Origin of the sequence: Nocardia sp. NPDC051321, from assembly GCF_044455225.1 — a bacterium.
GTDB lineage: Bacteria > Actinomycetota > Actinomycetes > Mycobacteriales > Mycobacteriaceae > Nocardia.
Genome location: NZ_JBITEM010000011.1, coordinates 352,368 through 399,543, shown reverse-complemented (window position 1 = coordinate 399,543; position 47,176 = coordinate 352,368). Strand labels below are relative to the sequence as shown.

Genomic DNA, 47,176 nt, shown 5'->3' with positions numbered 1-47,176 from the left:
TGTACCCCGAAGGGCCTTACCGCTCGACTTGCATGTGTTAAGCACGCCGCCAGCGTTCGTCCTGAGCCAGAATCAAACTCTCCGTTGAAGACTCTTGACTACCCCGAAGGGTTAATCAGAAATACTTAACTAGAGTCCGAAAACCTAGCAAAACAAAACGCCAGCAAAAAGATTTGCTGACTAAATGTCCGACCTCATCAACCGGGGGGTATGAGAGGCCGGAACCAATTAAATAATTGGCACTGACATTCATCGACACACTATTGAGTTCTCAAAGAACACACGCACACACCATCGCCCGGACTTTGTCCGCTTGATCGGTGAGGCAACTTATTCAGCTTAGCTCAGCCGCTCCCCCAGAACCAAATCGGGGTCTCAGTCGAGCCAGTGTGAGCGTCAGGCGCTCCTCGTACTACCTCGTTTCCCTGGCCTGCGCTCAGCGTTTCCGCTCAGCTCCTCGGCCCCGGGTCGGTGTCCGTGTCGCTCTGACTTGAATAAAGTTACGTGTCTGCGTGCACCATGTCAAATCTGCTGGTCACGAAGCGTTTTCGGCGTTCACACATCATTCGGCCGCACCGACCCGCTTCACTTCGCCGCCCAGAGCCTGCAGTTGCTCGACGAAATTCGGGTAGCCGCGGTCGATGTGGAAGACGTCGTGCACTTCGGTGGTTCCGTCGGCAACCAGACCGGCGAGTACCAAGCCGGCACCGGCCCGAATATCGGACGACCACACCGGCGCACTCGACAACCGCGGAATACCGCGCACCACCGCGTGATGACCATCGGTCCGCGCGTCGGCGCCGAGCCGGATCATCTCTTCCACGAAGCGGAACCGCGCCTCGAAGACGTTCTCGGTGATCATCGAGGTGCCGTCGGCGATCGCGGCGAGCCCGATCGCCATCGGCTGCAGGTCGGTCGGGAAGCCGGGGAACGGCAGCGTGGAGAAGTTGACCGCGCGCGGCCGCTCCGCCTGCACGACGCGGAAACCGTCCTGCTCGAAGGAGATACGCGCGCCCGCCGAGCGCAGCTTGTCCAGTACCAACGACAGATGCTTGGGATTGACCCCGGTCACCCGAACATCACCCATCGTCATCGCCGCGGCGATTCCCCAGGTCGCGGCGACGATGCGGTCGCCGATCACGCGATGTGTAGTCGGCGAGAGGCGCTTGACACCCTGCACGGTGAGTACAGAGGTACCGGCGCCGGTGACCCGGGCACCCATCTGCACCAGCATGTTGCACAGGTCGACGATGTCGGGTTCGCGCGCGGCGTTGTCGATGACGGTCTCGCCCTCGGCGAGGACAGCGGCCATCAAGATGTTCTCGGTCGCACCCACCGAGGGGAAGTCGAGCCGAATCTTGGCGCCCTGCAACTCGTCGGCCCGCGCGACCACGCAACCGTGCTCGATCTCGCTGGTCGCACCGAGCAACCGGAGGCCGGCCTGGTGCATGTCGAGCGGCCGGGAACCGATCGCGTCGCCGCCGGGGAGCGCGACGACCGCGCGCTTGCAGCGCGCCATCAGCGGACCGAGCACACAGACCGACGCGCGGAACTGCGTCACCGCGGGAAAGTCCGCGTGGTACTTGGGCTCGGCCGGGGTGTCGATGGTGACGACCCCGGCGTCGATCGCGACGTCGCAGCCGAGGCCGCGCAGCACGTCACCCATCAGCGGCACGTCGAGAATGTCCGGGCAGTTCGTGATCGTGGTGGTGCCCTCGGCCAGCAATGCGGCGGCCATCAGCTTGAGGACGCTGTTCTTGGCGCCCCCCACCGCGACTTCACCGACGAGTCGATTCCCGCCGGTAACCAAAAACCGTTCCATGCCGCCTCTCCGCGTATTCGGCGCACTGTTGGGTGCAAGGATAGTTGCGGCACTGTTCCGCCACTCCGGGTATTCAGCGCACTAGTGGGTGCCACGGTAGTTCGGTTACGGACCGGCGGCCCGATGCCGGGCTGAGTTCTGGGTGTACCCGGGGTGTTACCCATGAACCCGAGGACGTGCGTCCTTCTGTCTCGAGCATTATCAGGTGCTCGACCTGGTTCCGCCGGGCTTCCACAGGATATCGCCGCCCGGATTGGCCACGCGGCTCAGGATGAAGAGCAGATCCGACAGCCGGTTGAGGTACTTGGCAGGCAAGACGTTCGTGTCGTCCGGGTGTGTCCGCACGGCCGCCCAGGCGGAACGTTCCGCGCGACGGGCGACGGTGCGGGCCGTGTGCAGTAACGCCGCGAGCGGTGTGCCACCGGGCAGAATGAACGAATTCAGTGCTGGCAGTTCAGCATTGAACTCATCGCACCAGCCTTCGAGCCGATCGATGTAGAGCTGGGTGATGCGCAGCGGCGGGTACTTGGGCTCTTCGACAACGGGGGTAGACAGATCGGCTCCCGCATCGAACAGATCGTTCTGTATTTGCAGCAGCACCTCGCGCAACTGCTCCTCGGGCTGCCCGAGCGCGAGAGCCACCCCGATTGCGGCGTTCGTCTCATCGCAGTCGGCGTACGCGACCAGGCGCGGATCGGTCTTCGCCACCCGCGAAAAATCACTGAGACCAGTGGTCCCGTCATCGCCGGTACGCGTGTATATCCGCGTCAGATGCACACTCACTGTTCCGCCTCTCCGTGTCTTCAGGCCAGACCCAGGTGCCACAACAGTAACGTTGGCGACTGGCGGCAAAGTCAGTGGCGGGGTCAGCCCGTACCCGACAAGTTACCCATGTACTAACGAAATCTGTGGGTACCAAGGTTGCGTACCTGCGCCGCTAGCGCATTCGGCGGGTGCGGTCGGAGGGGCGGGATTCCACCCAGGAGAGAAAAGCGGTTCGCGACGCGCGATCCAGGGCCAGCTCATAGCTGCCGTCCCGATCGGTCACCGCGATCACCGCGATGTCGTCGCTCATGATGTCGTATTCGTCGCCGACGGGTCCGCGTCGGTCGCCGATCTCGATGCCTTGGCGGTGAATTGTGCAGTCCGGTCCGAGTTTCAGGCTGGTCAGCTTGAAAAAGACCATTCGGTCCTCGTCGTATCGGATGAGTCCGTGCCGCCAACCTTGTCCGCCCCGCGCGGGCAGCACCCGCAGCAGTGCGGCGGTTCCGCCGCGCCGCAACATGATCAGGCGATAGGTCGAGGCGAGGGCCAGGAACACGAGCGTGAGCACCAGAATGATCAGGAGAACCATCCCGGTCTGCAATGCAGTTCGTCCCTTCGCTCTGTCGCCGTGTCGTCGACACCCTATTCAATTGGCGGTCTTCGCAGGCCCTCCGCGGTTACCCAAGCTGCCGCCTCCGGACCCGCCGCTCACACCGCCGTGCGGTCATTCAACCACGACACCAAGTTTACAAACTGGGGGGCCGTGTATTAAGACGATCGTCACCCGTTATAAGACGACTGTCGGCGGCGAAGATCCCTTCGCCGCCGACAGTCTGGTGTTCTATGCGGTTGTCGCTTACGCGTTCGCGGCCTGCTCCGCCGCGCGGACCTGAGCCTGCGCCGCCAGCTGGTCCTCCTCGCTGGCCGCCGAGTCGGCCAGCACGCGCCGGGCCGCCTCGACATCCACCTCGTCGGCGAATTCCGCCGACTCGGCAAGGATCCGGACCGTGCTCGCGGTCACCGAGAAGAAGCCGCCGTGCACCGCCGCGACGATGCGCTCGCCGTCGGTGGAGACGATGGCCACCGTGCCACCCTCGACCAGCTGACCGAGCAGCGGCTCGTGGCCCGGCATGATGCCGATCTGACCCTCGGTGGTCTGCGCGCTGACGAACGTGGCCTGGCCGGACCAGAGCAGCCGTTCGACGGCGACGAGATCAACTGACATTTCCGACATCGAGGCTACTTTCCGGCGATCTTCTTCGCGGCCGCCTCGACATCGTCGAGGCCACCGCAGCTGTTGAACGCCTGCTCCGGGAAGTGGTCGAACTCGCCCTTGCAGACCCGGTCGAAGTCGTCGATGGTCTGCTCCAGCGGAACCACCGAACCGACCTGGCCGGTGAACTTCTCGGCCACGATGAAGTTCTGGCCGAGGAACTTCTCCAGGCGACGGGCGCGGCCGACGAGGACCTTGTCCTCCTCGGAGAGCTCGTCCATGCCGAGGATGGCGATGATGTCCTGAAGTTCCTTGTACTTCTGCAGGATTCGCTTCACCTCGTTGGCAACGGCGAAGTGCCGGTCACCGACGATGGATGCTTCGAGGATCCGCGACGTCGAGGTCAGCGGGTCGACGGCCGGGTAGATGCCCTTCTGCGAGATCGGGCGGGAAAGCTCGGTCGTCGCGTCGAGGTGGGCGAAGGTGGTGGCCGGCGCCGGGTCGGTGTAGTCGTCGGCGGGCACGTAGATCGCCTGCAGCGAGGTGATCGACCGACCACGGGTCGAGGTGATGCGCTCCTGGAGCTCACCCATCTCGTCCGCCAGGGTCGGCTGGTAACCGACGGCCGAGGGCATCCGGCCGAGCAGGGTCGACACCTCGGAACCGGCCTGGGTGAACCGGAAGATGTTGTCGATGAACAGCAGCACGTCCTGGTGCTGCACGTCGCGGAAGTACTCGGCCATGGTGAGGGCCGAGAGGGCGACGCGCATACGGGTGCCCGGCGGCTCGTCCATCTGGCCGAAGACGAGGGCGGTGTCCGGGAGGACGCCCATCTCTTCCATTTCCAGGCGGAGGTCGGTGCCCTCACGGGTGCGCTCGCCGACGCCGGCGAACACGGAGGTACCGGAGAACTCCCGCGCGATACGGGTGATCATCTCCTGGATGAGCACGGTCTTGCCGACACCGGCGCCACCGAACAGGCCGATCTTGCCACCCTTGACGTACGGGGTGAGCAGGTCGATGACCTTGATGCCCGTCTCCAGGATCTCGGTCTTACCCTCGAGCTGGTCGAATGACGGTGGCTTGCGGTGGATGCCCCACTGCTCGCCGTCGCGGCCGAGGCCGGGGGTGTCCAGGCAATCGCCGAGGGCGTTGAACACGTGGCCCTTGACCACGTCGCCGACCGGCACCGAGATCGGCTTGCCGGTGTCGGTGACGGGCGCGCTGCGGACCAGGCCGTCGGTGGGCTGCATCGAGATGCAACGCACGATGCCGTCGCCGAGGTGCTGGGCAACCTCGAGGGTCAGCGTCTTGGCCACCGAGGCCAGCGTGATCTCGGCGTGCAGGGAGTTGAACAGATCGGGAATCGAGCCCCTGGGGAACTCGACGTCGACGACGGGGCCGATGACTCGGACGACGCGACCTGAGTCTGCGCCGGTCCGACTCGTGTTGTCTTGCGTGACTGCTGCGGTCATTTTTCTCTTCCTGCGCTTCTTAGTCGCGGTCCGAGCTCGAAGCCAGCGCGTTTACGCCGCCGACAATTTCGCTGATTTCCTGCGTGATCTGGGCCTGCCGCACCGAGTTCGCCTGCCGGGAAAGATCCGTGGCAAGGTCGTTGGCGTTATCGGTGGCTGCCTTCATTGCGGTGCGCCGAGCCGCGGACTCGGATGCCGCTGCCTCGAGCAACGATGAGTAGATACGCGTGTTGATGTACTTCGGCAGCAGGGCCGCCAGCAGCACATCGGCGTCGGGCTCGAACTCGTACTGCGCGTGCACATCCGCCGTCGGCGAATCGGACACGAAGTCCTCACCCATGTCGAAGTTCTCGTCGACATAGCTGACCTGGATCGGCGCCAACCGGCGCACCTCCGGGGTCTGGGTCAGCATCGACACGAACCGCGTGTACACGATGTGCAGCTCATCCACACCCGCGATGTCGCCGGTACCGTTCGGCGCGGGAACCACGCCGTCGGAGCCGGCCATGAACGCCTCGACCAGGTGATTGCAGGCGGCCGACGCATCGGTGTACTTCGGCTGCTGCGAGAACCCGGCCCACGAGGCGACGGGGGTGCGGTTGCGGAAGGTGTAGTACGTGAGGCCCTTGTTGCCCATCACGTAGATCACCGGCTCTTTGCCCTCGCCACGCAGCGTGTGCATCAACTCTTCGGCGCGCTTGAGCACGTTGGAGTTGTAGCCACCGGCCATGCCGCTGTCGCTCGTGATCACCAGCACCGCCGCCCGGCGCGGTTCAGCGCGCTCGGTCAGCAGTGGGTGGGTCAGGTTCTTCGACGCGTTCGCCAGCTCGCCGAGGACCTTGGTGATCTCCTCGGCATATGGCTTGGCGGCCGCAACCCTGGCCTGCGCCTTGGAGATTCGCGAGGTCGCGATCAGCTCCTGGGCCTTGGTGATCTTCTTGATCGAATTCACACCACGAATGCGGGAGCGCAATTCACGCAAACTTGCCATAGCGGTTCACACTCCCTTCATTCGCATCGTCTTTACGAATAACTCGCATCAGTCCCGGACCTGGGTCACTTCTCGACGTGCTTGCGGGTGACCGACAGCGTCTCGACCTCTTCGTGCTCGAGATCGCCCGCCTCGGCCTCGTTCACCACACGGCTGCCGTCGGAGGCGAGGAAGCCCTGCTTGAACTTGTCGGTCTCCGACTTGATCTGGTCGGCGGCCTCGTCCTTGAGGACCTTGCCACCCTCGATCGACTTGAAGGCGTCGGCCGCGGCACGGTGCAGGTGCTCGAGCAGTTCGCTGTTGAAGCGACGGATGTCGGCGACCGGAACCGAGTCGAAGCGACCGTCGTCGACCAGGAAGATCGAGACGATCTGATCCTCGACGGCGACCGGCGAGTACTGGTCCTGCTTGAGCAGCTCGACCCAGCGGGCGCCACGCTCGAGCTGCGCCAGCGACGCGGCATCGAGGTCGGAGGCGAACGCGGAGAACGCCTCCAGCTCGCGGAACTGCGCCATTTCCAGACGCAGCGAGCCCGCGACCTTCTTCATGCCCTTGGTCTGGGCCGCGCCACCGACACGGGAGACCGAGGTACCGACGTTGATCGCCGGGCGGACACCCTTGTTGAACAGGTCGGACTCGAGGAAGACCTGGCCGTCGGTGATCGAGATGACGTTGGTCGGGATGAACGCCGAGATGTCGTTGGCCTTGGTCTCGATGATCGGCAGACCGGTCATCGAGCCTGCGCCCAGCTCGTCGGACAGCTTCGCGCAACGCTCCAGCAGACGGGAGTGCAGGTAGAAGACGTCACCCGGGTACGCCTCGCGGCCCGGCGGGCGACGCAGCAGCAGCGAGATGGCGCGGTACGCCTCGGCCTGCTTGGTCAGGTCGTCGAACACGATGAGGACGTGCTTGCCCTGGTACATCCAGTGCTGGCCGATGGCCGAACCGGTGTACGGCGCAAGCCATTTGAAGCCGGCGGAGTCGGACGCGGGGGCCGCGACGATGGTGGTGTACTCCAGCGCGCCACGGGCTTCCAGCGCGGACTTGACGCCCGCGATGGTGGAACCCTTCTGGCCGACGGCGACATAGATGCAGCGCACCTGCTTGGCCGGGTCGCCGGAATCCCAGTTCGCCTTCTGCGCCAGGATCGCGTCGATGCAGACCGCGGTCTTACCGGTCTTGCGGTCGCCGATGATCAGCTGACGCTGGCCACGGCCGATCGCGGTCAGGGCGTCGATGGCGGTGATGCCGGTGGCCAGCGGCTCCTCGACGGGCTGACGCTCCAGCACGGAGGCGGCCTGCAGCTCGAGCACGCGCTGCTCTTCGGCCTCGATCTCGCCGAGGCCGTCGATCGGCTGGCCGAGCGGGTCGACCACGCGGCCGAGGAAGTTGTCGCCCACCGGAACGGAGAGCACGTCGCCGGTCCGGCGGACCTGCTGGCCCTCTTCGAGGTCGGCGTATTCGCCGAGGATGACCGCACCGATCGAGCGGTCTTCGAGGTTCAGCGCCACGCCGAGCACGCCACCCGGGAACTCCAGCAGCTCATTGGCCATTGCCGAAGGCAGGCCGCTGACATGCGCGATGCCGTCGGCGGTGTCGGTGACAACACCGACTTCCTCGATGGAGGTCTCGGGGGTGTAGCTCTGCGTGTAGCTCTCGATCGCGCTACGGATCTCGTCGGAGGAGATCGTCAGCTCCGCCATGTTCTTCCTGCTCTCGCTGTGTCGAATGTCGGGGGGATGAGGACGTCGTCAGGTCAGGGACCGACGCAGCCGTTCGAGCCGGCCGATTGCGCTGCCGTCGATCACGTCGTCGCCGACGTGTACGACGAGCCCGCTCAGCAGACTCGGGTCGACCTGTACGTGCACCTGGATCGGCTTGTCGTAGATGCGATGCAGCGAGGCGGCGAGCCGCTCGCGCTGCTGCGCCGACAGTTCGATCGCCGCACGCACGTGCGCCACGATCTGGTCGCGACGGGCCGCGGCCAGGTCGGACAGTTCGTCGAATGCCACCCCGACTGCCGTCTTCTGCCTGGTCACCACCTGCTCAGCCAGGGTTAGCGTGATGGATTCGGTCTTGCCGGTGAGCAGGCGATTGATCAATTCCCGCTTCGCCTCGGCCGGCTTGGTCCGATCGGAAAGGGACTGCTCGAGGTCGGGGTTGTCGCTGATGATCCGACCGAGCCGGAACAGCTCGTCCTCGACCGCGTCGAGCCGACCACTGTCGGACGCCGACTCCAGCAACGCTTCTTGCCCGAGCAATACCAGGGTGTCGACCAGGTCGGCGGTCCGGGACCAGTCCTGGGCCACGGCGGTGGTCAACACGGCCTGGGTGGCCGGGCTGACCTTTCCGCCGAAGACCCGCTCGCTGAGCTCGGCCCGGGCCGAGCCGGGCACCGACACGTCCGCGAGCGCAACACGCAGCGAACGCTGGTCGTCCAGCACGGCGACAACGGCGAACAGTTCGGAACCCGTTGTGGCCGCGACACTGTCGCTTCCGGTCAGAGCGGCCCTGAGCGCCTCCCGAGACCGGGCGCAGGCCTCGCGGCTCGCTGCGTACATGCTTCTCACTTTCGTGTCGCTACCTTCCGACCCCGATGCCGGCCTTCGACTCGTCGTCGAGTTCGGTCAGGAACCGCTCGATCGACGCCGCCTGCTTAGCTTCGTCCGAAACCGACTGCCCGATAATCTTTTCGGCCAAATCTACGGCGGTATGGCCGAGTTCGGAGCGCAGTTCGGTAAGGATTTGCTGGCGCTGTGCTTCCAGCTGGCTGTGGCCCGCGGCAACGATGCGGTCACTTTCGGCCTGCGCGTCCGCGCGCATCTGCGCGAGAATCTGCTGGCCCTGGGTGCGCGCGTCCTCACGGATACGCGATGCCTCCAGCCGCGCTTCGGCCAGCTGCTGCTGGTACTGCTGCAGTGTGAGCTGGGCCTCTTCTTGCGCGGCCTCGGCCCGAGCGATGCCGCCCTCGATCTTATCGCTGCGCTCGTCGAGCACCTTGAGCAAGCGCGGGATCACATATTTGTAGAAAACGACGCCGATGATCGCGATGCAGACCACCGACCACACGATGTCGTATGTCTCGGGGATGAGGGGGTTGATGTCTTCCCCAGCATCCGCGGCGAACACAGAAAGCCCGTTCATGGCAATCAGAAGATGAACCCGGCCACAAGGCCGATCAGGGCGAGGGCCTCGGTGAACGCGATACCGAGGAACATGTTGGTACGGATCGTGCCCTGGAGTTCGGGCTGACGGGCAATGCCCTCGATCGCCTTACCGACAACGATGCCAACGCCGATGCCGGGGCCGATGGCGGCGAGACCGTAGCCGATGGCGCCGTAGCCCTTGATCTTCTCAGAGGTCGAAGCGGCTTCCTGGGCCAAGTAAGCGAGGCTCATGAGTTCCATTTCCCTTTCTGTTGCTCACCCGCCGGTCGGCGTGTGTAGCAGGTATCCGGTAGTTGTGGGTCAGTGCGAATCCGCGTGCTGCGCGAGTCCGATGTAGACCGCGGTCAGCAGGGCGAAAACGTAGGCCTGCAAGAAGATGACCAGGAGCTCGAAGAGCGTGAACCCGAGACCCGCGAGCAGCGAGAACGGCGAGAACACCTTCATCCACGAGACGGCATCGAACAAGAAGAACCAGGTGGCGCTGAAGAAAAGCACCAGCATGATGTGCCCGGCCAGCATGTTGGCCATGAGTCGGACGGTCAGCGTGAACGGCCGGAGCACGAACGTCGAGATGAACTCGATCGGAATCAGCAGCACATGCAGCGCGGGCGGCACATTCGGCACCACGATGCTGCTGCGCAGGTACTTGAAGAACCCGTACTTCTTGATACCGATGTAGTTGAACGCGACATAGGAGATGAGGGCCAACACCAGCGGAAAGCCGACTCGGGCGTTCGACGAGATGTTCAAACCCGGAATGATGCCGGAGAAGTTCAGAAAGAGCACCGAGAAGAAGATTGTCGCGATCAGCGCAAAGTACTTGCGACCGGTTTCCTTACCGAGGATCTCGTCGCAGATCTGCTCCTTGACGAACACCAGGCCGGTTTCGGCGATGTTCTGCAGTCCGCGCGGGACGAGACGGGGATTCCGGAAAGCCAGCATCATCACGACAATCAGGACCGCCGACATGATCAGCCTGATAAGCATCAAACGATCGAGCTCGAACGGCGTACCCTCGAACAGCAGCGCTGGAGGGAAGAAGTCGGACAGCGATGGCGCGTGGAACTCGCCCGCCAAAGTGGTGACGCTCAGCGTTCTCTCCCGTGTTCGGGCCGCGGGTTCGGTTGATCCCACGGTTCGATCGGACATTGACGATCAATTTGGGTCGACTCAGGTCGGCTCGAAGTTCGTCAGCAGCTGTGCGGCGGGTTTTGATTCCACCTGGCGTCTGTACGTGTGTCGGCGACATCGTCGACATGCAGAACCGGAACCCTCAGAGCCCGGCACGGCAGTAAGCATAGCGGCACTCGGAGGGATCTTGACGATCCCCCCTCGCTTGGTTGCTTGCTTACCAACACTTTACCAAGTTATCTACGACAGCGTGTAGGTGGGTGGGGATCAATCTTCCCGAGTCGGCGAATCCGGGGTCGAATCCGGCACCGTCACGTACGGAACCTTCTGTCTGACAACGCCATACGTCTCCGCGCCGAGCACGATGACGAGCGCGCCGATCACGGTCAAGAAAAGGACCATTCGGTCATAAAAGTCGAATTGATTCAGTATTGCTATGACCAAAAGGGCAACCAGCATTTTACCGACCCAGCTGGCCAGCATCACCATGCCCGCCGTCGACGGCGGCAATTTCGCGCCGAACAACACCACCGCGGCGGTGGTCAAAATGAAGCCGCCGCCGATCGCCGAGCCGATCAACGCGCCCCACAGACCCGGCGTGCCCGCGGCCGCGGCACCGATTGCGACGGACAACACAACCAACACGCCCAAACCGATCAAGCCGTAGCGCAACGCCGCCTTCAGCGGGGCGTCGGGACCGGGGACCGGAGTGGGAGTGAAGTTCACATTCGCGAACCTTACCCGGAGGGTGGCCGGTCCCCCGCTGCCTCCCCGCGGCGCAGCCCGGGAATGGCGGTCACCACCAGCGCGAAGACCAGCCCACCCGCGACCAGCAGCACAACCAGTGTGAGGTTCATCAATGCGGTGCCGACCGCACCGAACGCGAGGATGCCGACCCATAAATAGATGAGCAGCACCACGCGCCGGTGCGAATGTCCGATCTGCAGCAATCGATGGTGCAGGTGCATCTTGTCCGGAGTGGAGAAGCTAACCCCAGCACGGACCCGCCGGATGATCGCCAGCACCAGATCGAGCACCGGAATGAACATGACCGCGCCGACCAGCAGCAGCGGCGAGAGCAGACCGACGATGTCGCGGGTCCCGAAGCCCTGCAACGGAATGCGCCCCGACGCGCTGGTGGATACGGCGGCGAGGACAAGCCCGATCAGCATCGAGCCGGAGTCGCCCATGAATATCCGGGCAGGCTGAAAATTGTGCGGCAGGAAACCGACGCAGGCACCGGCCAGCGCGGCGGCGAGCAGCGCGGGCGGATAGGTGTCGACCGAGCCGCCCTGCTCGTTCATCAAGCCGATCGCGAACACGAAAACCGCGACCGCCGCGATCAATCCGAGTCCGGCCGCGAGCCCATCGAGCCCATCGACGAAGTTCATCGCGTTGACCAGGGTCACCGTGACCGCCACCGTGACGAGACCGCCTTGCAGCGCGTCCAGAAAGACCGTGGTGTTGTTGAACGGGTTGTAGATGCTGTACCAGCTCAAACCCATCACGGCCATCACGCCCGCCGCGGTCACCTGTCCGGCGAACTTGGTCAGCGCGTCCAGGCCCCACCGGTCATCGACGATGCCGACCGCGACGATGATCGTGCTCGCCACCAGCACCGCGAGCGGAATGTTCGGGGTGTAGTCGAAGCCGCGGCGCAGCGCGGGCAGCCGGTACGCGAACAGCATCGCCGCGACCACCCCGACGTAGATGCCGACACCGCCCATCCGCGGAATCGGCTTGACGTGTACGTCACGCTCGCGCGGCACCGCCACGGCGCCGAATCCGATGGCGAGCACCCGGATTCCGCCGGTGGCGAGGAAGGTCACGACCGCGGAGATGAGCAGGACGAGCAATAGTTCCCGTAGCGGGACGACGGCACCCGAACCGGTCATCCGCGGCACCCACCGATCATCGGGTGGCGGCGCCGGTCAGCGCCTCCGGTGACATGCCGAGCACGTCGGCGATGTCGCCGATGGGTACCGCGCCCTCGCGCAGGATGCGCGGCTGGTCGGAGGTGAGGTCGACGATGGTGGAGGCCACGGCATGATCGGCCGGGCCGCCATCCAGGTAGACGTTGACCAGGTCGCCCAGTTGATCGCGGGCCTCGGCGGCGGTCTTGGCCGGCGGCTGGCCGGAGACGTTGGCGCTGGACACGGCCAGCGGGCCGACCTCGCGGAGCAGTTCCAGGGTGACCGGGTGCAGCGGCATCCGGAGCATCACGGTGCCGCGCGTGTCGCCAAGATCCCAGGCGAGCGAAGGGGCCTGCTGCACAACGAGACTCAGGCCGCCGGGCCAGAACGCCCGGATCAGCTCGCGGGCCTGCGGGCGCACCGAGAAGACCAGGCCGTCGATGGTGTGCCAGGAACCGACCAGCACCGGCACCGGCATATCGCGGCCACGACGCTTGGCGGCGAGCAGCGAGCTCACCGCGGTGGCGTCGAAAGCGTCCGCGGCCAGGCCATAGAGCGTGTCGGTAGGCAGCACGACGAGTCGCCCGGATTTCAGGGCACTGGTGGCTGCGGTCAGTCCGGCGGCGCGCGTATCGGGATCCGCGCAGTCGTAGACGGTACTCACGGGCACCATGCTAATCCGCCTCTCCGGGCCTCTTGGCCAGGCCTAGGTGCTTCACCCGGCATAGCAGCGGCCGGCGGTGAGGCAGTGGTCGGAAATCAGTTGCTACCTTGACATAACGGTGCACTCGACGCCTACACCGGGTGGAGATCAGTACTGACCGCGCGTCGCGGCGACGAACCGCGGCTTGCCCGCGAGGTCGGGGTGTTCGACGATTTCGGTGAAGTCACCGTGTTTGCCGAGCAGGGCGGCGAGGTCCGACCCGTTGGAGTCGTCGTGTTCGATCGCGGTGGCGCCGCCGGTGCGCAGCAGCCGGGTGATGGTGGGGATCATCGCGCGGATGACGTCGAGGCCGTCGGCACCGCTGAACAGTGCCAGGTGTGGATCATGGTCGGCGACTTCGGGTTCCAGCCGCGCGCCGTCGGGAATGTAGGGCGGGTTGGACACCACGAGGTCGACCCGGCCGTCGAGTTCGGTCAGCAGATTCGGGTCGGTGACGTCGTCGGCGTGCAGGGTGATCGGGGTGTCGCCGTCGGCGATGCACTGGTCCGCATTGCGGCGGGCCCACCGCAGCGCCGCCGGATCGATTTCCACCGCGTGCACCTCGGCGTCGGGGCGCGCGTGCGCGATGGCCAGCGCCAGCGCACCGGACCCGGTGCACAGGTCGACGACGACCGGTGCGTGATCGTGCGGCAGCGTCTCGAGCTGAGCCAGCGCCCAGGCGAACAGCAGCTCGGTCTCCGGCCGCGGAATGAAGACTCCGGGCCCGACCGCCAGGTCGATCTCCCCCATCGCCACGGTTCCGGTCAAGTGCTGCAACGGAATTCGCTGTGCCCGCCGATCAACCAGCGCGCGGTACTCGGTCACCGTCTCCGGCGCGACGAGCGGGGTCAGCGCCAGCCTGCTGCGCTCGACCCCGAGCACATGCGCGGCCAACTGCTCCGCGTCGGCCCGCGGGCTGTGTACCCCCGCCGAACGAAGCGTCTCGATGGCGTCGTTGATGGCAGGGCGCAGCGCTACCCGGCTCACTCCGCTGCCATCCGAGCCTCGCGGTCGGCCTTGCCGAGTGCGTCGAGCAGCGGATCCAGCTCGCCATCGAGTACGGCGTCCAGGTTGTGTGCCTTGAAACCGATGCGGTGGTCGGCGATCCGGTTCTCCGGGAAGTTGTAGGTGCGGATGCGCTCGGAGCGGTCCACCGTGCGGATCTGGCTGGCCCGGCCCGCCGCGGCTTCCTGGTCGGCCTGTTCCTCGGCGAGCGCCTGCAACCGGGCGGCGAGCACCTGCATGGCGCGGGCCTTGTTCTGCAGCTGCGAACGCTCGTTCTGGCAGGTCACCACGATGCCGGAGGGCAGGTGGGTGATGCGAACGGCGGAGTCGGTGGTGTTGACGCCCTGACCGCCCTTGCCGGAGGAACGGTAGACGTCGATGCGCAGGTCGGTCTCGTCGATCTGCACCGCCTCCACCTCGTCGGGTTCCGGGTAGATCAGGACACCGGCGGCGGAGGTGTGGATGCGGCCCTGCGATTCGGTCACCGGGACGCGCTGCACCCGGTGCACGCCGCCCTCGAACTTGAATCGCGACCACACGCCGTCGCGCGCGGCGTCGCGGCTCTTGATCGACAGCGTCGCGTCCTTGTAGCCGCCCAGATCGGACACGGTGACGTCAAGGATCTCGACCTTCCAGCCGTGCCGTTCGGCATAGCGGACATACATGCGCGCCAGATCGGCGGCGAACAGCGCCGATTCCTCGCCGCCCTCACCGGATTTCACCTCGAGCACCACGTCGTCACCGTCGTGCGGGTCGCGCGGGGCGAGCAGATCCGCGAGGGTCTGCTCCAGCTCGGCGACCTGGCGCTCCAGGTCCGGGATCTCGGCGGCGAAGGCGGCGTCGTCGGCGCCGAGTTCCTGCGCGGCGGCCAGATCGTCGCGGGCGGACTTCAGCTTGGTGTAGGTGGCCATGACCGGCGCGAGCTCGGCGAATCGCTTGCCGACCCGGCGGGCCGCGCCCGGATCATTGTGCAGCGCCGGATCGGACAGCTGCGTTTCCAGGCCTGCGTGTTCGGCCAGAATGTCGTCGATCGCGGACGGTTGCGTCACGGCGCTTCCTCTTTCTGTATTTCCCTGTCGAAAAGGACCCAATACAAAACACCGACGCCCGGCCTGCGGAGCAGGACCGGGCGTCGGCGAGGAAGCTAGTTGGCTGCGGCGTCGTCCGCGTCGGCCTTCTTGCCCGCGCGCTTGCCGTAGCGAGCCTCGAAGCGGGCCACGCGGCCACCGGTGTCGAGGATCTTCTGCTTGCCCGTGTAGAACGGGTGGCACTGCGAGCAAACCTCGACGTTGATGTGTCCCGACTCCTTGGTGCTGCGAGTCTGGAACGTATTGCCGCAACCACAGACGACCGTGGTCTCGACATACGTGGGGTGAATTCCTGCCTTCATGGTGTCCTCTCGATATTGGCCGCCGGGTCGCTCGCGCGGGAATCGCGGGAACGTGAACCGGAGCCGACTTAGGCGGGAGGTCTGCTCGAAACGGAGCAGACGCAACGACCGTTCAGTATGCCAGAACAGTCCCTACGCTCCCAAAACACCCCCGGCTAGTGGTTTGTTCCCGCCCTAGGTACTCCCCCCAACGTCGCCGCCCCAGGAAGTTCGGGCACGCGCTTCGCCGGTGTCTCAGGAACCCTGAAGACGGGTAGTTGGCTACTCAGGTATACGAACAGCTTCGTTCATAGAGTTTGAGACCTTGCACAACGGCGTGCCGTGACCAGCGAAGGGAGAACTTGTGAACATCCGAGTCGCGTCGGCGATCTTCGGTCTGTTGATCCTCGCTGTCGCGGTCGGCTGGTGGGCACTGCCGGACACCGCCACCTCGGCAGCTCCGGGAACCGCCGTCTATGTCCAGTCCTCGACCACCGCTCCGGAGGGGAGTGCAGTGGCGAGCGCGGCGATCATTCTCGGCTTCATGATCAGCGGCGCGGCTGTCATCGGTCTCATGTTCTTCTGCCCACAGACGCCGAAAGGGCCCCGCCTGAACGGAGCCCTCTCGGCATCTGCCATCGCATCAACTGATTTCGCGAGCACATGGGTAACTCGCCGGGTACGCCCAAAACTCGGGCAGGCACCCGCCGTCAGCCGCCAACGACACTCTCGCGGCACCCAAGTCTGGCCTGAATACGCGGAGAGGCGGGACTGCCTACTCGTCGAGCGCGCCCGGTGCGGTCTTGCTGACCTGCATCAGGAACTCGAGGTTGTTCTTGGACTTCTTCAGACGGTCGATCAGCAGATCGATCGCCTGGTGCGAGTCCAGGCCGGACAGTACGCGGCGCAGCTTGTGCAGCACCGCGGCCTCGTCGGGGTTGAGCAGTAGCTCGTCCTTACGAGTGCCGGACGGGTTGACGTCCACCGCGGGGAACACGCGCCGTTCCGCGATCTTGCGGTCCAGCTTGAGCTCGGCGTTACCGGTGCCCTTGAATTCCTCGAAGATCACCGTGTCACCGGTGGAGCCGGTCTCCACCATCGCGGTCGCGATGATGGTGAGCGAGCCACCGTTTTCGATGTTGCGCGCCGCGCCGAGGAACCGCTTGGGCGGGTACAGCGCGGTGGAATCGACACCACCGGACAGGATTCGACCGGAAGCGGGCGAGGAGTTGTTGTACGCACGACCCAGTCGAGTGATCGAGTCGAGCAGCACCACAACGTCTTTGCCCATTTCCACCAGCCGCTTGGCCCGCTCGATGGCGAGCTCGGCGACCGAGGTGTGGTCTGACGGCGGGCGGTCGAAGGTGGAGGCGATGACCTCACCCTTCACCGAACGCTGCATGTCGGTGACCTCTTCCGGACGCTCGTCGACCAGCACAACCATGAGGTAGACCTCGGGATTGTTGATGGCGATGGCGTTCGCGATGTCCTGCATGATCGTCGTCTTACCGGCCTTCGGCGGCGAGACGATCAGGGCGCGCTGGCCCTTACCGATCGGCATGATCAGGTCGATGACGCGGGTGGTCAGCTTGTTCGGCTGAGTCTCCAGGCGCAGTCGCTGATTCGGGTACAGCGGGGTGAGCTTGCTGAACTCGGGGCGCCGCTTGGCCGCATCGACCTCACCACCGTTGACCGTGTCCAGCCGGACCAGCGGGTCGAACTTCTGCCGCTGGTTGCTCTGCTCGCCGTCGCGCGGGGCACGCACCGCACCGGTGATCGCGTCACCGCGGCGCAGGCCGTTCTTGCGGACCAGGTTCATCGAGACATAGACGTCGTTCGGTCCGGCCAGGTAGCCCGAGGTCCGGACGAACGCGTAGTTGTCGAGCACGTCGAGGATGCCCGCGACCGGCTGCAACACGTCGTCTTCGCGGATCTCCAGCTCGCGCGCCTCGCCGCCGCCGGTGCCCGGCTCGCGGTCACGACCACGACGCCGCTCGCGGAATCGACGTCCCCGCCGCCCGCGACCGCCTTCTTCGTCGTCGTCATTGTTGTTGCGGGCATTGTTGCGGTCGTTGTTCCGGCCGCCGTTGGCGTTTCCGCCGCCGTTGCCGTTCTGGTTGTTGCGCTCGCCGGACTGGCCGCGCTCACCGGACTGATTCCGCTCACCCGACTGCGCGCGGTCACCGGACTGATTGCGCTCGCCCTGATTGCGCTCACCCGACTGCGCGCGGTCACCGGACTGATTACGCTCGCCCGACTGATTGCGCTGGCGACGCTCGCCCTGCTCGGTGTCCTGCTTCGGCTCGTCACCACGCGCATCGGCCGTAGCGGTCTCGCCGCCGCCGGATCGCGCCTGGTCACGGCCGCGCCGCTGCCGACCACGACCACGCTGACCGCCATCGCGGCCGGCATCCTCGGCGGATTCGGCCGTGTTGGACGGTGTGGTCTCGGCCGGTGCCGAGTTCACGGGTGCGGATTCCTTCGCCGGGGCGGCAGCCTCGACAACGGGAGCCTGCTTCGCGGGGGCGGTATCCACGTCGAGGGTGCCCTGTTCGGCCCGAGCGGGCGCCGGCTGAGTAGCCGGTGCTTCCGAATTACCGGGTGTATCGGCCTTGGCGGAAACCGCGGACTTGGCCTGTCCCCCTTCGGGCTTTTCACCCTTGGCCGGTTTCCCGGACTGATTTTCCTTGATAGCGGCGATCAAATCGCCTTTGCGCATTCCGGAGGTGCCTCGGATACCGAGCTCCCCCGCGAGCGCGCGCAACTGCGGCAACAACATTCCAGTCAGCCCCGATCGTGCGACGTCGGTTTGTTCGCTCATCTTCGAAATCTGTCCGGAGTCACTTTCGCGGTCCCCCGGAGATGTTGGGTTGGATTCCACCCCGGGTGTTGCGAGCAGGTCCGTATCTGTCACGGAAATCCTTTCCTTCCCCCGATTGCCGTGTGCTGTTTCGAGGGTTCGTCCCGCAGTCCGGGCATTCTGCCGGACTCGGATGCGTCCGTCCGCTTCGCCACCGGTGGTGTGAGGTGGGGAGTGATCATTCCAGTTGCGCAGCTACGCAGCACCCCCATGGCCTGGAGGCTCGAGCCTGGAGCCTGCTGGAGCGATTGCCCTGATGAAGCACCGGCGTCTGATGCGCACGATGTACGGACTCGCTCAGGATAGCTGCCCATTGCGAATCTCGGCAAGCCAGACGCGCCGTCGCGGCGCGAGTGGTCGGACAAGGTGGCGGTAGCGGAGGGTAACCGAGGGGTGCCGAGGGAGCGCCGCAGCTCAAACACAGTCGGTCAGGACTCCGTCGGCCAGTCCCGGTTCGACCACCCGCAACCCGTCCATGACCGCGAGTTCACGGAGTTCGGCAGGGAATTCGCCGGTGCTCAAGGCCAAAACGGTGGGGCCTGCCCCCGAAACGGCGGCCGCGATGCCCGCCGCGCGCAGCCGGGAGATCCAGGTGGTTGTCAGCGGTAGCGCGGGCGCACGCTGGGCCTGGTGCAGCCGGTCGGCCGTCGCGGGCATCAGCAGGTCGGGACGCTGGGTCAGCGCCACCACCGCGAGCGCGGCCCGGCTGACGTTGAACGCGGCGTCGCCGTGCGGCACCACCTCGGGCAGCAAACCCCTGGTGTGCGCGGTAGCCGAGCGTTCTTCCGGAATGAGCACAAAGGCCCGCAGCGACGGATGCGGGTCAAGCCGCACGGCCCGGTAGACCCGGCCGTGATGCTCGGCCACCGGAACGCCGTCCTGGCCGATGTCGGCGGCCCGGTCGGTCTCGGTCCAGGACACCACGATGCCGCCGAGCACGCTGGCCGCCGCGTTGTCCGGATGACCCTCGAATTCCGCTGCGAGCTGCACCAATTGGTCGGTGGACACGGCCAGCGCCGGATCGAACTTCGCCGCGATGGCACAGCCCGCGGCCAGCCCGCCGACCACCGCCGAGGCCGAGGAGCCGAGCCCGCGCGAGTGCGGAATCACGTTGCGGCACACCACATCGAGGCCGTCAGCCCAGACGCCCGCCGATTCGAGTCCGCGCTCGATCGCGCGCACCACGAGATGTGAAGGGCCCCAGGGGACATCGTCGGCGCCCTCACCCTCGACCCGGATGGTGAGCCCGGAATCGGTAGTGCGCACCTCGATCTCGTCGTAGATCCCCAATGCCATACCGAGCGAATCGAACCCGGGACCGAGGTTCGCGGTGGACGCGGGCACCCGCGCGATTACCGAAAGGCCTGCGGGCAAAGTGCGATTCACGCTCGCGTTCCGCGAGCGCACCGATAACTGGCCTTCGCGCGAGGTCAACTCAGGCCAGCTCTAGTTCGGCGGCGACCGCGACCGGGTCGACCGGAATCGCCTGCACCTGCGGCATTCCCAGCAGCGCGGTGTCGGGATCCTTGAGCCCGTTGCCGGTGACGGTGCACACGACGGTCAGGCCCGAATCCAGCCAGCCCTCCTGGTGCGCGGCGAGCAGGCCCGCGACGCTGGCCGCCGACGCTGGCTCGACGAACACGCCCTCGCGTGCCGCGACCAGGCGATAGGCCGCAAGGATCTCGTCGTCGGTGGCCGCGCGGAACGCGCCACCGGACTCCTCCTTGGCCGCCATCGCGCCGTTCCAGGACGCGGGCGCGCCGATCCGGATGGCCGTCGCGATGGTCTCCGGGTTGCTCACCGGGGCACCGTTGACCAGCGGCGCGGCGCCCGCGGCCTGCACGCCGAGCATGCGCGGCAGCTGGGTGGTGATGCCGTCGGCGTAGTACTCGCGGTAGCCACGCCAGTACGCGGTGATGTTGCCCGCGTTGCCCACCGGCAGCGCGTGCACGTCGGGGGCCTTGCCGAGCACGTCGCAGATCTCGAACGAGGCGGTCTTCTGCCCCTCGATGCGGGCCGGGTTCACCGAGTTGACCAGGCCGATGCTGGGAAAGTCCGAGGTGACCTTGCGGGCGAGTTCCAGACAGTCGTCGAAGTTGCCGTCCACCTGAATGATCTTGGCGCCGAGCATCACCGCCTGGGCCAGCTTGCCCATCGCGATCTTGCCCTGCGGGATCAGCACGGCACAGGTCATGCCAGCGCGGGTCGCGTAGGCCGCGGCCGATGCCGAGGTGTTGCCGGTGGACGCGCAGAGCACCGCCTGCTGACCCTGGTACTTGGCGTCGGTGATCGCGACCGTCATCCCGCGGTCCTTGAACGAACCGGTCGGGTTCAGCCCCTCGACCTTGAGATAAACGTCACACCCGGTCAATTCGGACAGGTGCGGCGCGGGCACCAGCGGCGTTCCACCCTCGTACAGAGTGACCGGGTCCCACTCGGCCGCGCCCGCGATCCGATCGCGGTAGGCCGCGATCAGACCGGGCCAGCGGGAGTGCACTCCGGCTTGCGGCGCCACGCCGGCGCTGACCCACCCCGCCGTCTGCCGACCACTGGACGTACTCATTCTTCGGTGCCTTCCAATCGCAGAACACTGGTGATTGATGTGACGGATTCCATCTCGCCGAGGGCGGCGACGGTGTCCGCGAGCGCAGATTCCACGGCGTGGTGGGTAACCACGACCAAGCGAGCACCCGTGCCGTGCCCCTCTTGGCGGACGGTCGAAATGCTTACCCCGTGCTTGGCGAATTCGCCCGCCACTGCGGCAAGTACCCCGGGACGGTCTGCCACCTGCAGGTTCACGTGATAGCGGGTGGGCGTATCGCCGATCGGCGCGATCGGTAGCTCAGCATAAACCGATTCGCCGGGAGCGCGGCCACCGTAGAACTTGTTGCGCGCGGCCATCACCAGATCGCCGAGCACCGCGGAGGCGGTCGGCGCGCCGCCCGCACCCTGTCCGTAGAACATCAGCCGCCCGGCGTTCTCCGCCTCGACGACCACCGCGTTGAACGCGCCGCTCACCGCGGCCAGCGGATGCTTGCGCGGCACCAGGGCCGGGTAAACGCGCACCGAAACGCGATCCTTGCCGCCTTCGGCCACGCTCGGCTCGCCCGGTCCGGCGGGCACCCGCTCGCAGATGGCGAGCAGCTTGACCGTGCAGTTCAGCGCGGAGGCGGTCTCCAGATCCTCGGAGCTGATCTTGGAGATGCCCTCGCGGTACACGTCGGCCGCGGTGACCCGGGTGTGGAACGCGAGCGAGGCGAGGATCGCGGCCTTGGCTGCGGCGTCGTAGCCCTCCACGTCGGCGGTCGGATCGGCCTCCGCGTAGCCGAGGCGGGTGGCCTCCTTCAGCGTGACCTCGTAGTCGGCGCCGGTCTCGTCCATCGCGGAGAGGATGAAGTTGGTGGTGCCGTTGACGATGCCGACCACCCGGTTGACCCGGTCACCGGCCAGCGACTGGATGAGCGGCCGGACCACCGGGATGGCGCCGGCCACCGCGGCCTCGAAGTAGAGATCGGCGCGGCTGCGTTCGGCGGCTGCCGCGAGTTCGCCGGTGTAGTCGGCCAGCAGCGCCTTGTTCGCGGTCACCACGGATTTGCCGGCGTTCAACGCGGCCAGGATCAGCCGGCGCGGCGGGTCGATGCCGCCGATCACCTCGACCACCAGGTCCACGTCGTCGCGGGCGACCAGGGCGTCGGCGTCGGTGGTCAGCAGGTGCGGTGGCAGGCCGCGATCGTTGTCGAGATTGCGGACCGCGACGCCGCGCAGCACCAGCGGCGCACCGACCCGGGACCGCATGTCTTCGGAATGTTCGCGCAGTATCCGCACGACCTCCGTGCCCACATTGCCCATGCCCAGGACGGCGACGCCGATCGGTTGATCTCTCCCCCAGGTCTGGTTGGCATTCGTCATGATTCAACCTCCAAGCTGAGCAAGTCCGCCACCGTTTCTCGGCGCAGGATGAGTCGCGGTTGTCCGTCACGCACCGCGACCACCGCGGGGCGGGTCAGCTGGTTGTATCGGCTGGACATCGAATAGCAGTACGCACCGGTCGCGGCGACGGCGACGAGATCGCCGGGGCCGACGTCCTCGGGCATCCAGGTATCGCGGATGACGATATCGCCACTCTCGCAATGCTTTCCGACGACGCGCGCGACCACGGCGGCGGCCTCGGAGGAGCGGGAGACCAGGCGGCAGTCGTAGTCCGCCTGATACAGCGCCGGGCGGATATTGTCGCTCATGCCGCCGTCGACGCTGACGTAGCGCCTGCGCAGGCCGCCGTCGAGCGAGACGTCCTTGATGGTGCCGACCTCGTACAGGGTGACCGTGCCGGGCCCGGCGATGGCGCGGCCGGGCTCCACCGCGATCTTCGGCTGCGGCAGGCCGATGGCGGCCGCCTCGGCGGCGACCAGGTCGCGCACCTTCGCGGCGAAGTCGTCCAGCGGCGGCGGGTCATCGCTCGGCAAGTACGAAATACCAAGCCCGCCACCGAGATCCAGCGTGGATATCTGCGCGGTGCGGTCGACGCCGAACTTCTCGATGGCGTCGTGCAGCAACCGCAGCATGCGGCGCGCGGCGATCTCGAAGCCGTCGATCTCGAAGATCTGCGAGCCGATGTGGCTGTGCAGGCCGACCAGGCGCAGGTTGTCCGCGTCGAAAACCCGCGCGAGCGCCTCCATTGCATCACCGCCGGCGATCGAGAAGCCGAACTTCTGATCCTCGTGCGCGGTCGAAATATATTCGTGCGTATGGGCTTCCACGCCGACCGTGACCCGGACCAGCACGTCCTGCACCACCCCGGCGCGGCCCGCGATGGCCTCTAGTCGCTCGATCTCGATCAGCGAATCGACTACCACGTGGCCGACACCGGCGGCGACGGCCGCTTCCAGCTCGGGCGCCGATTTGTTGTTGCCGTGCAACGCGATTCGCTCAGCCGGGAAGTCCGCGTGCAAGGCCACCGCAAGCTCGCCGCCGGAGCACACGTCCAGCGACAGGCCCTCGTCGCGGATCCAGCGCGCGATCTCGCCGCACAGAAAAGCCTTGGACGCGTAGTGAACTCGCGCGTCCGGGCCGAACGCGCGGACCATGTCGCGGCAGCGGGAACGGAAATCGTCCTCATCGATCACGAACAGCGGAGTGCCGAATTCGGCGGCCAGCTCGTGCACCGGCACACCGGCCAACCGGACCACGCCGTCGGCGTCGCGGGCGGCGTTGCGCGGCCAGACATTCGCGGGCAGATCGATCATCTGCTGCGGGTCACGGGGACGCTCCGGCAGATTAGGTGCGTGCGGAATCTCGGCATGCCGAGGCCCCGCGGGATGCGCACTCATGACAATTCCTCCCTGGCGCTCGTCTGAAAGTCCTTGTGCCCGTTCACATGCGCTCCGGTGCGCTGACGCCGAGCAGGGCGAGGCCGTTCGCGAGGACCTGACGGGTCGCGTTGACCATCACCAAGCGCGCGGCATTGGTCGGGCTGACGGGCTCGTCCCCGAGGGGCAGCACGCGCAGGTTCTTGTTGGTCTGGAAGCGGTGGTAGGTACCGGCCAGTTCCTCCAGGTAGCGGGCGACCCGGTGCGGCTCGCGCAGGGCGGCGGCACTGCTCACCACCCTGGGGTACTCGCCGAGGGTGCGAATCAGCTCGCCCTCCTCGTCGGAGGTCAGCAGCGCGAGATCCGGTGTCACCTTGTCGTATTCGAGCTCGGCGGCATTGCGCGCGATCGACGCGGTCCGCGCGTGCGCGTATTGCACGTAGTAGACCGGGTTTTCGCTGCTCTGGCTGGTCCACAGATCGAGGTCGATGTCGATGCTCGAATTCACCGAGGACCGAACCAGCACATAGCGTCCAGCGTCGACGCCGATCGCGTCGACCAAATCCTCGAGGGTGACCACGGTGCCAGCACGTTTGCTCATTTTCACGGCGACACCGTCTTTGAGCAGATTCACCATCTGCCCGATCAGCACCTCGACGGTGGCCGGATCATCGCCGGAAACCGAGGCGATCGCCTTCAACCGACCGATATAGCCGTGATGGTCGGCGCCGAGCATATAAATGCACAGATCGAATCCGCGATCCCGCTTGTTCTGGAAGTAGGCGATATCGCCGGCGACATAAGCGGGCTTGCCGTCGCTTTTGATGACAACGCGATCCTGATCGTCCCCGTATTCGGAACTCGCGATCCACCAGGCGCCGTCTTTTTCGTAAAGGTCGCCGGAACCCTTCAGCTTCGCGACGGCCCGCTCTACCGCACCGGATTCGAACAGCGAGCTCTCGTTGAAGAACACGTCGAAGTCCGTGCCGAACTCGTGCAGCGACTGCCGGATCTGCGCGAACATCAGCTCGACGCCCTCGGCGCGGAACAGCTCCTGCCGCTCGTCCTCGGGCAGCGCGGGCGCCTGCGGATGCGCGGCCACGATCGTGCTCGCGATCTCGCCGATGTAGGCACCCGCGTAACCGTCGTCCGGGGTCGGCGCGCCGGTGGCCGCCGCGACCAGCGACCTGGCGAACCGCTCGATCTGCGCGCCGTGATCGTTGAAGTAGTACTCGCGCACCACGTCGGCGCCCTGCGTGGCCAGGATCCGGCCGAGCGCGTCGCCTGCCGCGGCCCATCGGGTGCCGCCGAGATGCACCGGCCCGGTTGGGTTGGCCGAGACGAACTCCAGGTTGATCCGGGTGCCCTTCAGCGCCTCCGAGCTGCCGTACCCGGCGCCGGCGGCGAGCACCTGCTCCAGGATCGCGCCCTGCGCGGACGCGGCGAGCCGGATGTTCAGGAAGCCGGGCCCGGCCACCTCGGCGGAGGCCACCTCGTCGGCCGCGCTCAGTGCGTCGGCGAGCCAGGTCGCCAGATCGCGCGGATTCGCGCCTGCCTTTTTCGCGACCTTCATCGCCACATTCGTGGCATAGTCACCGTGTTCGGGGTTGCGGGGGCGCTCGACAGTGACCTCGTCGGGCAGGACCGCGGGGTCCAGTCCGCGTTCGACAAGCACCTTCGCCGCAGTGGTGCGAAGGAGATCTGCAAGGTCAGCTGGAGTCACGAGTCTCTATCCTATGGTCTTGGCGGGTGTACACCTCGAGTGGGCACTGCGCCGGAACCGTCCGCAAGTCACGCCCACCCTGCGGATCCATCACATCGAGAGAGCACAACGAGCGATGCCGAGTAGTCCCAGCGCCAAATCGGTCAAGGCCGCCGCCAAATTGTCCGGGTCCCGCAAAGGGGGCGGGCGCGGGCAACTGCCGCAGAAGAATCGTCAGATTCCCTGGTTGGCCATCGGCGCGGCCGTAGTCATCATCGCATTGATCGGCGCACTCGCCTACAGCCTGGTACCCAAGTACCAGGAAAAGGCGGACCTGGAGAAGTTCACGCCCAGCGCGGAACGCAAGGACCCCTCCGATGCGATCCCCGGCGTGGTCAAGAAGGAATACCCGGCCGGGCTGCATATCGGCCCGACCCAGCGGGTGGCCTACGACCAGAGCCCCGCGTTCGGCGGACCGCACGACGCTTCCTGGGCCACCTGCACCGGCGTGGTGTACGACAAGCCGATCCGGATGGAGAACGCGGTGCACTCGCTCGAGCACGGCGCGGTGTGGATCGCCTACAACCCGGACAAGGTGGACGCGGCCGGCATCGACTCGCTGAAGAGCAAGGTGCAGGGCAAGCCGTACTCGTTGATGTCGCCGTATCCCGGCCTGGACCATGCGGTTTCGCTGCAATCGTGGGGACATCAGCTGAAGCTGGACAGCGCCTCCGACGCGCGCGTCGGCCAATTCATCACGGCGCTGCGCCTGAACAACTACGCCTACCCCGAGGTCGGCGCGGACTGCTCGACGATCGCCTTCGACACCGACAATCCGCCGCCGTTCGACCCGACACCGCCCGGACCCGGCGCGGTGCCGATGGACGGCAAGGGCCTGCAGCAGGATCAGGGTGAGGTCGGCGGGATGCCCGGTGGGCTGCCCGGCGTGCCCGGAGTTCCTGGCCTGCCCGGCGCGCCCGCGCCGAACCAGCAAGCGCCGCGACCCGTACCGAACCCGGCCCAGCCCGCGCCGGGCCAGCCGCAGCCGAGCCGGTAGTGACCACCGAGATAGAGCCGGATTCCACCGAATCCCGCCTCGGCGCCCAGGTGCGCAGGCAAAGCACCGCGCTGCTGATCCTCGGCGTGCTCGGCGCCATCCTGATCGGTGTCGCCATCGGCACGCTGATCCGGCTGCCGCTGAACAACTCGTCCGAGCCGGATCCCGGCGCGGTGGACGTCGGCTTCACCCAGGACATGTCGGCCCATCACGCGCAGGCCGTCGAGATGGCAGGCGTGGTGCTGGTCCGTTCCACCGACACCGACGTGCGTCGCCTCGCCTACGACATCATGACCACCCAGCAGAACCAGGTCGGCCGGATGCAGGGCTGGCTGCAGCTGTGGGGCAAACCCGCGCAGAGCATCGACGGTTATATGGGTTGGATGAATGACCAGCCCGGCGGCCACGGCCATACCGGCGCGACCCAGACCATGTCCGGGCCCATGCAGACCATGCCGGGCATGGCCACGCCCGCCGATCTCGCCGCGCTGCGCCAAGCCGCCGGCCCGCAGCTCGACACCCTCTTCCTGCAACTCATGCTGCGCCACCACCAGGGCGGCCTCCCGATGATCGAGTACGCGGCCACGCACGCCGAAACCACGGCCGTGCGCACCCTCGCCGACACCATGGACAAAACCCAGCGCGGCGAAGCCGAACTCATCACCACCATGCTCACCACACGCGGCGCTACACCCCTGCCCCCGAACTGACCCGAACCGCCGCCCCCGACAACCCTTTTTGGCTCCCGGCGGCCGATGCGATACGCTTTCCCCGCCCGATCGGCGGCGATACCCGCCCCGACCGAGTCCTATCCCGCCCTCGTAGCTCAGGGGATAGAGCGTCTGCCTCCGGAGCAGAAGGCCGCAGGTTCGATTCCTGCCGAGGGCACAGTGCAAAGGGCCCCCGATCCGCATTCGCGGTCGGGGGCCCTTTGTGTTCGGGTCTCGAGGTCAGGCGCAGCTGACTTGGAAAGTCGCGGTCTGGGTGGCGGCTGGGATGACGTCCACCTTGACGGAGGTCGTGCTCTTCGGCTCGCAGCCGGACGCCGACGTGAACTGAGCCAGGTAGCAACCCGGAGCCAGGTTCGTGGTGGCGCTGCCGTCCGGACCGGTGGTCAGCGTGGCGAGCATCGGCCCTGCCGCGCACGTGGTGATCCCGACCAGTACGCCCGCGACGGCCGCCGATTCGGCGCCGGTTGTCGCGGCCTGCACCCGCAGTGCGCCCTGCCCGGCGGGCATCGGATCGGCCCCCGCGGTTCCCGCGCTCTGCGCGACCGCCAGCAGCCCGACACCTAGCACGGACATAACGAACAGCCTGCGCATCCGAATCTCCTTCTGCACGAATGAAGATGGGCGATAATCCCACACCAAGCCAATATAGGCGCCCGCCGACGCAACGTCGCCGTACACCCGTGCCGTTTCCACGGACCGCGTCGGCTTTTCGCTCGCTCGGCATCCCGGTTGCCGTAATCTTCGGGTGAGCCGAGGGGGGCTGACGGAGGACGAGACGATGACTTTTCCGCCGGGCGGGCAGCCGCCGCAGCAAGGACCGCAGTATCCCACCGAATATCCGCCGCCGACGGGCTACCCGCAAGGCGGCTATGCGTCACCGCCGCCCGCCCGTCAGCCGTCGCGCAAGAGCAAGATCGCCCTCATCATCGGACTGGTGGCCGTGGTGCTGCTCGCGCTCGGCGGCGTTGTGGTGCTCGGGGCGGTGTTGACCGCGCAGGGGAAGGGACCGCTCGCCTCCGACAGCAAGCGGATCGAGGTGGCGGTGCACGACTTCTACGACACGCTGCAGGCCAAGGGATTCCGGGCGGCCGCGGCCAAGGCGTGCGAGGCGGATCGGGCCGAGTTCGACGCGCTGCCCGAGGAACAGAAACAGGAATTCGAGTCGGCGACGGTCGCGGTGACCATCGATAAGATCGAAAACATCGTGATCACCGGCGAAACCGCGACCGCGCACATCGTCGGAAAACTCACCCTCGAGGTACCGGGTCAGGCACCCGACACCGACACGAGCACCACCGAACACCTGAAGAAGGAAGACGGGAAGTGGAAGGTCTGCTCCGGGGGCTCGGGCAAGAATTGACGCCACCCCCACGCGCATGAACCGGCGAGCCATCGGTCAGTCGTGCTGCGGGCCGTCTCGGCGGACCGTGCTCGGCGCCCTCGGTTACGCGGCGCTGCTGCCGTTGGCGCGGGCGGGTTCGGCTCGGGCACAACCGAATCCGCTGATCGCAATCGCAACCGATCTCGAGGTGGTCACGATCACCGACCGGTCGGTGATCGTGACCTGGACAACGGTGGCACCCGATCCGGCCGCACGGCTGGTGCCGGTGGATGCCGACACGGAACTGCGCCTGGCCCCGGCGGATTCGGTCCGCGCGCCCGTTCCGGTGCACGCCGATCCCCAACCGACCCCGTTCCACTACGCCGAATTCAACGACCTGGAACCCGGCCGCACCTACCGTTTCGAGGCTTGGTCCAACGGCGTGCGCGCGATCCCCGCGCTCTCGCTGACCACGCTCAGCCCCGGAACGCCCGAATGCACCGGCGAATTCACCACTTTGGTGCCGCCGCCGGGCCGGCTACTGCACACCCTCGCCCTCGCCAACGACGTGCACTACGGCGAAGAAGTCAGCGGCCTGATCGTCGACGGCCTGCCACCCGGCGTCCGGCAAGACGTGCCACCGTATCCCGAGGTGATGCTGGCCGCCATGCTCGACGATCTGCGCCGCCCCGACCGGGCTGCCGAGCGACTACTCATCGCGGGCGACCTGACCAGCGAAGCGTCCCTGGCAGATTCGCGCGACGTACGCGCGCGACTCGACACCTGGGGGACGTTGGGCAGCGACTATTTCGTCGTACGCGGCAACCACGATCGCCCACATACCGGCCCGGACTACGCCGGCTGTCCGCCCGCCCCCGCCGACCACCACGACTGCTGGGCCGAGGCGTTCCTGCCGCGCCAGCAGTTGATCGAGAACGAATTCGGCGGCCTGCGACTGTTCGGCCTGGACACCAGCGAGCTCGACGGTTCCGGTGGCACCATCGACCGCCCCCAATTCGACCTGCTCGCCGAGCGACTGCGCGCCGACCCCGACCGCCCGACCCTGGTCTTCGGCCATCACCCGGTCACCGTCGAATCGGGCCTGACCAATCTCGCGGGACCCGGCTTCGTCCTCAACGGCCGCGACAGCGCCGAACTGCAATCCCTGTACGAACGCTCCCCCGGTGTCTTCCTCCAGCACAGCGGCCATACCCACCGTAATCGGCGCACCCGCCCCGACACCGCGTGCGCCGTCGAATTCCTGGAAGTCGCCGCGGTGAAGGAATACCCGGGCGGCTACAGCCTGCTTCGTCTTTACGAGGGCGGCTACCTGCTCAACTTCTACAAAACCCGCACCGAGGCCGCCCGCCGCTGGAGCGCGACCAGCAGAGCCGAATACTTCGGCCTGCTCCCGGATTACACCCTCGGCACCACGGCGGATCGCAATCACGTTGTGCTGCGCGATTTCTCGGGGCTCGGCTGACCGGTCCGGAGTTCCGGCAACACCAAGGCAGTGCCGATCACATCCGCGCAGGTCGGACCCGGTATGTTCACTTAGGTAAGCCTCATCCACCTGAGGAAATCGCCGCGAAAGGACCGAACTGATGCCCGTCGGATGGAAAACGATCTCCGGAGTACTGGCCGTCACCGTCGCGGCGCTCAGCCTTCAGGCATGCTCGAATTCGTCCGACGACGCGAAAGAAATCACGGTCTACAACGCGCAGCACGAATCGCTCACCAAAGAATGGGCGAGCGCGTTCACCAAGGAGACCGGCATCAAGGTCACGCTCCGGCAGGGCGGCGACACCGATCTCGGCAATCAACTCGTCGCCGAGGGCGCTGCCTCGCCCGCCGACGTCTTCCTCACCGAGAATTCCCCCGCGATGGCGCTTGTCGAAAACGCGGGCCTTTTCGCCGACCTGGACAAGCCGACGCTGGACCGGGTGCCCGCGCAGTTCCGCCCGTCCACCGGCAAGTGGACCGGAGTGGCCGCGCGCTCAACGGTTTTCGTCTACAACAAGGACAAGCTGGCCGCCGACCAACTGCCCGCCTCGCTGCTCGATCTCGCGCAGCCGCAGTGGAAGGGCCGCTGGGGTGCGGGCGTGTCCGGCGCCGACTTCCAGGCCATCGTGGCCGCCTTGCTCGCGCTCAAGGGCGAGGACACCACCCGCGCCTGGCTGAAGGGGATGAAGGACAACGCGACCGCCTTCCAGAACAACGTGGTCACCATGAAGGCGGTCGATGCGGGCAGCCCCGACGGCGGCGTGATCTACCACTACTACTGGTACCGCGATCAGGCCAAGACCAAGGAGAGCAGCAGCCACACCGCACTGCACTACTTCAAGCAGCAGGATCCCGGCGCCTTCGTCAGCGTTTCCGGTGGCGGCGTGCTGAAGTCGAGCAAGAAGCAGGAATCGGCGCAGAAGTTCCTGGCGTTCATCACCGGCAAGGCGGGCCAGCAGGTGCTGCGCGACGGCGATTCGCTGGAATACCCGGTCGCCAGCGATATAGCCGCCAACCCGGCGCTGCCGCCGCTGGCCGACCTGCAGGCACCGGCCGTTGACCCGTCCAAGCTCGACGCCAAGAAGGTCACCGCGCTGATGACCGAGGCAGGTCTGCTCTGACCGTGGCCCTGCGGACCGCTCTCGCCTCGTCCCGGGTGGGGCGACCGGGGCCGCTCGTCACGGCTATCGCCCTGCTGCTGGTGGCGGCGACGTTCGTGCCGCTCGGCTACATCGCGTCCGAGATCTTCGCCACCGGGCTGAGCCAGGCCGGCGAACTGGTGTTCCGGCCGAGAGTCGGTCAGCTGCTGCGCAATACGGTCGGCCTGGTGGTGTGCACCGTGCCGATCTGCGTGCTGCTCGGGGTCGGGCTCGCCTGGGTGGTCGAACGCACCGATGTACCCGGAAAGGCTTGGTGGGGGCCGCTATTCGTGGCGCCACTGGCCGTGCCAGCGTTCGTCAACAGCTATGCCTGGGTGAGCGTCTTCCCGGCCATGCACGGCCTGTCCGCCGGGGTGATCATCGCGACGGTGTCGTACTTCCCGCTGGTTTATCTGCCCGCCGCCGCCACGCTGCGCCGCCTCGACCCCGCGGTGGAGGAATCCGCGCGGGCACTCGGATCGGGCCCGGTGGCGGTGTTCGTGCGAATCGTGTTGCCGCAGTTGCGGTTGGCCATTCTGGGTGGTGGGCTGCTCATCGCCCTGCACCTGCTCGCGGAGTACGGCGCCTTCGTGATGGTCCGCTTCGACACCTTCACCACCGCGATCTTCGAGCAGTATCAGTCCAGTTTCGCGGGCCCGGCGGGCAGCATGCTGGCGGGCGTGCTCGTGGTCTGCTGCCTGGTGCTGCTGTCGGGTGAGGCCGCGGTGCGCGGCAACGCTCGCTACGCCAGGATCGGCAGCGGCGCGGCACGGGAGCCGACGCGGATCCGGCTGGGGGCCACCGCGATTCCGGTGCTCGCCGCGCTCACCCTGGTGGCGGTCGGCGCGCTCGGCGTTCCGCTGTGGACCATCGGGCGCTGGCTGCGCATCGGCGGCGCGCAGGTGTGGGACTTCACCGAGATCGGCCAGGCGCTCGGGCAGACCGTCGCGCTCGCCGCGATGGCCGCGTTGCTCACCACGCTGTGCGCCTTCCCGGTGGCCTGGATCGCGGTGCGGTCCACCTCGGTATTCGCTCGAATGGTGGAGGGCGCCAACTACATCACCAGTTCGCTGCCCGGCATCGTCATCGCGCTGGCCATGGTGACGGTGACCATCCGCTTTGCCCCGCCGCTCTATCAGACGGTGGCCATGGTGGTCGCCGCCTATGTGCTGATGTTCATGCCGCGCGCGCTGGTCAGCGTGCGGGCGGGGCTCGCGCAGGTGCCGATCGGGCTGGAAGAGGCGTCCCGGTCGCTCGGCAAGTCCGGCCCGGTCACCTTCGTCCGAATAACCTTGCGGCTCACCGCTCCTGCCGCGGCGGCGGCCGGTGCGCTGGTCTTCGTCGCGGTCGCGACCGAGCTGACCGCCACCTTGCTGTTGGCGCCCATCGGAACTCGCACGCTGGCCATGCGATTCTGGTCGCTCTCCGGCGAATTGGACTACGCGGCCGCGGCGCCGTACGCCCTGATCATGATCGTCGCGGCGGTGCCCGTGACATATCTGCTGTTCACCCAGTCCAGGAAGGCGGCCGGACGATGAGTCAGCTGGTAGTCGACGATGTTTCGAAGACGTTCGGCCGTCACACGGTGCTCGGCGGGATCACCCTCGAGGTGCCGGACCGGACATCGACCGCGGTGGTCGGCGCCTCCGGCTGCGGCAAGACCACGCTGCTCCGGGTGATCGCCGGATTCGAGGCGCCGGATACCGGCTCGGTCATGATCGGCGCGGAAACCGTTGTCCGCGATCGTTTCTCGGTGCCACCGCAGCGGCGCAACATCGGTTACGTCGCCCAGGACGGCGCGCTGTTCCCGCATCTGACCGTCGGGCAGAACATCTCCTACGGGCTGCGCGGCGGACGACGCGATGGCAAGAACCGCGTCATCGGCCTGCTCGACATGGTCTCGCTTGGCCCTTCCTACGCCGAACGCCGCCCGCATCAACTCTCCGGCGGCCAGCAGCAGCGAGTCGCCTTGGCCCGCGCTTTGGCCCGCAAGCCCGACGTGATGCTGCTGGACGAGCCGTTCAGCGCGCTCGACGCCGGTCTGCGCGCCACCACCAGGCAGGCCGTCGCCGACACCCTGCGCGCCGCGGGCGTGACCAGCATTCTGGTCACTCACGATCAGGAAGAGGCGTTGTCCTTCGCCGAGCAGGTCGCGGTGATGCGCGACGGCCGGTTCACCCAGGTCGGTGTGCCCGAAAAGGTTTATGCCGCACCGAAGGACTTGTTCACCGCGCGCTTCCTCGGCGACTGTGTGCTGCTGGACGCGACGGTGGACGGCGCCGTGGCGACGTGCGCGCTCGGCCGGATCCCGGTGCAGCGGTCCGCGCCGACCGGCTCGGTCGCCTTGATGCTCCGCCCGGAACAGCTTGTCGCCCATGAGGTTTCCGAGGAGGAACCGAACAGCGGGGTAATCCGCGATGTCGAATTCCGCGGCGCCGACGTGCTTCTCACCATTGCACTGGATGGCCGGCCCGACGCGATACGGGTGCGCCGGGCCAGCGTCGCGGCGCCGAGCACGGGCCGGCGCGTACGGCTCGAGGTGCTCGGTCCGGCCATGGCGTATGCCAAACCGAGCGCCCGCACCGGAGGCGACCCTCGAACCCTGTTGGAGCGAGCGGCGGGAATTGAACCCGCGTAAACGGCTTTGCAGACCGTTGCCTCAACCACTCAGCCACGCCCGCCTCGTGATTGATAGTGCCGTGCGCGGACTCCCGGACACACCCTTGCGCTCACGCTGATTCGAAGCGCGCGGCCGCACTGTGATCCGAAGCCGCCCTGGATGTCCCCGAACCGTGCCCGCCCGCATGGAATGATCGGACCATGTCTCGGCCACGCCCGCTTCCGCTCGACCCGATCGAGGAGGCCCATCGCCAATGGGTCGGCCACGGCTGGGGTGAGGTGGCCGACGGTATGGCCGCGGTGACCTCGCTGGTGCGCGCCCAGCAAATCGTCATGGCGCGGGTCGATGAGGCGTTGAAACCGACCGGTTTGACCTTCTCCCGGTATGAACTGCTGATGCTGTTGAGCTTCAGCAAGACCGGCGCACTACCGATGGCGAAGGCCAGTGCGCGGCTGCAGGTGCATCCCACCAGCGTGACCAATACCGTCGACCGGCTGGAGGCGGCGAAGCTGGTCGAGCGGGTGCCGCACCCCACCGACCGGCGCGCGACCTTGATCGAGATCACCGATGCGGGAAGGGAATTGGTCGCGCAGGCGACCGAGGAACTGAACACGAAGGTCTTCGCGCTGCTCGGCCTCGCGCCGGATCGACTGCACACGCTGCTGCAGCTACTGGCGGAATTCCGACACGCCGCAGGCGACTTCGATACCGGCGACGAACAGGCGCGCTGGTCCACGACCTAGCCACAATAGGACGACCGTACTGGACGGTTCCATACACCCGCTGATTGACCAGGGGGTAACGGTCCGGCATCCAACTAGCGAATTTACCGGCCCGTTGTCTTGGCAGCGAGCACAAAAAGGTTCACCATGTAAACCATGGTGCTGGTCTTGGGGGTATCGGCGGGCGCTGGTGGCGCACGCGCGATGCTGACTCACTCCGATCAGCCACACCTCCCCCCGATCGACCGCTGCCAGGTGCCCCGACGCGCCGGCGGCGGCATCGAGGAACCCGTTTTCGAGGCCATCCGCCAGATGCGCGGCGCCGCCGATCGCCGCGACGAACTGGTCACCGGAACCGCCGTCACCTGCCGCTGCACCATGCACGCCGACGCCATCCGGACCGTCGCCGGCCGCAACCGCCTGACCATCGTCGACGAGCCGCTGGCCCAGCTGCGCTATCTCCGTTTCACCGGACAGTTACCGGACGACGGCTCGGTACTGCTCTACGACCTCGGCACCTCCGGCTTGACCATCACGCACGCCGACTGCCGCACCGACACCATCCTGGCGGGCAAACGCAGCACGGTGCTCGGCGGCGACGGCTACGACGCACTGCTGCGCTGGCAGCTCGCGCGCGGCGGCGTGCTCACCGACAAGCTGACCAGCCGCAAGCATCGCGAGGCGTTGAGCAGCGAGCGAGTGGTCACCGCGATCGACCCCATCTCCGGCGGCCGCGAGGTGGTCACCCGCAGTGACCTGGCGGAATTGTGTGCCGCGAGCATCCATCACTCGGCCTCGTTCGTGCGTCAGCTCATCGAGGAGAGCGGCGTGCAACCCGAGGCACTTGTGCTGCTCGGCGGCTGCACCCGCAACCCGAGCATCCGCGACGAACTCGCGGAGCTGATCGACCTGCCGATCATCTACGACTCGGAACCGGACTACGTCTCGGCCCGCGGCGCGGTATTGCTCGCGGCCGAACGGCACAGCGGCGACGTGCGGATGCCCCGTGCGCGGGCGGGCGCGGGGCTGTCCGCGTCGCTGGTGCACGGCCCGGTCGACCGCCGCAAGCTGATCGCCGCCGTCGCGGTGACCGCGGCCCTCGGCGCGACCATCGCGGGAATCCTTGCGATGGACCGGCCTTCGGCCGAACCGAGCCACGGCAACCCGTCGACATCGGTGGAGATCGTCGGGCCGTCGCCCGCGCATTTCGGCTAGCGCGCGAACTTTCCCCGGCTAAGTGGATAAGTATTCTGCCGGGGATTTCGCTCCGGCCGGATCAGCGGTTGGTGAATTTCGCGGGACGCTTCTCCACGAAGGCGGCCATGCCTTCCTTCTGATCTTCGATCGCGAAGAGCGAGTGGAACACTCGGCGTTCGAAACGCAGGCCCTCGGCGAGGGTGGTTTCGAAGGAACGGTTGACCGATTCCTTCGCAATCATGGTGACCGGCAACGACATCGACGCGATGGTCTCGGCGACCTCGAGCGCGGTATCGAGCAGCTCGGCGGCGGGCACGATGCGTGAAACCAGTCCGGCGCGCTCGGCCTCCTCCGCATCCATGTTGCGACCGGTGAGCACCAGGTCCATCGCCTTGGCCTTGCCGACCGCGCGGGTGAGCCGCTGCGAACCGCCGATGCCGGGGATGACGCCGAGCTTGATCTCCGGCTGCCCGAACTTCGCGGTGTCCGCCGCGATCAGGATGTCGCAGATCATTGCCAGTTCACAGCCGCCGCCGAGGGCGTAGCCCGCCACCGCGGCGATGGTCGGCTTGCGGAACTGGGCGAGCCGGTCCCAGCGCGCGAAGTAGTCGTTCAGGAACATGTCCATGTACGACTTCGGCTGCATCTCCTTGATGTCGGCGCCGGCCGCGAAGGCCCGCTCCGATCCGGTGATGACAACGGCCCCGACCTCGTCATCGCGCTCCAGCTCGTCGAGCGCGGCGATGACATCGTCGAGGACCTGGGCATTGAGTGCGTTGAGCGCCTTCGGGCGGTTCAGCGTGATCCAGCCGACCCGGCCCTTGCGCTCCAGCAGAATCGTCTCGAATTCGGGCCCACCCGCCGCCCGGCCGCCGCCCCTCACAGAATCGCTTCGCGATGCATTCATCTTCAGGCACCTTCTATGTCGGATGGTCAGGAATATCGGTGACGATACAGGAGGTAGATTTACCGCCCCTCCGCCAACGCACCGATCCTAAACTTGCTACAAGACAACGTAATTGAATTAACGCCTAGCCACCCTCGCCCCGTTCGCGGGTCAATTCCGTGTAGACCCGCAGCCCCTCGGCGATCTTTCCCGCGGCATTCTCGAGCTGCTCGGGCGGCAGGTACTTGCCGAACGCGGCCGCGTCCAGCAGCTGGTCGCGGACCTGTTCGAGGTTCATCCTGGCCCAGTCCTGGCGAGAAAGTGGAGACACGGCTCGAACAATACCTCGAGTCGAACGCATGTTCGAGACGTGTCAACAATCAGGCTTGCGAACCGGGGACGTCGCTACGGTCGCGGATCTCGGTGACGATCGCCGAGAAGTCCCGCCCGCCGGACGACTCGTTGAACCGGTTGTAGATCTCCGCCGCGAGCAGACCGAGCTGGCCGTCGATCCCGTTCTCGCGCAACGCGTTTGCGGCCAGCCCCAGATCCTTGTTCATCAGCGCGGTGGCGAAGCCGGGCTGGTAGTCGTTGTTCGCGGGGCTGGTCGGCACCGGTCCCGGGACCGGGCAGTAGGTGGTCAGCGCCCAGCTCTGGCCCGAGGCGGTGGAGACGACGTCGAAGAACGACTGGTGGGTCAACCCCAGCTTTTCGCCGAGGACCAGAGCTTCGGAGAGACCGATCATCGAGATGCCGAGCAGCATGTTGTTGCAGATCTTGGCGGCCTGGCCGACGCCGGAGCCGCCGCAGTGCACCACCTTGCCGCCCATGACCTCGAGCAACGGCAGCGCGTCGGCGAAGTCCTCGGCGCCGCCGCCGACCATGAAGGTCAGCGTGCCCGCCGCCGCGCCTGCGACACCACCGGACACCGGAGCGTCCAACGCGCGGTGGCCCGCGCCGATGGCGAGCACCGCGGCCGACTTGGCGTCGGCGACGTCGATGGTGGAACAGTCGATGAACAGGGTGCCCGGCTTGGCGGCGGGGAGCAGTTCGGCGTACACATCCAAGACGAGTTTTCCGTTGGGCAGCATGGTGATCACGACACCGGCGTCGGCCGCCTCGACGGCCGTGCTCACCACGGTGGCGCCGTCCTTGATGGCCTGTTCCTGCGCGGCGGGCACCGGATCGTAGGCCAGCACTTCATATCCGGCCTTGACAAGGTTCGCCGCCATCGGCGCACCCATGTGGCCGAGTCCGAGGAATCCGATCTTCTCAGTCATTGCTCACCAAACCCAGTTCCTGCTCGCCCAATTCGGCGAAGTATGCGTCGACCTGCGCGGTGGTGACGTCGGCGAGGGTCGCCGGTGCCCACCGCGGCTTGCGGTCCTTATCGATTACCTGCGCGCGGATGCCTTCCACCAGATCGGCCGAGGACAGCGCGGCGATGGAGACCCGGTATTCCTCGTTCAGCACCGTCTCCAGGTCCGGCGCGGCGCGCGCCGAACGCAACGACCGTAACGCGACCTTCAGCGCGACAGGCGATTTCGCCAGAATGTCGGCGGCGGCCGCGGCCGCCTCCGGTGCATCGTGTGCCTGCAGCCCGGCGAGGATCTCCTCGACCGTCTCCGCGCGGTAGCACGCGTCGATCCAGTCCCGCTGCGCGAGCAGCCCGGATTGCGGTGCGTCCGTGGCGAATTTGGCGATCGCGACCTCGACGGACTCGGTGCGCAGCGTATCCAGCAGTCCCGGAAGGTGTTCGGTGGCGACGAAGTGGTCGGCGAAGCCTGCCGCGATGGCGTCGCCCGCGGTCATCCTGGCCGTGGTCAGCGCGACGTGCGTGCCGACCTCGCCTGGACTGCGCGCGAGCAGGTAGGTGCCGCCGACATCCGGGACGAAGCCGATGCCCACCTCGGGCATGCCGATCTTGGACCGCTCGGTGACGATCCGGTGGCTGCCGTGGCCGGACAGGCCGACGCCGCCGCCCATCACGATGCCGTCCATCACCACGAGGTAGGGCTTCGGGTAGCGGCCGATCAGCGCGTTGAGGACGTACTCGTCCCGCCAGAACCGGCCGGTCGGCGAATCCGCGCCGGTCGCACCGCCGGTCGCGTCGGTGTAGATCGCGACGATGTCGCCGCCCGCGCACAGGCCGCGCTCCCCCGCACCGGTGACGACGACGGTGCGCACCTCGTCGTCGTCCACCCAGGCCCGCAGCGCGTCGGTAATGGCAAGTGCCATCGGATGATTCAGCGCGTTGATGGCCTTGGGCCGGTTCAACGTGATGAGCCCGAGCCCGTGCTGCTTCTCGATCAGGACTTCCGGTTCCGTCATGCCGCTCCTACCACCGCGCGGGCGACGACCACCCGCATGATTTCGTTGGTGCCTTCGAGGATCTGGTGCACCCGCAGATCCCGGACGATCTTCTCCAGGCCGTATTCGGCCAGGTAACCGTAGCCGCCGTGCAGTTGCAGCGCCTTGTTCGCGACCTCGAAGCCCGCGTCGGTCGCGAATCGCTTTGCCATGGCGCACAACTCGACCTTGTCCGGCGCGTCGGCGTCGAGCGCCGCCGCGGCCCGCCACAGCAGGGTGCGGGCGGCCTCCAATTCGGTACGCATATCGGCGAGTTCGAACCGCAGCGCCTCGTTCTTCAGCAGCGGCTTGCCGAATGCCTTGCGCTGTGCCAGATACGGCACCGTCTTGTCCAACGCCGCCTGAGCGCCGCCGACCGAGCACGCGGCGATGTTCAGCCGCCCACCGTTGAGGCCGTTCATCGCGATGCGGAAGCCATCACCCTCCGCGCCGAGCAGATTCGCCGCGGGCAGCCTGGCGTCCTCGAAGATCACCTGACGGGTCGGCTGCGCGTGCCAGCCCATCTTTCTTTCGTTGGCGCCGAACGAGAGTCCCGGCGTGTCGGCGGGCACGATGAACGCCGAAACGCCGCCCGGGCCCGCCGCTCCGGTGCGCGCCATCACCACGTAGACGTCGGTGGCGCCCGCGCCGGAGATGAATTGCTTTGTGCCGTTGAAGATGTAGTCGTCCCCGTCACGAACGGCCTTGGTGCTCAGCGCCGCCGCGTCCGACCCGGCTCCTGGCTCGGTCAGCGCGTAACTGGCCAGCAGCTCCATCGAGGTCAGGTTCGGCAGCCAGCGGGTGCGTTGCGCGGCATCGCCGTAGCTGTCGATCATCCAGGTCGCCATGTTGTGAATGGAGATGTAGGCCGCGATGGCCGGGCACCCGGTGGCGAGCTGCTCGAAGATGCGCACGGCGTCGAGCCTGCGCAGGCCCGAACCGCCTACGTCCTCCTGGACGTAGATGCCGCCGAGGCCGAGCGGGCCTGCCTTGCGCAGCACGTCGACCGGAAAGTGTTTCTGCTCATCCCATTCCAGGGCGTTCGGGGCGAGGAACTCGTCGGCGAATCCGCGCGCGGTGTCGCGGATCGCCTGCTCGTCTTCGTCGAGGATGAACATCGATTAATCCATGGTCGGGATGACGAACGCATTGCTTTCCTTCATTCCCGAAGGCCAGCGCTGCGTGATGGTCTTGGTCTTGGTGTAGAAGCGGAACGAGTCCGGGCCGTGCTGGTTCAGGTCGCCGAAGCCGGAGCGCTTCCAGCCGCCGAAGGTGTAGTACGCGATCGGCACCGGGATCGGCACGTTGATGCCGACCATGCCGACCTGCACGCGGGCCGCGAAGTCGCGGGCGGTGTCGCCGTCGCGGGTGAAAATCGCGACGCCGTTGCCGTATTCGTGCTCGTTTGCCAGCCGCAGGCCCTCTTCGTAGTCCTTGGCGCGGACCACGGTCAGCACCGGACCGAAGATCTCTTCCCGGTAGATCCGCATCTCCGGGGTGACCTTGTCGAAAAGCGTTGCGCCGACGAAGTATCCGTCCTCGCCGCCGGGGACGGTCACGCCGCGACCGTCGATCACCAGCTCGGCCCCCTCATCGATGCCGATCTGGACGTAGTTGTTCACCCGGTCCACGCCGTCTTTACCGACGAGTGGGCCATAGTCGGCGCCGGGATCGTCGGAGCGGCCGATGTTGAGCTTCGCCACCCGCTCGGTGAGCTTGGCCAGCAGGCGATCCGCGGTCTCCTCGCCGACCGGAACGGCCACCGAGATGGCCATGCAGCGCTCGCCAGCGGAACCGTAACCGGCGCCGATCAATTGGTCGGCGACATCGTCGAGGTCGGCATCCGGCATGACGATCGCGTGGTTCTTCGCGCCGCCGAAGCACTGGGCGCGCTTGCCGTTCGCGGTCGCGGTCTCGTAGATGTACTGGGCGATCGGGGTGGACCCGACGAAGCCGACGGCCTTGACCCTCGGGTCGTGCAGCAGCGCGTCGACGGCAACCTTGTCGCCGTTGACGACGTTGAACACACCCGGCGGCAGGCCCGCCTCGAGGAACAGCTCGGCCAGCCGCAGCGGCACCGACGGGTCACGCTCGGAGGGCTTGAGCACGAACGCGTTTCCGGTGGCCAGCGCCGGGCCCGCCTTCCACAGCGGGATCATGGCCGGGAAGTTGAACGGGGTGATGCCCGCGACGACGCCGAGCGGCTGGCGCATCGAGTAGACGTCGATGCCGGTGCCCGCGCTCTCGGTGTACTCACCCTTGAGCAGGTGGGGTGCGCCGACGGCGAACTCGATCACCTCGAGGCCGCGCTGGATATCGCCCCGCGCGTCGGCGATGGTCTTGCCGTGCTCCGAAGAGAGCAGTGCCGCAAGCGAATCCATCTCGTCCTGCACCAGCGTCAGGAAGCGCATCAGCACCCGGGCCCGCTTCTGCGGGTTGAACGCGGCCCACACCGGCTGCGCCGCTTCGGCATTGGCGATGACGGCCTCGACCTCGGCCTTGCTTGCCAACGGCACACGCGCCTGCACCTGACCGAGATTCGGATCGAAGACGTCACCGAAGTTGCCGGAGGCGCCCGCGACGTGTTGCCCGCCGATGAAGTGAGTGAGTTCGCGAACCATGCCAGTCCTGTTCTGGTAGCCGACCAAGACACCGCAACGCGGTATGCGGTCATCCTATAGTTGGACGTCCATGTATATCGGGAGTGTGAGCTAAACCACCATCCCGCGACGCCCCCGGTCCGCCGGTTTCGCCCCCCTATCAGCGGATATGCACCGATCTCGATGAGGGTCCGCCCGCACCGCCATGACCGTCTCGAACTGAGCTTCGGTCAGCACACCTTGCTCGACCAGCTTCCACACCGACCGCTGGTGTGCCGCCTTCCGTCATCTCCGGCCGGCCTTGGCCGACCGGACATCTACGATCCGCCGAGCGCGGGTCAGGATTCGGGGCCGAGCTCGACGACGGCACCGGGGTGGGCCAGCGACGCGACGGTGATGTGGCCACCCTTGGCCTGGTCGATGATCTGGCCCTGCCAAGCGACGAAGCAGGAGGCGGCTTCGCTGTTGTAGACGTTGGTGAGGATAGGGGCCAGTACCTTGGCGAGTTCGCCCTCGGCCGCGATCAGCTGATCACGGTAGGGACCGTAATACGGCAGGATCGCCTGCAGGACAACCGCTTCCACGCCTTGAACCTGGGTGATGAACGGATCGATCGCAGGCTGGTACTTGGCGAGTACCGGCGCGATCTCGGCCAGCACCGGGCCCGCCAGTTGCAGGATGGGCTGATAGACGGAGCCGAGCGCGAAGGCTTCCGAGGAGAACGGGCCCGCCAACGGGGCGAGTCCGATCAGCGAGGCGAGACCGCCCTGCTGCTTCGGCGCGGGCCAGCCCAGGGGGCACGCGGGCTGCGCGGCCAGGGGTGCGGCGGCGAACGGGTTGGCGCCGCCCGCGCCGCCGAGCGGAACGGAGCTGTTCGGCGCGCCGCCGCCGAGCGGGACGGAGCTGTTCGGAGCGCCCGCGCCCAAGGGGACAGCACCGCCGGGCGCACCGGCATTCGGCGCGGCCGGAGCGCCGGCACCCGGGTTGATGGCGACCAAGACAGGCGCACCACCCGAACCGAGCGGAACCGAGGCAGCAGGTGCCGCGCCACCGGGCGCGGGTGCGGCCGGAGCGGCCGCAGGCGGCGCGGGGGTATCTGCCGGAGCCGCGGGGGCGGCGACCCGTGCGGCGGCGGCAGGCTGTTCCTGGGTGATCACCACGCTGGTGACGTCGTCGTCCTGGCGCACCGTCAATGCGGTGACCGCGACCGCGCTGCCGATGACCGTCAGCGCGGCCACCGCGCGGATGGCACTGGCGAGCGCAGGCCGGGTCGTCGTGCGAGAACTCATCGGACCGTACTCCTTCTGCTGTCTATTTGACCGGGGCCGCAGGCGAATTGGGCGCGGCGGCGGCTGGTTCGAACAAGCCCTCCAGGTGCCAGACGCCGGTGAAGCCGTTGAACGGCCCGCCGACGATGAGGCTGGTCCACTGCAGGGTGAACTTGCGGGTCTTCGAGCCGTAAGTGCCGGTGGCGGAGGGTCCTTGGGCGGCGTCGGGGGTCGGCTTGTCGAACCACTGCTTGGCGACCCAGTCCCACACCTTCTGCACCTGTTCGGCGCCGGCCACCTGAGCGTCCTGCTTCTCCGGTGGCTTCGGCGCGCCCTGGTTGAACTCCTGGTCGTTCCAGGAGGCCGCCCAGGACGACACGTCCGCGGTCAACTTGCCGCCGTCGTTGATCACCGCGGGCGGCGGCACCCGGCGCTGGGTCTGCGGGTCCACCGGGTTGGTGGAGATGCCGAATTCGACGGCGAAGAACCTGGTCGGCTTGGTGATCGACGCGGAAAGCGAATTCCCTTGCGCGAAACCGGGGTTCGGCTCGCTCTGGTATCCGCCGATGCGCAGGCCACCCGCCGTGCCCGGCTCGAGCAAGGTGGTGGAGCCGCCCTGCGCGGGGGAATCGCCGTTGGGCATGTAGGGGCCCTTCTCCGGCGTGCCGCCCGGCTGCACCATCCGGAACCAGGTACCGGCGACGCTGTCGCCCGACACCGAACCCGGGGTGAACCGCAGCAAGCCGACCAGCGGCTCCGGCCCGTTCGAGGCGGGCGTGTCGTCGCCGCCGGAACAGCCGGACACCACCAGCGCCAGCACGGCCAGCACGGTGGCCGCGATCATCTTTCGTGGACTCATACCGGCTCCCCTCCTACTACGTTCGGCCAGGCGGATCGTTCGACTGCGCCGCGGTGTCATTTCCGCGCACCGCCAGGCGATTTCGCGTCGCGTATTGCCGCGCCCCGCGCCAATACGCGGCTCGGCAATCGGAGCCCCTCCACCGTGGCGGCCAGGACGAAGATGCCCGGCACCAGATAGAAAAAGCCGAGTCCGCGAAACGCACCGAAACCGAGGGGGCGCGTCGACTCGTTCAGCGCGACAACGGCATCGAAGTTGCGCACGTTGTCGTTCATCGCACCGATCAGCGCGGCGAAGCGCGAAGTCATCGGCTGCCACCGGGTTTCGAGGGTGGTGATGCCCGTGAGGTCGGCCTCCGGGTGCGCGACGCGGACGGCGGCGGTGTACCGGCTGTTGAGTTCACCGTCGGCCGCGACGAGAGTGACGAAGTAGCCCTGCAGTTTTCGGACCTCGTCGTGGGTGAGGATCGGGCGCAGGTCGTTGATCAGCGGTTGCGCCGCGGTCGAGGCGGTGAACAACCCGCCGAGCAGCGGCACCGCGATCAGCCCGAGCGCGGCGAGCCCCGCGACCGACCGCCAGACCACCGCCTGCTTGCCTGCCTGCGCGCGCCGGTAGCCGAGCACACCGGCGCCGACGAGTACCGCGCCGGGCAGCGCGAACAACCACGGCAAGGTGCCGAAAGGTGGTACCTCGGCCAGCTTTTGGTAATTCTGCCGATTGTCGTCGATCGCGCCGATCATCCCGGACATGTGATAGTTGATCTCCGGGTAATCGCGGACGAACTGGTCGACGCGGTCGAAGCTGCCCGGCTGCTGTCCGTTCTGCCGCAGCGTCAGCACGTTCGTCCGCGCGTCGTCGAGTACTTGAAGGTCGTGCCGATACCCGTCGATGCTCGACCGCGTCATATACGGCTCGAACGCGTCGATCATCGCCTCGCCCTTGACCGCTCGCGGAAACATGCCGGTGACGATCGGGGCGAGGACCAGGATCGCGCCGAGCGCGATGATCAGCACGAACGGCCACCGCTTCAACGGCCGCGGTGGCGCGGGCTCCGGATTCGAGACGAACTCCGAATAGGTGGGCAGCCCCGACACGGTTGTCACTGCCGTTGCCGACGGACGATCCGGTCCGCGTTGAAGAACACCCCTGCCGCCGCGACCGCGACGACCAGCAGCGTCGGCACCACCCACGCCGGAGTGTGCCGTCCGCGCGGCACCTCGACCGTCTTGGAAGCGAGCACGGGATCGGCGTGCACGGGCTGGTTTTGGGCCACCGGCACTGCGGCGGGAACGGCTGCCGCGGGCGCACCGGGCGCAGGTGCCACCGGGGCCGGAGCAGCGGGTGCGGGCGCGGCCTGGGCAGGTGCCGCGGGCGCTTGCGCGATCGGCGCGGCCGCCGGTGCGGCCTGGGGCACGCCGCCGCCACGGTACTGACCGGCCAGATGCCACAGCCCGGTGAAGTTGTTGAACGGGCCGCCGACGATCTGACTCGTCCACTCGATCACGAAATTGCCCGAGCCGTCGATGGTGCCGCGCACCGGGCTGGTCTTGCCGGGCAGCCCACCGCCCGGTTTCGGCGCGCCCTGGTTGAACACCTGGTTGTTCCAGGTGACCCCGAGGCTGCTGAGGTCGCCGGACAGCTGGCCGCCGTCGGAGTACACCTCGGGCACCGAGGTCCCGCCGCCGGTCTGCGGATCGGTCGGATTGGTCGCGGTGGCGAAATCGACGCCGTAGAAGCGGACCGGCGTGGTGACCCGGCCCGACCGCGCGTTGCCCGCGCCGTCGAAGGCCGCGGCGGGCTGCGGCTGATAACTGCCGCTGACCAGGCCGCCGTCGCTGCCCGCGGACAGCGTGGTCACCGTCTGATCGCTGCACGCCGAGTCGCTGTTCGCCAGGTAGGGGCCGCCCGCGTCGCCGGTCGGCAGGATCATCCGGAAGAAGCTGCCGGTCACCGCACCGCCGGAGCAGACGCCGGGCGACAGCGCGAACAGGCCGTTCAGCGGCGCGGGTTCGGCGTGCGCGAACGGCGCCGCGAACGTCGACAGGCCGAGGGCGGCTACCGCGGCGGTGAGCCGATAAGAGTTCCGTCCCATGGGTCGTCCTTTTGGTGGATTTGTGCGGATGGATATCGGATTTAGGGCATCGCGTCCCATCGGAACTCGAGCCTGGACCGGTTGTCGCCATTTGCATTCACGATGAGCGGAACCTCGATGGGCGGCTTTCCTGAATTGACCGGGCGGGTGCCGCCTGGCGCTGTGATCGGCATCACCGTAGGATTAGTTTGACGTCCTAGTATCGGGCGCCCACTGGATATCGCCGGAGGAAACCGTGGCTGACAAGAGCGCGCTGCACACGCCGATCAACCCCGTTCGCTTCGTGACCGCCGCGGCCCTGTTCGACGGGCACGACGCGGCGATCAACATCATGCGGCGCATCCTGCAGGCGCAGGGCGCGGAGGTGATCCACCTCGGCCATAATCGCTCGGTCAGCGAGGTGGTCGACGCGGTGCTCACCGAGGACGCACAGGGCGTTGCGGTCAGTTCGTATCAGGGCGGGCATGTCGAATACTTCGAATATCTCGCCGACGCGCTGAAAAAGGCCGGGGCTGAGCACGTTCGGATATTCGGCGGTGGCGGCGGCGTTATCGTCGCCGAGGAAATCGCGCGGCTCGCCGCCGCCGGGGTGACCATCTTCTCCCCCGAGGACGGACAACGACTCGGGTTGCCCGGCATGATCAATCAGCTGATCCAGGCCTGCGACGTCGACCTCGCCACCGAGCCGCCGGTACTGGAGGCCGTGCTCGCCGGTGAACGCCCCGCCCTGGCCCGCGCCATCACCTGCATTCAGCAGGACGCGCTGTCCGACAACGACCGGCAGGCGTTAACGCAGGCCGCCGCCGCGCGCACGGTCCCGGTGCTCGGCATCACCGGTACCGGCGGCTCCGGAAAGTCCTCGCTCACCGACGAATTGGTGCGCAGGCTGCGATCGGACCAGCAGGACAAGCCGCGCGTCGCGATTATCGCGGTGGACCCGACCCGGCGCCGCGGCGGCGGTGCGCTGCTCGGCGACCGCATCCGGATGAACGCACTCGACGGCCAGCACATCTTCTTCCGTTCGCTGGCCACCAGGGGCGGGCGCGAACTGCCGAACAATATCGAGCTGATCGTGACCGCCTGCAAGGCAGCGGGTTACGACCTGGTGATACTGGAGACGCCGGGCATCGGGCAGGGCGACGCCGCGGTCACCGATCACGTCGACGTGTCGATGTATGTGATGACGCCGGAATTCGGGGCCGCCTCCCAGCTGGAGAAGATCGACATGCTGGATTTCGCGGATGTGGTGGCGATCAACAAGTTCGAGCGCCGTGGCGCCGCCGACGCGCTGCGTGACGTGTCCCGTCAGCTGATCCGCAATCGGGCGGAGTTCACCGCCCCGCCCGAGGACATGCCCGTCTTCGGCACGAGCGCGGCGACGTTCAACGACGACGGTGTCACCGCGCTGTA

At 67.0% G+C, this 47,176-nt stretch carries 44 protein-coding genes, 2 tRNA genes and 1 rRNA gene (1 of these 47 running past the window's edge); 11 read left to right on the top strand and 36 right to left on the bottom strand.

Going from position 1 to position 47,176, the window contains the following annotated elements:
* The 24 genes from ACIA8C_RS27755 to argS all read right to left on the bottom strand — a co-directional run.
* Positions 1–88, bottom strand: a 16S ribosomal RNA gene (locus ACIA8C_RS27755); the annotation flags it as partial.
* A 474-nt stretch (positions 89–562) separates the two neighbouring features.
* On the bottom strand, positions 563–1,822 hold the full coding sequence (gene murA / locus ACIA8C_RS27750; RefSeq protein WP_150407926.1) for a UDP-N-acetylglucosamine 1-carboxyvinyltransferase: 1,260 nt from the start codon (positions 1,820–1,822) through the stop codon (positions 563–565).
* A gap of 201 nt (positions 1,823–2,023) precedes the next feature.
* Positions 2,024–2,605, bottom strand: a complete 582-nt coding sequence (locus tag ACIA8C_RS27745) for a cob(I)yrinic acid a,c-diamide adenosyltransferase (protein WP_397139598.1) — start codon at positions 2,603–2,605, stop codon at positions 2,024–2,026.
* A 154-nt stretch (positions 2,606–2,759) separates the two neighbouring features.
* Positions 2,760–3,176: a DUF2550 domain-containing protein gene (locus ACIA8C_RS27740; protein WP_357392215.1), complete on the bottom strand. Its 417-nt coding sequence runs from the start codon at positions 3,174–3,176 to the stop codon at positions 2,760–2,762.
* Positions 3,177–3,443: 267 nt separating this feature from the next.
* Positions 3,444–3,821: a F0F1 ATP synthase subunit epsilon gene (locus ACIA8C_RS27735; RefSeq protein WP_396965811.1), complete on the bottom strand. Its 378-nt coding sequence runs from the start codon at positions 3,819–3,821 to the stop codon at positions 3,444–3,446.
* A 5-nt stretch (positions 3,822–3,826) separates the two neighbouring features.
* Positions 3,827–5,275 carry a F0F1 ATP synthase subunit beta gene (gene atpD / locus ACIA8C_RS27730; protein ID WP_397139596.1) on the bottom strand — a complete coding sequence of 483 codons (1,449 nt, stop codon included), beginning with the start codon at positions 5,273–5,275 and terminating at the stop codon, positions 3,827–3,829.
* A 19-nt stretch (positions 5,276–5,294) separates the two neighbouring features.
* A complete protein-coding gene (locus ACIA8C_RS27725; RefSeq protein ID WP_397139594.1) occupies positions 5,295–6,266 on the bottom strand; it encodes a F0F1 ATP synthase subunit gamma in 972 nt (323 codons plus the stop codon).
* A gap of 65 nt (positions 6,267–6,331) precedes the next feature.
* The gene (gene atpA / locus ACIA8C_RS27720) at positions 6,332–7,969 is read right to left on the bottom strand and encodes a F0F1 ATP synthase subunit alpha (RefSeq protein ID WP_397139592.1); all 1,638 of its coding nucleotides are present in this window, start codon (positions 7,967–7,969) and stop codon (positions 6,332–6,334) included.
* 48 nt (positions 7,970–8,017) lie between these two features.
* Positions 8,018–8,827 carry a F0F1 ATP synthase subunit delta gene (locus tag ACIA8C_RS27715; protein WP_397139590.1) on the bottom strand — a complete coding sequence of 270 codons (810 nt, stop codon included), beginning with the start codon at positions 8,825–8,827 and terminating at the stop codon, positions 8,018–8,020.
* Between the two features lie 19 nt (positions 8,828–8,846).
* Entirely contained in the window at positions 8,847–9,410 is a 564-nt protein-coding gene (locus ACIA8C_RS27710; RefSeq protein WP_397139588.1) for a F0F1 ATP synthase subunit B, read from the bottom strand.
* Between the two features lie 5 nt (positions 9,411–9,415).
* Positions 9,416–9,664: an ATP synthase F0 subunit C gene (locus tag ACIA8C_RS27705; protein WP_396995963.1), complete on the bottom strand. Its 249-nt coding sequence runs from the start codon at positions 9,662–9,664 to the stop codon at positions 9,416–9,418.
* A 69-nt stretch (positions 9,665–9,733) separates the two neighbouring features.
* Positions 9,734–10,582, bottom strand: coding sequence for a F0F1 ATP synthase subunit A (gene atpB, locus ACIA8C_RS27700; protein WP_397139586.1), 849 nt, complete (start codon positions 10,580–10,582; stop codon positions 9,734–9,736).
* A gap of 249 nt (positions 10,583–10,831) precedes the next feature.
* Complete coding sequence (locus ACIA8C_RS27695; RefSeq protein WP_397139584.1) at positions 10,832–11,290, bottom strand: hypothetical protein; 459 nt, start codon at positions 11,288–11,290, stop codon at positions 10,832–10,834.
* An 11-nt stretch (positions 11,291–11,301) separates the two neighbouring features.
* The gene (locus tag ACIA8C_RS27690; protein ID WP_396995959.1) at positions 11,302–12,459 is read right to left on the bottom strand and encodes a glycosyltransferase family 4 protein; all 1,158 of its coding nucleotides are present in this window, start codon (positions 12,457–12,459) and stop codon (positions 11,302–11,304) included.
* A 16-nt stretch (positions 12,460–12,475) separates the two neighbouring features.
* Positions 12,476–13,141 (bottom strand): L-threonylcarbamoyladenylate synthase, encoded by a 666-nt coding sequence (locus ACIA8C_RS27685; protein WP_397139582.1) that lies wholly within the window; start codon positions 13,139–13,141, stop codon positions 12,476–12,478.
* Positions 13,142–13,288: 147 nt separating this feature from the next.
* A complete protein-coding gene (gene prmC / locus ACIA8C_RS27680) occupies positions 13,289–14,167 on the bottom strand; it encodes a peptide chain release factor N(5)-glutamine methyltransferase (protein WP_397139580.1) in 879 nt (292 codons plus the stop codon).
* The gene (prfA, locus tag ACIA8C_RS27675) at positions 14,164–15,234 is read right to left on the bottom strand and encodes a peptide chain release factor 1 (RefSeq protein WP_396995955.1); all 1,071 of its coding nucleotides are present in this window, start codon (positions 15,232–15,234) and stop codon (positions 14,164–14,166) included. Before prfA ends, prmC begins: the two co-directional genes overlap by 4 nt.
* Positions 15,235–15,329: 95 nt before the next feature.
* Positions 15,330–15,575 carry a 50S ribosomal protein L31 gene (rpmE, locus tag ACIA8C_RS27670; protein WP_396995954.1) on the bottom strand — a complete coding sequence of 82 codons (246 nt, stop codon included), beginning with the start codon at positions 15,573–15,575 and terminating at the stop codon, positions 15,330–15,332.
* A gap of 754 nt (positions 15,576–16,329) precedes the next feature.
* Positions 16,330–18,468 (bottom strand): transcription termination factor Rho, encoded by a 2,139-nt coding sequence (gene rho, locus ACIA8C_RS27665; RefSeq protein WP_397139578.1) that lies wholly within the window; start codon positions 18,466–18,468, stop codon positions 16,330–16,332.
* 360 nt (positions 18,469–18,828) lie between these two features.
* Positions 18,829–19,800: a homoserine kinase gene (gene thrB, locus ACIA8C_RS27660; RefSeq protein ID WP_397139576.1), complete on the bottom strand. Its 972-nt coding sequence runs from the start codon at positions 19,798–19,800 to the stop codon at positions 18,829–18,831.
* A gap of 49 nt (positions 19,801–19,849) precedes the next feature.
* Positions 19,850–20,911: a threonine synthase gene (gene thrC, locus ACIA8C_RS27655; RefSeq protein WP_397139647.1), complete on the bottom strand. Its 1,062-nt coding sequence runs from the start codon at positions 20,909–20,911 to the stop codon at positions 19,850–19,852.
* Between the two features lie 62 nt (positions 20,912–20,973).
* A complete protein-coding gene (locus ACIA8C_RS27650; protein WP_397139574.1) occupies positions 20,974–22,323 on the bottom strand; it encodes a homoserine dehydrogenase in 1,350 nt (449 codons plus the stop codon).
* Positions 22,320–23,741, bottom strand: coding sequence for a diaminopimelate decarboxylase (gene lysA / locus ACIA8C_RS27645; RefSeq protein ID WP_397139572.1), 1,422 nt, complete (start codon positions 23,739–23,741; stop codon positions 22,320–22,322). Before lysA ends, ACIA8C_RS27650 begins: the two co-directional genes overlap by 4 nt.
* Before the next feature lie 43 nt (positions 23,742–23,784).
* Positions 23,785–25,443: an arginine--tRNA ligase gene (gene argS, locus ACIA8C_RS27640; protein WP_397139570.1), complete on the bottom strand. Its 1,659-nt coding sequence runs from the start codon at positions 25,441–25,443 to the stop codon at positions 23,785–23,787.
* A gap of 115 nt (positions 25,444–25,558) precedes the next feature.
* Here argS and ACIA8C_RS27635 point away from each other — a divergent pair, with 115 nt between their 5' ends.
* From ACIA8C_RS27635 to ACIA8C_RS27625, 3 genes are all read left to right on the top strand, one after another.
* Positions 25,559–26,479 (top strand): DUF3105 domain-containing protein, encoded by a 921-nt coding sequence (locus ACIA8C_RS27635; protein ID WP_397139568.1) that lies wholly within the window; start codon positions 25,559–25,561, stop codon positions 26,477–26,479.
* Positions 26,479–27,189 (top strand): DUF305 domain-containing protein, encoded by a 711-nt coding sequence (locus tag ACIA8C_RS27630; RefSeq protein ID WP_397139566.1) that lies wholly within the window; start codon positions 26,479–26,481, stop codon positions 27,187–27,189. Before ACIA8C_RS27635 ends, ACIA8C_RS27630 begins: the two co-directional genes overlap by 1 nt.
* 105 nt (positions 27,190–27,294) lie before the next feature.
* Positions 27,295–27,367: transfer RNA gene (locus ACIA8C_RS27625), tRNA-Arg, on the top strand.
* A 62-nt stretch (positions 27,368–27,429) separates the two neighbouring features.
* On the opposite strand, the gene ACIA8C_RS27620 is transcribed toward ACIA8C_RS27625, so the two are convergent.
* Positions 27,430–27,783: a hypothetical protein gene (locus ACIA8C_RS27620; RefSeq protein WP_397139564.1), complete on the bottom strand. Its 354-nt coding sequence runs from the start codon at positions 27,781–27,783 to the stop codon at positions 27,430–27,432.
* A gap of 205 nt (positions 27,784–27,988) precedes the next feature.
* Between ACIA8C_RS27620 and ACIA8C_RS27615 the strand changes: the two genes are divergently transcribed.
* The 5 genes from ACIA8C_RS27615 (at position 27,989) to ACIA8C_RS27595 (ending at position 33,811) form a co-directional block, all read left to right on the top strand.
* The gene (locus ACIA8C_RS27615; RefSeq protein ID WP_397139562.1) at positions 27,989–28,570 is read left to right on the top strand and encodes a hypothetical protein; all 582 of its coding nucleotides are present in this window, start codon (positions 27,989–27,991) and stop codon (positions 28,568–28,570) included.
* Positions 28,571–28,586: 16 nt separating this feature from the next.
* Positions 28,587–30,014, top strand: coding sequence for a metallophosphoesterase (locus ACIA8C_RS27610; protein ID WP_397139560.1), 1,428 nt, complete (start codon positions 28,587–28,589; stop codon positions 30,012–30,014).
* 121 nt (positions 30,015–30,135) lie between these two features.
* A complete protein-coding gene (locus ACIA8C_RS27605; protein WP_397139558.1) occupies positions 30,136–31,155 on the top strand; it encodes an iron ABC transporter substrate-binding protein in 1,020 nt (339 codons plus the stop codon).
* Positions 31,152–32,711: an ABC transporter permease gene (locus ACIA8C_RS27600; RefSeq protein ID WP_397139644.1), complete on the top strand. Its 1,560-nt coding sequence runs from the start codon at positions 31,152–31,154 to the stop codon at positions 32,709–32,711. The genes ACIA8C_RS27605 and ACIA8C_RS27600 overlap by 4 nt, the downstream gene beginning before the upstream one ends.
* Complete coding sequence (locus tag ACIA8C_RS27595; protein ID WP_397139556.1) at positions 32,708–33,811, top strand: ABC transporter ATP-binding protein; 1,104 nt, start codon at positions 32,708–32,710, stop codon at positions 33,809–33,811. Before ACIA8C_RS27600 ends, ACIA8C_RS27595 begins: the two co-directional genes overlap by 4 nt.
* Here ACIA8C_RS27595 and ACIA8C_RS27590 read toward each other — a convergent pair.
* A tRNA-Cys gene (locus ACIA8C_RS27590) sits at positions 33,780–33,854 on the bottom strand. The two genes, ACIA8C_RS27595 and ACIA8C_RS27590, sit on opposite strands and share 32 nt — an antisense overlap.
* A 139-nt stretch (positions 33,855–33,993) precedes the next feature.
* On the opposite strand from ACIA8C_RS27590, the gene ACIA8C_RS27585 reads away from it, so the two are divergent.
* Positions 33,994–34,536 (top strand): MarR family winged helix-turn-helix transcriptional regulator, encoded by a 543-nt coding sequence (locus ACIA8C_RS27585; RefSeq protein WP_396995935.1) that lies wholly within the window; start codon positions 33,994–33,996, stop codon positions 34,534–34,536.
* Positions 34,537–34,671: 135 nt separating this feature from the next.
* Positions 34,672–35,730: an Hsp70 family protein gene (locus ACIA8C_RS27580; RefSeq protein ID WP_397139554.1), complete on the top strand. Its 1,059-nt coding sequence runs from the start codon at positions 34,672–34,674 to the stop codon at positions 35,728–35,730.
* A gap of 61 nt (positions 35,731–35,791) precedes the next feature.
* Here the strand turns inward: ACIA8C_RS27580 and ACIA8C_RS27575 are convergent, their stop codons facing one another.
* The 10 genes from ACIA8C_RS27575 to ACIA8C_RS27530 form a co-directional block, all read right to left on the bottom strand.
* Positions 35,792–36,619: an enoyl-CoA hydratase gene (locus tag ACIA8C_RS27575; protein ID WP_397139552.1), complete on the bottom strand. Its 828-nt coding sequence runs from the start codon at positions 36,617–36,619 to the stop codon at positions 35,792–35,794.
* Positions 36,620–36,743: 124 nt separating this feature from the next.
* Complete coding sequence (locus ACIA8C_RS27570) at positions 36,744–36,929, bottom strand: DUF6374 family protein (RefSeq protein ID WP_397139550.1); 186 nt, start codon at positions 36,927–36,929, stop codon at positions 36,744–36,746.
* A 49-nt stretch (positions 36,930–36,978) separates the two neighbouring features.
* A complete protein-coding gene (gene mmsB / locus ACIA8C_RS27565; RefSeq protein ID WP_397139548.1) occupies positions 36,979–37,878 on the bottom strand; it encodes a 3-hydroxyisobutyrate dehydrogenase in 900 nt (299 codons plus the stop codon).
* Positions 37,871–38,929 (bottom strand): enoyl-CoA hydratase/isomerase family protein, encoded by a 1,059-nt coding sequence (locus ACIA8C_RS27560; protein WP_397139546.1) that lies wholly within the window; start codon positions 38,927–38,929, stop codon positions 37,871–37,873. Before ACIA8C_RS27560 ends, mmsB begins: the two co-directional genes overlap by 8 nt.
* Positions 38,926–40,065 carry an acyl-CoA dehydrogenase family protein gene (locus ACIA8C_RS27555; RefSeq protein WP_397139544.1) on the bottom strand — a complete coding sequence of 380 codons (1,140 nt, stop codon included), beginning with the start codon at positions 40,063–40,065 and terminating at the stop codon, positions 38,926–38,928. The genes ACIA8C_RS27560 and ACIA8C_RS27555 overlap by 4 nt, the downstream gene beginning before the upstream one ends.
* Before the next feature lie 3 nt (positions 40,066–40,068).
* Positions 40,069–41,568, bottom strand: coding sequence for a CoA-acylating methylmalonate-semialdehyde dehydrogenase (locus ACIA8C_RS27550; protein WP_397139543.1), 1,500 nt, complete (start codon positions 41,566–41,568; stop codon positions 40,069–40,071).
* 317 nt (positions 41,569–41,885) lie between these two features.
* Positions 41,886–42,836: a hypothetical protein gene (locus ACIA8C_RS27545; RefSeq protein WP_397139541.1), complete on the bottom strand. Its 951-nt coding sequence runs from the start codon at positions 42,834–42,836 to the stop codon at positions 41,886–41,888.
* Positions 42,837–42,858: 22 nt separating this feature from the next.
* The gene (locus ACIA8C_RS27540) at positions 42,859–43,674 is read right to left on the bottom strand and encodes a hypothetical protein (protein WP_397139539.1); all 816 of its coding nucleotides are present in this window, start codon (positions 43,672–43,674) and stop codon (positions 42,859–42,861) included.
* Positions 43,675–43,730: 56 nt separating this feature from the next.
* Entirely contained in the window at positions 43,731–44,777 is a 1,047-nt protein-coding gene (locus ACIA8C_RS27535; RefSeq protein ID WP_397139537.1) for a hypothetical protein, read from the bottom strand.
* Positions 44,774–45,766, bottom strand: a complete 993-nt coding sequence (locus tag ACIA8C_RS27530) for a hypothetical protein (RefSeq protein ID WP_397139535.1) — start codon at positions 45,764–45,766, stop codon at positions 44,774–44,776. Before ACIA8C_RS27530 ends, ACIA8C_RS27535 begins: the two co-directional genes overlap by 4 nt.
* Positions 45,767–46,001: 235 nt before the next feature.
* On the opposite strand from ACIA8C_RS27530, the gene icmF reads away from it, so the two are divergent.
* Positions 46,002–47,176: the 5' portion of a fused isobutyryl-CoA mutase/GTPase IcmF gene (icmF, locus tag ACIA8C_RS27525; RefSeq protein ID WP_397139531.1), read on the top strand. The gene runs 2,044 nt beyond the window's last position; only the first 1,175 of its 3,219 coding nucleotides appear in the window; its start codon is at positions 46,002–46,004; its stop codon lies off the right edge, out of view.

Coding starts and splice junctions, on each gene's coding strand:
- ACIA8C_RS27725 (WP_397139594.1), bottom strand. CDS start 6,266: ATGGCAAGTTTGCGTGAATTGCGCTCCCGCATTCGTGGTGTGAATTCG.
- ACIA8C_RS27585 (WP_396995935.1), top strand. CDS start 33,994: ATGTCTCGGCCACGCCCGCTTCCGCTCGACCCGATCGAGGAGGCCCAT.
- rpmE (WP_396995954.1), bottom strand. CDS start 15,575: ATGAAGGCAGGAATTCACCCCACGTATGTCGAGACCACGGTCGTCTGT.
- ACIA8C_RS27710 (WP_397139588.1), bottom strand. CDS start 9,410: ATGAACGGGCTTTCTGTGTTCGCCGCGGATGCTGGGGAAGACATCAAC.
- ACIA8C_RS27595 (WP_397139556.1), top strand. CDS start 32,708: ATGAGTCAGCTGGTAGTCGACGATGTTTCGAAGACGTTCGGCCGTCAC.
- lysA (WP_397139572.1), bottom strand. CDS start 23,741: ATGAGTGCGCATCCCGCGGGGCCTCGGCATGCCGAGATTCCGCACGCA.
- ACIA8C_RS27560 (WP_397139546.1), bottom strand. CDS start 38,929: ATGACGGAACCGGAAGTCCTGATCGAGAAGCAGCACGGGCTCGGGCTC.
- ACIA8C_RS27740 (WP_357392215.1), bottom strand. CDS start 3,176: ATGGTTCTCCTGATCATTCTGGTGCTCACGCTCGTGTTCCTGGCCCTC.
- ACIA8C_RS27690 (WP_396995959.1), bottom strand. CDS start 12,459: ATGACCGGTTCGGGTGCCGTCGTCCCGCTACGGGAACTATTGCTCGTC.
- ACIA8C_RS27530 (WP_397139535.1), bottom strand. CDS start 45,766: ATGGGACGGAACTCTTATCGGCTCACCGCCGCGGTAGCCGCCCTCGGC.
- ACIA8C_RS27650 (WP_397139574.1), bottom strand. CDS start 22,323: ATGACGAATGCCAACCAGACCTGGGGGAGAGATCAACCGATCGGCGTC.
- murA (WP_150407926.1), bottom strand. CDS start 1,822: ATGGAACGGTTTTTGGTTACCGGCGGGAATCGACTCGTCGGTGAAGTC.
- ACIA8C_RS27715 (WP_397139590.1), bottom strand. CDS start 8,827: ATGTACGCAGCGAGCCGCGAGGCCTGCGCCCGGTCTCGGGAGGCGCTC.
- ACIA8C_RS27555 (WP_397139544.1), bottom strand. CDS start 40,065: ATGTTCATCCTCGACGAAGACGAGCAGGCGATCCGCGACACCGCGCGC.
- ACIA8C_RS27550 (WP_397139543.1), bottom strand. CDS start 41,568: ATGGTTCGCGAACTCACTCACTTCATCGGCGGGCAACACGTCGCGGGC.
- atpB (WP_397139586.1), bottom strand. CDS start 10,582: ATGTCCGATCGAACCGTGGGATCAACCGAACCCGCGGCCCGAACACGG.
- ACIA8C_RS27615 (WP_397139562.1), top strand. CDS start 27,989: ATGACTTTTCCGCCGGGCGGGCAGCCGCCGCAGCAAGGACCGCAGTAT.
- ACIA8C_RS27735 (WP_396965811.1), bottom strand. CDS start 3,821: ATGTCGGAAATGTCAGTTGATCTCGTCGCCGTCGAACGGCTGCTCTGG.
- ACIA8C_RS27635 (WP_397139568.1), top strand. CDS start 25,559: ATGCCGAGTAGTCCCAGCGCCAAATCGGTCAAGGCCGCCGCCAAATTG.
- ACIA8C_RS27620 (WP_397139564.1), bottom strand. CDS start 27,783: ATGTCCGTGCTAGGTGTCGGGCTGCTGGCGGTCGCGCAGAGCGCGGGA.
- ACIA8C_RS27580 (WP_397139554.1), top strand. CDS start 34,672: ATGGTGCTGGTCTTGGGGGTATCGGCGGGCGCTGGTGGCGCACGCGCG.
- atpD (WP_397139596.1), bottom strand. CDS start 5,275: ATGACCGCAGCAGTCACGCAAGACAACACGAGTCGGACCGGCGCAGAC.
- atpA (WP_397139592.1), bottom strand. CDS start 7,969: ATGGCGGAGCTGACGATCTCCTCCGACGAGATCCGTAGCGCGATCGAG.
- ACIA8C_RS27540 (WP_397139539.1), bottom strand. CDS start 43,674: ATGAGTCCACGAAAGATGATCGCGGCCACCGTGCTGGCCGTGCTGGCG.
- ACIA8C_RS27575 (WP_397139552.1), bottom strand. CDS start 36,619: ATGAATGCATCGCGAAGCGATTCTGTGAGGGGCGGCGGCCGGGCGGCG.
- ACIA8C_RS27605 (WP_397139558.1), top strand. CDS start 30,136: ATGCCCGTCGGATGGAAAACGATCTCCGGAGTACTGGCCGTCACCGTC.
- ACIA8C_RS27545 (WP_397139541.1), bottom strand. CDS start 42,836: ATGAGTTCTCGCACGACGACCCGGCCTGCGCTCGCCAGTGCCATCCGC.
- ACIA8C_RS27705 (WP_396995963.1), bottom strand. CDS start 9,664: ATGAGCCTCGCTTACTTGGCCCAGGAAGCCGCTTCGACCTCTGAGAAG.
- ACIA8C_RS27610 (WP_397139560.1), top strand. CDS start 28,587: ATGAACCGGCGAGCCATCGGTCAGTCGTGCTGCGGGCCGTCTCGGCGG.
- mmsB (WP_397139548.1), bottom strand. CDS start 37,878: ATGACTGAGAAGATCGGATTCCTCGGACTCGGCCACATGGGTGCGCCG.